45 protein-coding genes and 2 pseudogenes are annotated in these 42,416 nt (G+C 74.1%); 23 read left to right on the top strand and 24 right to left on the bottom strand.

Annotation, left to right across the window (positions count from 1 at the left end; translation table 11 throughout):
• The 5 genes from KBX37_RS19550 to KBX37_RS19530 all read right to left on the bottom strand — a co-directional run.
• A partial coding sequence (locus KBX37_RS19550; protein WP_307849130.1) for a PfkB family carbohydrate kinase occupies positions 1–534 on the bottom strand: 534 nt, incomplete at its 3' end.
• An 11-nt stretch (positions 535–545) separates the two neighbouring features.
• On the bottom strand, positions 546–1,238 hold the full coding sequence (locus KBX37_RS19545; RefSeq protein WP_210777378.1) for an SIS domain-containing protein: 693 nt from the start codon (positions 1,236–1,238) through the stop codon (positions 546–548).
• The gene (locus KBX37_RS19540) at positions 1,238–2,455 is read right to left on the bottom strand and encodes a glycosyltransferase (RefSeq protein WP_154938280.1); all 1,218 of its coding nucleotides are present in this window, start codon (positions 2,453–2,455) and stop codon (positions 1,238–1,240) included. Before KBX37_RS19540 ends, KBX37_RS19545 begins: the two co-directional genes overlap by 1 nt.
• A complete protein-coding gene (locus KBX37_RS19535; RefSeq protein WP_210777377.1) occupies positions 2,440–3,414 on the bottom strand; it encodes a glycosyltransferase in 975 nt (324 codons plus the stop codon). The genes KBX37_RS19540 and KBX37_RS19535 overlap by 16 nt, the downstream gene beginning before the upstream one ends.
• On the bottom strand, positions 3,411–5,111 hold the full coding sequence (locus KBX37_RS19530; RefSeq protein WP_247658472.1) for an HAD-IIIA family hydrolase: 1,701 nt from the start codon (positions 5,109–5,111) through the stop codon (positions 3,411–3,413). The genes KBX37_RS19535 and KBX37_RS19530 overlap by 4 nt, the downstream gene beginning before the upstream one ends.
• A gap of 208 nt (positions 5,112–5,319) precedes the next feature.
• On the opposite strand from KBX37_RS19530, the gene KBX37_RS19525 reads away from it, so the two are divergent.
• Both KBX37_RS19525 and KBX37_RS19520 read left to right on the top strand, forming a co-directional pair.
• Complete coding sequence (locus tag KBX37_RS19525; RefSeq protein WP_307849129.1) at positions 5,320–5,760, top strand: SRPBCC family protein; 441 nt, start codon at positions 5,320–5,322, stop codon at positions 5,758–5,760.
• An 82-nt stretch (positions 5,761–5,842) separates the two neighbouring features.
• Positions 5,843–6,610, top strand: coding sequence for a polyprenol monophosphomannose synthase (locus KBX37_RS19520; protein WP_210777375.1), 768 nt, complete (start codon positions 5,843–5,845; stop codon positions 6,608–6,610).
• A 400-nt stretch (positions 6,611–7,010) separates the two neighbouring features.
• Here the strand turns inward: KBX37_RS19520 and KBX37_RS19515 are convergent, their stop codons facing one another.
• Positions 7,011–8,615 (bottom strand): NAD(P)/FAD-dependent oxidoreductase, encoded by a 1,605-nt coding sequence (locus KBX37_RS19515; RefSeq protein WP_210777374.1) that lies wholly within the window; start codon positions 8,613–8,615, stop codon positions 7,011–7,013.
• A gap of 72 nt (positions 8,616–8,687) precedes the next feature.
• Here KBX37_RS19515 and KBX37_RS19510 point away from each other — a divergent pair, with 72 nt between their 5' ends.
• Positions 8,688–10,121, top strand: coding sequence for an aldehyde dehydrogenase (locus KBX37_RS19510; RefSeq protein ID WP_210777373.1), 1,434 nt, complete (start codon positions 8,688–8,690; stop codon positions 10,119–10,121).
• A 60-nt stretch (positions 10,122–10,181) separates the two neighbouring features.
• Here the strand turns inward: KBX37_RS19510 and KBX37_RS19505 are convergent, their stop codons facing one another.
• The gene (locus tag KBX37_RS19505) at positions 10,182–10,604 is read right to left on the bottom strand and encodes a ChaB family protein (RefSeq protein WP_210777372.1); all 423 of its coding nucleotides are present in this window, start codon (positions 10,602–10,604) and stop codon (positions 10,182–10,184) included.
• A 147-nt stretch (positions 10,605–10,751) separates the two neighbouring features.
• Between KBX37_RS19505 and KBX37_RS19500 the strand changes: the two genes are divergently transcribed.
• The 4 genes from KBX37_RS19500 to KBX37_RS19485 all read left to right on the top strand — a co-directional run bounded on the left by KBX37_RS19500 (position 10,752) and on the right by KBX37_RS19485 (position 13,125).
• Entirely contained in the window at positions 10,752–11,735 is a 984-nt protein-coding gene (locus tag KBX37_RS19500; RefSeq protein ID WP_210777371.1) for a YihY/virulence factor BrkB family protein, read from the top strand.
• A gap of 58 nt (positions 11,736–11,793) precedes the next feature.
• The gene (locus KBX37_RS19495; protein ID WP_210777383.1) at positions 11,794–12,210 is read left to right on the top strand and encodes a DUF2795 domain-containing protein; all 417 of its coding nucleotides are present in this window, start codon (positions 11,794–11,796) and stop codon (positions 12,208–12,210) included.
• A gap of 52 nt (positions 12,211–12,262) precedes the next feature.
• On the top strand, positions 12,263–12,724 hold the full coding sequence (locus KBX37_RS19490) for an SRPBCC family protein (protein ID WP_210777370.1): 462 nt from the start codon (positions 12,263–12,265) through the stop codon (positions 12,722–12,724).
• 140 nt (positions 12,725–12,864) lie between these two features.
• Entirely contained in the window at positions 12,865–13,125 is a 261-nt protein-coding gene (locus KBX37_RS19485; RefSeq protein ID WP_210777369.1) for a hypothetical protein, read from the top strand.
• Here the strand turns inward: KBX37_RS19485 and KBX37_RS19480 are convergent.
• Positions 13,008–14,408: a sugar MFS transporter gene (locus tag KBX37_RS19480; RefSeq protein ID WP_210777368.1), complete on the bottom strand. Its 1,401-nt coding sequence runs from the start codon at positions 14,406–14,408 to the stop codon at positions 13,008–13,010. The two genes, KBX37_RS19485 and KBX37_RS19480, sit on opposite strands and share 118 nt — an antisense overlap.
• A gap of 162 nt (positions 14,409–14,570) precedes the next feature.
• On the opposite strand from KBX37_RS19480, the gene KBX37_RS19475 reads away from it, so the two are divergent.
• Entirely contained in the window at positions 14,571–14,780 is a 210-nt protein-coding gene (locus tag KBX37_RS19475) for a hypothetical protein (RefSeq protein WP_210777367.1), read from the top strand.
• Positions 14,781–14,845: 65 nt separating this feature from the next.
• Here the strand turns inward: KBX37_RS19475 and KBX37_RS19470 are convergent, their stop codons facing one another.
• The 3 genes and pseudogenes from KBX37_RS19470 to KBX37_RS34615 all read right to left on the bottom strand — a co-directional run.
• Complete coding sequence (locus tag KBX37_RS19470) at positions 14,846–15,310, bottom strand: hypothetical protein (protein WP_210777366.1); 465 nt, start codon at positions 15,308–15,310, stop codon at positions 14,846–14,848.
• A gap of 8 nt (positions 15,311–15,318) precedes the next feature.
• Positions 15,319–16,173, bottom strand: coding sequence for a transposase (locus KBX37_RS19465; RefSeq protein WP_247658486.1), 855 nt, complete (start codon positions 16,171–16,173; stop codon positions 15,319–15,321).
• Between the two features lie 75 nt (positions 16,174–16,248).
• Positions 16,249–16,569, bottom strand: a pseudogene (locus KBX37_RS34615) (IS607 family transposase); the annotation flags it as partial.
• 222 nt (positions 16,570–16,791) lie between these two features.
• On the opposite strand from KBX37_RS34615, the gene KBX37_RS19460 reads away from it, so the two are divergent.
• Positions 16,792–17,160 (top strand): DUF6401 family natural product biosynthesis protein, encoded by a 369-nt coding sequence (locus KBX37_RS19460; protein ID WP_210777364.1) that lies wholly within the window; start codon positions 16,792–16,794, stop codon positions 17,158–17,160.
• Between the two features lie 68 nt (positions 17,161–17,228).
• On the opposite strand, the gene KBX37_RS19455 is transcribed toward KBX37_RS19460, so the two are convergent.
• Positions 17,229–18,104, bottom strand: coding sequence for a hypothetical protein (locus tag KBX37_RS19455; RefSeq protein WP_210777363.1), 876 nt, complete (start codon positions 18,102–18,104; stop codon positions 17,229–17,231).
• A gap of 201 nt (positions 18,105–18,305) precedes the next feature.
• On the opposite strand from KBX37_RS19455, the gene KBX37_RS19450 reads away from it, so the two are divergent.
• The 5 genes and pseudogenes from KBX37_RS19450 (at position 18,306) to KBX37_RS19430 (ending at position 24,211) form a co-directional block, all read left to right on the top strand.
• Positions 18,306–20,432 (top strand): SpoIIE family protein phosphatase, encoded by a 2,127-nt coding sequence (locus KBX37_RS19450; protein ID WP_210777362.1) that lies wholly within the window; start codon positions 18,306–18,308, stop codon positions 20,430–20,432.
• A 93-nt stretch (positions 20,433–20,525) separates the two neighbouring features.
• Positions 20,526–20,678, top strand: a pseudogene (locus KBX37_RS19445) (IS607 family transposase); the annotation flags it as partial.
• A 61-nt stretch (positions 20,679–20,739) separates the two neighbouring features.
• Positions 20,740–22,146 carry an IS607 family element RNA-guided endonuclease TnpB gene (tnpB, locus tag KBX37_RS19440; protein WP_247658485.1) on the top strand — a complete coding sequence of 469 codons (1,407 nt, stop codon included), beginning with the start codon at positions 20,740–20,742 and terminating at the stop codon, positions 22,144–22,146.
• Entirely contained in the window at positions 22,143–22,856 is a 714-nt protein-coding gene (locus tag KBX37_RS19435) for an HAD family hydrolase (protein WP_210777361.1), read from the top strand. Before tnpB ends, KBX37_RS19435 begins: the two co-directional genes overlap by 4 nt.
• Before the next feature lie 68 nt (positions 22,857–22,924).
• Positions 22,925–24,211: a sodium:proton antiporter gene (locus KBX37_RS19430; RefSeq protein ID WP_210777360.1), complete on the top strand. Its 1,287-nt coding sequence runs from the start codon at positions 22,925–22,927 to the stop codon at positions 24,209–24,211.
• Here the strand turns inward: KBX37_RS19430 and KBX37_RS19425 are convergent.
• Together KBX37_RS19425 and KBX37_RS19420 are read right to left on the bottom strand one after the other, a co-directional pair.
• On the bottom strand, positions 24,170–25,174 hold the full coding sequence (locus KBX37_RS19425; RefSeq protein ID WP_210777359.1) for an anti-sigma factor RsbA family regulatory protein: 1,005 nt from the start codon (positions 25,172–25,174) through the stop codon (positions 24,170–24,172). The genes KBX37_RS19430 and KBX37_RS19425 overlap by 42 nt on opposite strands.
• An 88-nt stretch (positions 25,175–25,262) precedes the next feature.
• Complete coding sequence (locus KBX37_RS19420; RefSeq protein WP_210777382.1) at positions 25,263–26,210, bottom strand: NAD(P)/FAD-dependent oxidoreductase; 948 nt, start codon at positions 26,208–26,210, stop codon at positions 25,263–25,265.
• Positions 26,211–26,310: 100 nt separating this feature from the next.
• On the opposite strand from KBX37_RS19420, the gene KBX37_RS19415 reads away from it, so the two are divergent.
• Positions 26,311–26,526 (top strand): DUF3072 domain-containing protein, encoded by a 216-nt coding sequence (locus tag KBX37_RS19415; RefSeq protein ID WP_210777358.1) that lies wholly within the window; start codon positions 26,311–26,313, stop codon positions 26,524–26,526.
• A 3-nt stretch (positions 26,527–26,529) separates the two neighbouring features.
• On the opposite strand, the gene KBX37_RS19410 is transcribed toward KBX37_RS19415, so the two are convergent.
• The 3 genes from KBX37_RS19410 to KBX37_RS19400 are packed head-to-tail and all read right to left on the bottom strand — an operon-like array spanning position 26,530 to position 29,701.
• Entirely contained in the window at positions 26,530–27,030 is a 501-nt protein-coding gene (locus KBX37_RS19410) for a metallophosphoesterase (protein WP_210777357.1), read from the bottom strand.
• A 44-nt stretch (positions 27,031–27,074) separates the two neighbouring features.
• Complete coding sequence (locus tag KBX37_RS19405; RefSeq protein WP_210777356.1) at positions 27,075–27,854, bottom strand: glucose 1-dehydrogenase; 780 nt, start codon at positions 27,852–27,854, stop codon at positions 27,075–27,077.
• Complete coding sequence (locus KBX37_RS19400; RefSeq protein WP_210777355.1) at positions 27,854–29,701, bottom strand: glycoside hydrolase family 15 protein; 1,848 nt, start codon at positions 29,699–29,701, stop codon at positions 27,854–27,856. Before KBX37_RS19400 ends, KBX37_RS19405 begins: the two co-directional genes overlap by 1 nt.
• A gap of 108 nt (positions 29,702–29,809) precedes the next feature.
• Here KBX37_RS19400 and KBX37_RS19395 point away from each other — a divergent pair, with 108 nt between their 5' ends.
• Positions 29,810–30,397 carry a general stress protein gene (locus KBX37_RS19395; protein WP_210777354.1) on the top strand — a complete coding sequence of 196 codons (588 nt, stop codon included), beginning with the start codon at positions 29,810–29,812 and terminating at the stop codon, positions 30,395–30,397.
• 52 nt (positions 30,398–30,449) lie between these two features.
• On the opposite strand, the gene KBX37_RS19390 is transcribed toward KBX37_RS19395, so the two are convergent.
• Together KBX37_RS19390 and KBX37_RS19385 are read right to left on the bottom strand one after the other, a co-directional pair.
• Positions 30,450–31,040, bottom strand: a complete 591-nt coding sequence (locus KBX37_RS19390) for a DUF1684 domain-containing protein (protein ID WP_210777353.1) — start codon at positions 31,038–31,040, stop codon at positions 30,450–30,452.
• Between the two features lie 26 nt (positions 31,041–31,066).
• Complete coding sequence (locus KBX37_RS19385; protein ID WP_210777352.1) at positions 31,067–31,594, bottom strand: GNAT family N-acetyltransferase; 528 nt, start codon at positions 31,592–31,594, stop codon at positions 31,067–31,069.
• A 187-nt stretch (positions 31,595–31,781) separates the two neighbouring features.
• Here KBX37_RS19385 and KBX37_RS19380 point away from each other — a divergent pair, with 187 nt between their 5' ends.
• Positions 31,782–32,234 carry a MarR family winged helix-turn-helix transcriptional regulator gene (locus KBX37_RS19380; RefSeq protein ID WP_247658476.1) on the top strand — a complete coding sequence of 151 codons (453 nt, stop codon included), beginning with the start codon at positions 31,782–31,784 and terminating at the stop codon, positions 32,232–32,234.
• Positions 32,235–32,244: 10 nt separating this feature from the next.
• Positions 32,245–33,231, top strand: a complete 987-nt coding sequence (locus tag KBX37_RS19375) for a pirin family protein (protein ID WP_210777350.1) — start codon at positions 32,245–32,247, stop codon at positions 33,229–33,231.
• A gap of 47 nt (positions 33,232–33,278) precedes the next feature.
• On the opposite strand, the gene KBX37_RS35250 is transcribed toward KBX37_RS19375, so the two are convergent.
• A complete protein-coding gene (locus tag KBX37_RS35250; RefSeq protein ID WP_256440313.1) occupies positions 33,279–33,407 on the bottom strand; it encodes a hypothetical protein in 129 nt (42 codons plus the stop codon).
• 136 nt (positions 33,408–33,543) lie between these two features.
• On the opposite strand from KBX37_RS35250, the gene KBX37_RS19370 reads away from it, so the two are divergent.
• A complete protein-coding gene (locus tag KBX37_RS19370) occupies positions 33,544–35,133 on the top strand; it encodes a phospholipase D-like domain-containing protein (protein WP_210777381.1) in 1,590 nt (529 codons plus the stop codon).
• Here KBX37_RS19370 and KBX37_RS19365 read toward each other — a convergent pair.
• Positions 35,062–35,838, bottom strand: coding sequence for a hypothetical protein (locus tag KBX37_RS19365; RefSeq protein WP_307849128.1), 777 nt, complete (start codon positions 35,836–35,838; stop codon positions 35,062–35,064). The two genes, KBX37_RS19370 and KBX37_RS19365, sit on opposite strands and share 72 nt — an antisense overlap.
• A 378-nt stretch (positions 35,839–36,216) precedes the next feature.
• Between KBX37_RS19365 and KBX37_RS19360 the strand changes: the two genes are divergently transcribed.
• Complete coding sequence (locus KBX37_RS19360; protein ID WP_210777349.1) at positions 36,217–37,041, top strand: SigB/SigF/SigG family RNA polymerase sigma factor; 825 nt, start codon at positions 36,217–36,219, stop codon at positions 37,039–37,041.
• A gap of 164 nt (positions 37,042–37,205) precedes the next feature.
• Here KBX37_RS19360 and KBX37_RS19355 read toward each other — a convergent pair whose 3' ends face one another.
• From KBX37_RS19355 to KBX37_RS19345, 3 genes are read right to left on the bottom strand one after another with little or no spacing between them, the layout of a single operon-like run.
• A complete protein-coding gene (locus KBX37_RS19355; protein WP_210777348.1) occupies positions 37,206–37,799 on the bottom strand; it encodes a GNAT family N-acetyltransferase in 594 nt (197 codons plus the stop codon).
• Positions 37,796–39,319 (bottom strand): APC family permease, encoded by a 1,524-nt coding sequence (locus KBX37_RS19350; RefSeq protein ID WP_210777347.1) that lies wholly within the window; start codon positions 39,317–39,319, stop codon positions 37,796–37,798. Before KBX37_RS19350 ends, KBX37_RS19355 begins: the two co-directional genes overlap by 4 nt.
• 51 nt (positions 39,320–39,370) lie before the next feature.
• Positions 39,371–39,997 (bottom strand): GPP34 family phosphoprotein, encoded by a 627-nt coding sequence (locus KBX37_RS19345; RefSeq protein ID WP_210777380.1) that lies wholly within the window; start codon positions 39,995–39,997, stop codon positions 39,371–39,373.
• A gap of 144 nt (positions 39,998–40,141) precedes the next feature.
• On the opposite strand from KBX37_RS19345, the gene KBX37_RS19340 reads away from it, so the two are divergent.
• The 3 genes from KBX37_RS19340 to KBX37_RS19330 form a co-directional block, all read left to right on the top strand.
• On the top strand, positions 40,142–40,984 hold the full coding sequence (locus tag KBX37_RS19340; RefSeq protein WP_210777346.1) for a helix-turn-helix transcriptional regulator: 843 nt from the start codon (positions 40,142–40,144) through the stop codon (positions 40,982–40,984).
• Positions 40,985–41,024: 40 nt separating this feature from the next.
• Positions 41,025–41,225: a DUF397 domain-containing protein gene (locus KBX37_RS19335; protein ID WP_210777345.1), complete on the top strand. Its 201-nt coding sequence runs from the start codon at positions 41,025–41,027 to the stop codon at positions 41,223–41,225.
• Positions 41,226–41,249: 24 nt separating this feature from the next.
• Positions 41,250–42,416 (top strand): helicase-related protein (locus KBX37_RS19330; RefSeq protein WP_210777379.1); only part of this gene is annotated, 1,167 nt, incomplete at its 3' end.

The following is a 42,416-nucleotide window of genomic DNA, read 5'->3' as shown; positions in this document are numbered from 1 at the left end:
GACCCCGGGCACCGCCGCCGGTCCGCGCGGGTGCGGGTCCCAGCCCACCGGCGCGCGGGTCGCGGCGAGCGCCGCGCGCAGCGCGTGCTGCCGGGCGACGCCCCGGCCGTAGTCGCTGACCAGCACGGCGGACGCCTCGGCGATCAGCTGGAGCACCGCCTCGCTGGGCGCCCCGGGGTCGGCGGCCGACCCACCCCGGTCGTGGCGCAGCAGCACCCGGCCGCGGGCCCGCAGCCGGATCTTCTCGGCGGTGGCGCCGGGCAGCGGCAGCGCGTACACCTGCACGCCGGCGGCGCTGAGCAGGCAGCTGAGCCGGGCGCCGCCGGCGTCGTCGGCGAGCGCCGTCACCAACGCCACCTCGCCGGCGCCCTGGGTGGCGGCGAAGACCGCGGCCAGGCCGGCGCCGCCGGGGCGGTCGGCGTACGTCGTCTCGTCGAGCACGGGTACCGGTGAGTCCGGGCAGAGCCGGTTCACCACGCCCTCGACGTCGCGGTCCAGCAGGGTGTCGCCGATGACCACCAGAGGTCCCCGCACAGCCGGCCTCCTCATCCCGCCTCGACCCGCCGGTCGCCGCCGTCGAGCACCACCTCGACGCCGGTGCGCACCGGCGCGGTGGGCGGTTCGACGGGGGCCGGGCCGGCCGTCCCGGCCACCGCCAGCGCGGCCGGCAGGGCCCGGTCGACGTACTCGCAGAGCACGTGGGTGGAGACCAGGTGCAGCTCCTGCACCACCTGGCTCTCGGGCGAGGCGATGGCGAGCGTCTCGTGGCAGGCGTCGGCGAGCGGGTTGGGCGCCGGGCCGGTGAACGCCCAGCAGCGCAGCCCGACCTCCCGGCCGGCGCGGGCGGCGGCCAGCAGGTTGGCGCTGGCGCCGCTGGTGGACATCAGCAGCAGGATGTCGTTCTCCCGGCCGTGCGCGCGGACCTGGCGGGCGAAGACCTCGTCGTAGCCGTAGTCGTTGCCGATCGCGGTCATCGCGGAGGTCTCCGCGTGCAGCGCGATGGCCGACAGCGGCTGCCGGTCGTCGCGGAGCTTGCCGACCAGCTCGGCGGTGAGATGCTGGGCCTCGGCCGCGCTGCCGCCGTTGCCGGCGACCAGCAGCCGGCCCCCGCCGGCCAGCGTGGCGGCCAGCTCGGTGCCCCAGCGGGCGAGCTGCTGCTCCGAGGACCGGAACGGCAGCAGCGCCTCGGCCAGCAGGGTGAGGTGCGCGTCCAGCAGCCCTTCGGTGGCCGTGGTCATCAGGCGACCACCCGGGTCGGCCGGCGCACGGCGGCCACCTCGCCGTACAGCTCAGCCAACCGCTCGGCGGTGGTCGACCAGGAGTAGCTGCGCCGGGCCCGTTGCAGCGCCGCGGTGGCGTACCCGAAGCGGCGGATCCGGTCGTCGAGCAGGCGCTGGATCGCCGTGCCCAGGGCCTGTGGGTCCCGGGCCGGGACCAGGTCCCCGGTCACCCCGTCGACCACGGTGTCCTTGATCCCGCCCACGGCGGTGCCGACCACGGGAACGCCGCAGGCCATCGCCTCCAGCGGGGTGAGCCCGAACGGCTCGTACCAGGGGGCGGCGACCAGCACGTCGGCGGAACGGTACCAGCGCCCCATCTCCTCCCGGGGCACCGCGCCGACCAGCCTGACCCGGTCGGCCACCCCACAGGTGGTGGCGAGGGCGCGCAGCCGGCGGGCGTACGGGTCGGTCTCCAGCAGGCCGGCCGGCGGGCCGCCCACCACCACGCACTCGGCGTCGGGCACCAGGGCCATCGCCCGGATCACGGTCTGGAAGCCCTTGCGTTCCACCAGCCGCCCGACGGTGAGGATCCGGGGCCGGTCGGGCTCCCGCTCGGCGGCCGGGCCGAGCGGGGCGAAGCTGGCGAGGTTGACCCCGGAGGGCACGACGGTCATCCGCGAGCGCGGGACGCCGAGGCGGACCAGCTCGCCCACCTCGTCCTGGCACTGCGCGACCACCCGGTCGACCGCGCGACCCAGCTCCCGCTCGTACGCGATCCGCCGCGCCGGGCTGGTGTCCTGCACGCCCTGGTAGCGCCGCTTGACGGTGCCGAGCGCGTGGTACGTCTGCACGACCGGCACCCCGGTCTGCCGGCTGGCGGCCAGCGCGGCGAGGCCGCTCATCCAGAAGTGCGCGTGGATCACCTCGGGCACCCAGTCGCCGCCGCGCCACCGTTCCACCAGCCAGCCGCTGAACTCCTTCATGTGCGGCAGCAGCGCGTCCTTGGCCAACGGCTCGGCCGGGCCGGCCGGCACGTGCACCACGTCGTACCCGTCCGGGGCGCGGACGGTGACCGGCAGGTCGACCGCGTCGCGGCGGGTGTAGACCCGGACGTCGTGCCCGGCGGCCGCCAGCGCGGCGGAGAGCTCCGCGACGTGGGTGTTCTGCCCACCGGCATCCTCACCGCCCAGGATGGCGAGCGGGCTGGCGTGCTCGGAGATCATCGCGATGCGCATACTTCCTCCTCCAGCAGGCGGTCCCAGTCGGCGAGGAAACGGTCCAGGCCGTAGCGGGCCCGGGCGGCGGTGCGCGCCTCGGCGCCGGCGCGGCGCGCCTCGGCGGGTTGCGTGACGAACCGCCCCGCGGCCTCCAGCAGCGCGTCCACCCGGGTGGAGAGGGCGCCGGCCCCGGACGGCACGGCCTCGACGGCCTCGGTGGTGGCCAGCGCGACGACCGGCATGCCCATCGTCATGGCCTCGATCAGGCTCAGCCCCAGCGACGTCCACCGGCACAGGTGCAGGTACGCCCGCCGCCGCGCCAGCTCGGCGTGCATCCGGTGCTGCGGCACGTCGTCGTGGCTGGCCAGCCGGTCGGCGGGGAGGCCGAGGTGTTCCGCGAGCCCGGCGACCTTCATGCCGAACACGTCCAGCGGGGCGATCTCGGCGAAGCGGGACAGCAGGTCGGTGCCGGTGACCCGCCAGCGGCGTACCGGCTCGTTGATGACGACGGCGAGCCGGTCCAGCTCGCCGGTCCACTGCACCGCCGGCGGGACCACCCCGTGCTCGACCACGGCGGTGCGGGTGCCGCCGTTGTCCCAGAACAGCTCGTTGAAGTGGGTGACGTGGGTGAGCAGCAGGTCGGCCCGGTCGGCCATCGGGTGGCGGGTGGTGGGCACGTCGCCCTTGGGGGTGTTGTGCTCGACGTAGATCGCCGGCAGATCCCGGCCGGCCCGCCGGCCCAGCCAGTCGCAGGCCAGGTCCATCTCCTCGGGCCGCTGCAGCAGCACCACGTCGACCTCCTCCCGGCGCAGCTGCTGCGGCGTGACCTCCACCGCGCTGTCCGGCCAGGGATAGGTGCGGGCCCGCCCCAGCCCGTACGGGCCGCGGTCGGGGGTGACCGGCACCAGGTAGCGGTGCTTGCCGTGCACGAACGAGGTGGTCCAGGAGCCGTGCACGTGCCACACCAGGATGTTCATCGGGCGCTCCCGCCGCCGGCGATCACCGGATCGATGCCGACGGTGGCCGGGGCCGCGCCCGGCGCGGGCGCGTCGGCGGGTACCCCGAGCAGGCGTACCGCCGCCAGGACGTGGTCCGGCTCGACGTTGGACAGGCAGGGGTGGCCGGGCACCGGGCAGCGGGTGGCCCGGGTGTCCCGGCAGGGCGCGGCGGCGTCGCCGAGGCGTACCGCCGGCACCCGGTACGGCCCCCACTGTCCGAACGGGACGGTGGGGGCGAAGAGGCTCACCACCGGCACGCCCAGCGCGGCGGCCAGGTGCGCCGGGCCGGTGTTGCCGACCACCAGCGCGCCGGCGTCGGCCAGCACGGCGGCGAGATCCGCCAGACCGGTCCGCCCGCCCAGGTCGACGCCGGTGTCGCCGGCCACCCGGGCGGTCAGCTCCGTCTCGTCCGGGCCGCCGGTGACCGCCACCCGGTGGCCGGCCGCGGTGAGCACCCGGACGATCCGGGCGGCCAGCTCGGGCGGGCAGGCCCGGGTCTGCGCCGCCGAGCCGGGGTGCAGCACCACGTAGCCGGGCCGGCCGAGCCGGGCCGGCGCGGGCGGCAGGCCGTCGGTGCGGATGCGCAGCGCCGGGTCGTCGGCGGCCGGGAGCGGGAATCCGGCGGCCGCGGCCAGCGACAGCGCCCGCTCGGGCTCGGGCAACCCGTCGGGCACCCGGTGCCGGACGTCGAGCAGCGCGCCCGGGTAGTCGTCGCTGATCGCGCTGACCCGGGGCACACCGGCCATCCGCAGCAGCAGCGCGAGTGGGAGCGGTGACTGGTGGAAGGAGGTGAAGACCACCGCCTCGTCGGCGCGCACCCCGGCGAGGCGGTCGGTGAGCCGGCGGATGTCGTCCGGGTCGACCGGGGCGGGGTCGCCGTCGATCCAGGGCAGCGGCCATTCGACGAGTTCGTCGACGTCGGGCAGCAGGGCGGCGGCGTGCCGACCGCGTGGCCCGTGCAGCAGGACGACCCGGTCGGCGCCGGCGGCGACGGCGCGGACGGCCGGGCCGGTGACCAGCACGTCGCCGGCGGAGTCGCTGCGGACGACGAGCACGGTGCCGGCCCGGCGGGGCGCGCTCGGGCGCAGCGCGGCCTGCCGCCGCAGGATCTCCTCGATGGCCGCCGGCAGGTCGCGGGCGACGTGCGGGGCGGCGGCCACCTCCTCGGGCCGGGTGACCGGGGTGGGGACCAGCACGCCGGTGGCGCCGGCGGCGAGCGCGGCGGTCATGTCCCGGCCGATGTCGCCGACCAGCACGCACCGGGCGGGCGTGGTGCCCAGCGCGGCGGCGGCCCGGTGGACCAGGCCGGGGGCGGGTTTGCGGCAGGCGCAGCCGTCGCCGTCGTCGTGCGGGCAGACCTGCCAGGTGTCGAACGGGCCGAGCAGTGCCTCGATCCGGGCGTGCACCGCCCGCATCTGCGCGGCGGTGAACAACCCCTTGGCCAGCCCGGACTGGTTGGTCACCACGCCGAGGCGCAGGCCGGCCGCGCGCAGCCGGTCCAGCGCCGCCCGCGCGCCCGGCATCGGCCGCACCTTCTCCGGGTCACCGTTGTACGGCACGTCCTCGACCAGGGTGCCGTCCCGGTCCAGCAGCACCGCGTCGAACAGGACCGGCCGGATCACGGCCCGGTCGACGGCCGGGTCGACCCGGCCTGACCTGCGCTGATCCGGCTCCATCTGGTCCCGTCGCACGGGCGGCGGGTTCCCGGAGCCCCGGGGAGTAAACATCATCTACCCGGCGGTACGGCTCGTCGCCGTCCCGGCCGCGCAGGGCTCGCCGACCCGGCCTTACCCGTCGCCCCGGAGAAGCTAACTCCCGGTCCGCCCCGCCGGTTAGCCCCGGTCGCCGTCGGGGTACTGGACGCCAGTGGCGATTGTGGAGAAAGTGATCGACGCTCCCCCGCAGCAGGTGTTCGACGTGCTGGCGGACGGGTGGACGTACAGCGACTGGGTGGTCGGGACCGTGCACGTGCGGGACGTCGACGACAGCTGGCCGCGGGTGGGCAGCCAACTGCACCACAAGGCCGGGCCGTGGCCGCTCTCGTTGCATGACTCCTCGACCGTGCTGGCCTGCGAGCCGCCGCACAAGATGGTCATCAGGGCCGGGCTCTGGCCGGCCGGTGAGGCGATTGTGGTGTTCACCCTGGAACCGGTCGGCGCCGACGCCACCCGGGTGCGGATCGGCGAGGACTTCGCCGCCGGGCCGCTGCGCTGGATCCGCAACAAGCTCAACGACCTGGTCCTGCACCGGCGCAACATGGAGACCCTGCGGCGGCTCTCCGACATCGCCACCCGTCAGAAGGCGGACGAGGCCGCGGAGAGGTGAGGGGCGGGGAGCCTCGACGGAGCCCGACGGAGCACTGGCTACCCTTTGGGGGAAAACCGTCGGCAACCAGAGGATGTCCGTCATGATCGAACCCGTGGAGCTGCCCTCGCCGTGGCGGGAAGCACGCCTGACCGTCGTGGTCCCCACCTACAACGAGGCGGGCAACCTCCCGGTGCTGGTCGAGCGGCTCCTCGCGCTGCCGCTGCCCGGCCTCAAGGTGCTGGTGGCGGACGACAACTCCCCGGACGGCACCGGCGAGGTGGCCGACAAGCTGGCCATCGAGCACCCCGACCGGATCCAGGTCGTGCACCGGGCCGGCAAGGAGGGCCTGGGCCGGGCGTACGTCGACGGGATCGGCCGGGCGCTCGACGGCGGCGCCGACTACGTGGCGCAGATGGACGCCGACCTGTCCCACCCGCCGGAGGCGCTGCCCGGCATGCTCGGCGCGCTGCTCTCCACCCAGGCCGGCGTGGTGATCGGCTCCCGGTACGTGCCCGGTGGCGAGCTGGACGAGAACTGGCCGCTGTACCGCCGTGCACTCAGCGGCTGGGCGAACCTCTACGTGCACACCCTGCTGCGGGTGCGGATCCGTGACCTCACCGCCGGCTTCAAGATCTGGCGGGCGGACGCGCTGCGCGACATCGGCCTGGAGCGGGTGCAGTCCAACGGGTACAGCTTCCAGGTCGAGATGCACTACCTCGCCACCAAGCTGGGGCACACCATCCTGGAGGTGCCGATCCGCTTCGAGGAGCGCCGCGACGGCGACTCGAAGATGACCACCGCCACCAAGGTGGAGAGCGCGCTGATGCCGTTCAAGCTGCGTACCCGGCACCGCAACCTGGAGCGCTGACCCGGTCTCTCTCGCGCCCGGCCCGTCACACGCGGTGACGTCCGTGGCAGCGGACACCCTCGTGAGCGATATGCCTGAGGGGCATATTTATGCCCCTCAGGCATATCGCTCTCCCAGACGTGGACCACCGGGGGGGCGACGCGCGCCCCCGGGTCGCCCGGGCGGGGACGGGAGGGCCATCCCGCCGGCCGGGTCGGTCCGCCTGCGGCCGACGGCGAGGCGGTTGCACCGGCCCCAGGGTCTCGGGCCGGAGACGAGCGGTTGCACCGGCCCCCGGGGTCTCGGGCCGGAGATGAGCGGTTGCACCGGCCCCCCGGGTCGGCCGCGGGCCGGAGACGGCGAACGCCCGGTCCGGAAGACCCGTGCCCGACCGCAGCCGATGCGGCCAGGGAGGGCGAGGTCAGCGGTAGACCGCGCGGTGGGCGGCGCCGATCGCCCGGGCGTACAGGCCGCCGGTGAGGGCACGGCTGCGGCTCAGCGCCGCCTGCGCCGCGTTCGCGCCCGGGGCGCCGTGCACCCCGCCGCCCGGGTTCGCCGAGGCGCTGGCCAGGTAGAGCCGGTCGACCGGGGTGTCCGGCCGGCCCAGGCCGGGCACCGGGCGCAGGAAGAGCTGCTGGTACGCGGCGGCCGTGCCGCCACCCACCGCGCCGCCGACCAGGCTCGGGTTGCGCTCCTCCAGGTCGGCGGGGCCGGCCACGAAGCGGCCCCGGACGAGCCCCTTGAAGCCGGGGGCGTAGCGCTCCAGCACCGCCTCCATCCGGTCCACGTGCGCGGCCACGTCCTCGGCCCGCCAGTCCCGCCGGAACGGCAGGTGGGTGTACGACCAGAGCGACTCCGTGCCGGCCGGTGACCGGCTCGCGTCGGCGGTGGTCATCTGGCCGACCAGCAGGAACGGGTCCTCCGGCAGCTGCCCGCAGGCCAAGTCCGCCGCGTAGCGGGTGAGCCCGTCGACGTCCGTGGCCACGTGCACGGTGCCCGCCCCGGCGACCTGCGGGTTGACCCACGGCATCGGCCCGTCCAGCGCCCAGTCGACCTTGACCGTCGACCCGTCCCAGCGGAAGTGGTCCAGGTCCTCGACCAGCCGGGGCGGCAGCCAGGCCGCGCCGACCAGGTCCAGGTAGAGCGCCGGCGCCGGCACGTCGGCCAGCACCGCCCGACGGGCCCGCCAGGTGGCGCCGCCCTCGGTCCGTACGCCCATCGCCCGGCCCCGGGCGATGAGCACCCGGTCCACCCGGGCGGAGTAGGTGATCCGGCCGCCCTTGGCGATCAGCCGCGCCACCAGCGCATCGGTGATCCGCTGCGCGCCGCCCACCGGCACCGGCCAGCCGACCTCCTGGCCGAGCATGGCGAGCAGCCAGCCGTAGATGCCCGAGCCGGCGTCGTCGGGCGACAGGTCGGTGTGCAGGGCGCAGCTGGCCATCAGCGCGGCCGCGCCCTCGCCCCGGAACACCTCGTGGCCGAACTGCCGGCTCGGCAGCACCAGCCGGCGGGCCAGCCGCAGCGCCCCGGCGGTGCGCAGCCGGCCCAGCAGCTCCAACCCGTCGCGGACCGGCGGGAAGGGGGTGAACAGGGCGTTCACCAGGGGACGGGAGATCGCCCGCCAGTCGTCGTACGTGTCGAGCCAGCGCTGCCCGTCGCCGGGCGCGAACGCCTCCATCGACGCGGCGCTGCGGTCGGGATCGCGGTTGAGCACCGCCGCCCGGCCGTCCGGCAGCACGTGCGCCAGCACGTCGGGCGCGTGCGTCCAGGCCAGCCCGTACGCGTCGAGGCCGAGCCGGCGCAGCACCGGCGAGGCGTACCCGAGGGGGTAGAAGGAGCTGTAGAGGTCGCTCAGGTAGCCGGGGGCGGTCACCTCGGCGGACCGGACCGCCCCGCCGGGGGCGCCGGTGGCCTCCAGGACCAGCACGTCCCAACCGGCGTCGGCGAGCAGGTTGGCGGCCACCAGTCCGTTGTGCCCGGCGCCGATGACGACGGCGTCCGCGGTCTCGATGCCGGTCCCGGTCATCCGATCCGCCTACCCGGCCAGCAACCGGGCGAAACGCGTTTGCCTTGCCGGGACCGGGGCATCCACTGCCGCATGTACAGGGTTGAACAGCTCATCGGTGGAGTGTGGGGCGCGGGCGGCGCGGGCGGTGAACTGGTCGTGCACGATCCCGCCGACGGCACGCCGGTCAGCACCGTACCGGTGGCGACGGCGGACGAGGTGGCCAAGTCGGTCGAGGCGGCCCGGGGCGCGGCGGCGGAGTGGGCGGCGACGGCCCCGGCGGAGCGGGCGGCGGCGCTGCACCGGGCCGCGGCCGCGCTGGCCGCGGCCGCGGACGAACTGGCCGAGGCGACGACGGCGGAGATGGGCAAGCCACTCGCCGACGCCCGGGGCGGCGTGGAGGCGGGCATCGGCACGCTGCGACAGTACGCCGAGTTGGGTCCGGTGCGGGGCGGGCGGACGCTGCACGGCGGCACGCACGCCATCGACTTCATGGCGCCGGAGCCGCGCGGGGTGGTCGCCGCGATCACCCCGTGGAACGACCCGGTGGCGGTCTCCTGCGGGCTGCTCGGCGCGGCCCTGGTGACCGGCAACGTGGTGCTGTACAAGCCGAGCGAGCGGACCCCGGCCACCGGGTGGCTGCTGGCCCGGATCCTCGACGGCGCGCTGCCGGCCGGGGTGCTGTCCCTGCTGACCGGCGGTGGCGAGGTGGGCGCGGCGCTGGCCGCGCAGCAGGTCGACGTGGTGGCCCACGTGGGCTCGACCGCCACCGGCCGGGCCATCGCGGCGGCCTGCGCCCGGACGGGCGCGAAGGCGCTGCTGGAGAACGGCGGCAGCGACCCGCTGATCGTCGACGCCGGACTGGACCCGGTCTGGGCGGCCGGGCAGGCGGCGATCGGCTCGTTCGCCAACGCCGGCCAGATCTGCGTCGCCGTCGAGCGGATCTACGTGCATCGGGACGTGGCGGAGGACTTCGTCGACGCGCTGGTCGACCGGGCGGAGGCACTGCGGGTCGGCCCGGGCCGGGACCCGGGGACCGAGCTGGGCCCGCTGGTGGACCGGCGGCACCGCGACCACGTGCACGGCCAGGTGACCGCGGCGGTGGCCGAGGGGGCGACGTTGCGCACCGGGGGTGTGCTGCCGGAGGGGCCGGGGGCGTTCTACCCGGCGACGGTGGTCACCGGGTGCCGGCACGAGATGACGCTGGTCCGGGAGGAGACGTTCGGGCCGGTGGCTCCCGTGGTGGTGGTGGACTCGTTCAGCGAGGCGTTGCGCTGCGCCGCCGACTCCCCGTACGGGCTGGCCGGCACGGTGCTCACCGCCTCGATGAGCCACGCGCAGCGGGCCTGGCGGGAGCTGCCGGTGGGCACCGTCAAGGTGAACGCGGTGTTCGGCGGGGCGCCGGGCGGCGCCGCGCAGCCGCGTCGCGGCAGCGGCCAGGGCTTCGGGTACGGCCCGGAGCTGCTCGACGAGTTCAGCACGGTGAAGACGGTGCACCTGGAGGCCCCGGGCGGCGGCCACTGGTGAGCGGAAACGCGGGAGCCCGGGACCGTGCGGTCCCGGGCTCCCGTGCGTCGTACCCCCGGCTCAGCGACCGCTGCGCGCCTTGGACTTCTCGCGGGCCTCCGTGGTCTGCCGAAGGTTCGCCTTCTGGATCGCCTTGACCAGTTCCGGCTTGGTCATCCGGGACCGGCCGGGTACGTCCAGCTTCCTGGCCACCTCCATCAGGTGCTCCTTCTTGGCGTTGGCGTCCACGCCGCCCGCCGTGGGAGCCCGTCGGGCCGGTCCGCCACCCTGCGCCTGGCGGTCGCTGGGTCCCTTGCGTCCCTTCGGCTCCCAGTGGTCGCCGACCTTCTCGAACTCGTGCTTGACGGCGGCGAACGCGGTGCGGTGCGCCCGCTCGCCCTCGCCGTACGTCTCCACCGCCGAGTCGTGCGTCTTCTCCCAGGTGCGCTGCGCCTTGTTCGGGGAGCGCCGCAGCGTGCTGGGCAGTACCTCGCGCCCGGGCATCTCGTCCTCCTCCGCGTCGATGTCTGCGTATGGACGGTTCCCCGGGCCCTCATCGGCAAACTCGTCCGCCGGGTTTGTCGATTTCCGGCACCGGGTACCGGCGGGGCCAGCGGGTGCCGGGTGCGCCGGCGGGGACGGGAGCGGGAGATGGCAGCGACGACGGAGCCGACCGCGGTCGCCGGGGGCCGGGACGGCCTGCGGGTCCCCCGCCGGGTACGCCAGCTGAGCTGGTTCACCTGGCGCGGAGCGCTGGTGCGCAGCGGGCGCAACTTCGTCAGGGACAACTGCGCGGACTGGGCGGCGGCGCTGACCTACTACGGCGTGCTCGCGCTCTTCCCCTCCACCGTGGTGGTGGTCGCCCTGGTCGGCCTGGTCTCCGAGGGCGAGCGCACCGTCGACACGGTGCTGGGGCTGGCCCGCGACATCGGCGCCGGCTCGGTGGTCGCCAACGACGGTTTCGTGTCGGTGGTGCGCACCGTGGTCGACCAGCAGAGCGGGGCGAGGGTGCTGCTCAGCTTCGGTCTGCTCGGCGCGCTCTGGTCGGCGTCCGGGTTCATCGGCGCGTTCACCCGGGCCTCCAACGCGATCTACGGGGTCGAGGAGGGGCGGCCGTTCTACCGGTTGCGCCCGATGCAGATCGGCCTGGCAGCCGTGTCGCTGGTCCTGCTCGCCGTGGTGGCCCTCGGCCTGATCGTCAGCGGCCCGGTGACCGACGCGGTGGGCGACCTGCTGGGCGCCGGCGGGTTGGCCCGGACGGTGTGGAGCGTGGCTAAGTGGCCGGTGCTGGCGCTGGTGATGATGACGCTGCTGTCCCTGCTGTTCTGGATCGCCCCGAACGTCCGGCAGCCGAGGTTCCGCTGGTTGACCCCGGGCGGGGCGGTGGCCCTGCTGTCCTGGATCGTCGCCTCCGCCGGTTTCGGCCTGTACGTCGCGAACTTCGGCTCCTACGACGTGACGTACGGCAGCCTGGGCGCGGTCATCGCCTTCCTGGTCTGGCTCTACCTGTCCAACTGCGCGCTGATGTTCGGCGTGCAGATCAACGCCGAGCTGCAACGGGGCCGGGTGCTCCAGGCGGGGGCGGAGGATCCGGGCGAGCCGGTCCTGCCCCCGAAGGCCCCCGCCGATTCGTGACCGCGTGCCGGGTTCGGCGTTTCCCGGGGGCCGCCAGGGGTAGCACCAAGGCATGGAACTGGAACGTGGCAGCAGCAAGCACGGACCGAGGCTCGACGAGCAGATGAGCCAGGAGGTCGCCGGCCTGGTCCAGGGCCCGGGCACCGGGGGCTCGCGCGCCGAGGAGTTCCGCGAGGCCGAGCCGGCCGGCGAGGACCAGCCGGGTACCACCACGGCGCCGGCGGGTGAACTGCGCAGCGGCGCCCCGAAGGGCATGAGCTCTCGGGACGTCGAGGACCGCAGCCGGCTCGGGCGGTTCATCACGATGAGTGCCCTGCCGGGCGACCGCGAGACGCTGATCGCCAACGCCCGCGAGAACCAGGCGCCCGCCGACCTCATCGAGGATCTGGAGCGGCTGCCCGACGGTACGCGGTACCGCACCGTTTCCGAGGTGTGGGCCGCACTCGGTCACAAGAACGAGACGACCCGCTGGTGACCGGATCGGCCCACGATCCGGACGAACACCGGCGGCCAGAGGAGGAATCTTCATGAGCGGCGTTACCGAGCACGTGGACGTCTCCGTCCCGATCCGCACCGCGTACGACCAGTGGACCCAGTTCGAGGAGTTCCCCCACTTCATGGAGGGGGTGCAGGAGGTCCGGCAGCTGACGGACACGATGACCCACTGGACCATCGAGATTGCCGGGGTCAAGCGTGAGTTCGACGCCGAGATCACCGAGCAGCTCCCCGACGAGCGGGTGGCCTGGAAGTCGACCGGCGGCACCCAGCAGGCCGGCGTGGTCACCTTCCACCGGCTCGACGAGGGCAGGACGCGGGTCACCCTCCAGATGGACTTCGAGCCGCACGGCGTGGTGGAGAAGGCCGGCGACAAGCTGGGTGTGGTGGACCGGCGCGCCAAGGGCGACCTGGAGCGGTTCAAGCAGTTCATCGAGCGCCGCGGTCAGGAGACCGGCGCCTGGCGGGGCAAGGTGGACCGTCCGCAGCCGTGATCCTCTCCCCCGCACCTCACCCGTCCGATGGCCGCCGGGGAATCCGGCGGCCATCGCCGTGTCCGGTTCCGGGTGCCGTCGCCGGGCCCGACGAGTGGGCGCGGCCGTTTGCGATCATCAGCCCCGGGTACCGCCAAGGAATGACGGAGAACGACGACAGCGTGTGGCGGGACGAGCAGAAGATCCCGCTCAGGGAGCTGGACCGGGCGATCGCCCGCTCCACGCTCGACGGGCAGACCGACGACGTCACCGGCAACGACGCCGGCGAGGAGGCCGCCTTCGGTCACGGGCCGGAAGCGGCGGACCGGGGTGCCGGGGAAGCCGAGCGGCGCGAGATGACCGACTCCGAGCGGGCGTACCGCCCCTCCACCACCGGCCGGACCGGCCCCGACACGATGTGACCGGCGGGGTCCCGGGCGGGACGACGTCCGGTGCCCCGGGGTGTCGAAGGCGCTGCCGGGCCGCCCGAGCCTGTCCCGGTGCTGCGGCTGGTCGGCTCACCCCGTGGCGGCCCCGGTCTGCGCCCGGCGAGGGCGTGCAGGAGCAGCAGCAGCACCGCCAGCACGGTCAGCGCCGGCCCCAGCAACGCCACCGAGGTGTGCCCGAACAGCACCCCGAGCCCGCCGGGGATCAGCGCCGCGCCGAGCCCGGCGGTCCCGATCTGGACGCCGATGGCGCGGTCCGCGTGCGCCGCGCCGACCCGCTCCGGGGTGGCGAGGGTGAGCAGCGGGTAGACCGGCGCGGCGGCGAAGCCCACCAGGGCCAGGCCGGCCACCGCCACCCAGGCCGGAGCGGGCAGCGCGATCAGCAGGGCGCCGGCCGTCATGCCGAGCAGGCTGCCCCGCAGCACCCGACCGACGCCCAGGCCCTCGGCGACCACGCCCTGCACGACCCGCCCGACGAAGAGGCTCCCCCAGTAGCCGGAGACGCACAGGCCGGCGGTGGTCGCCGACAGGCCGCGCCCCTCGGTGAGCAGCAGGAACGCCCAGAGCCCGGCGCTGATCTCGATCGCCACGTAGACCATGAAGGCGAGCGCGCCCAGCCAGACCGCCGGCAGCCGCAGCGTCTCGCGTACCGGCACCGGCCCGGTGCCGGTCACGACGGGTACGGCCGGGTCCGCCGGCCGGCCCCGCCAGGCCCGTACGGTCAGCGCGAAGGCGGTGGCCAGGGCGAGCTGCGCCGCGGCGACGAGCCCGTAGCCCCAGCGCCAGCTCAGCCCGGCGCCGAGCGCGCCGGTCATGATCAGCGGGCCGAGCGCCACCCCGAGGCCGAAGCAGGCGTGCATCCAGGTCATGTGCCGGGGCCCGAACGCCCCGGCCGCGTACGCGTTGAGCCCGGAGTCCACGGCGCCCGAGCCGAGCCCGAGGACCAGCGCGCAGCCGATCATCAGGGCCAGCTCCGGCGTCGAGGCGTACCCGGTGAGCGCCAGGCTGGCCAGTACCGTGCTGCCGGCCAGCAGCCGACCGACGCCGAGTCGGGCCAGGGTGAAGCCGGCGAGCACGCTGGAGGTCAGATAGCCGACGGTGCCCGCGGTGAGCACCAGCCCGACCGCCTCCGTCGGTACCCCGAGGTCCGCGCGGATCGACGGCCAGCCGACCCCGATCAGCCCGTCGGGCAGGCCGAGGCTGACGAAGGCGAGGTAGGCCAGGAGGAGCAGGGAGGCGCGGGGCGGGGTGACGGACACGGGGGGCCATCCTGCCGTACCCGCCGAGAACGCTTCCAGCCGGCGACGACTTCATCCGAACCGGCAAAAAGCAACGCCCGGACGGGCAGGAATGCGGACAGCCCATCCAGAATCGGCCGATCGGGTGACGGCAACCGGGGGGTGCCGCGTCAGACTTTCGGGATGCAACAGGGCTCCGGCATCCTCACCCCACGTCAGCGGCGTCTCGCCTGGCTCGGCTTCCTGCTCGCCGCGCTCCAGGCCCCGGTCTCGGCCAAGCTGGTCGCCGACGACTCCTGGCTGTTCAGCCTCTGCGTCGCGCTCATGGTGGCGACCGTCATCATCGCCGACGACACCAGCCGTCGCCGGCCGGCCGACGCGCCGTCCGACTGACACCCGGCTCACTCCCCGCGATGGGGGCAGGTGGGAAAGTCCGGAGCCGTGACCTCCGGGCGCCCTCAGTTCCGGGATGAGCCGGGCTCGGCGGGGCGGGCCTCGTGCCCGGGTCGGCCCCGGGTCCGCCGCCGCTCCTTCATCTCCGCCTCGTAGAGGTGGCGGCGGCCGTCCACCAGTTGGTCCCGGGCGGCGCGGTCCAGCTCGCGGAAGACCGCGTAGTAGTTGTCGTCGAAGTCCTCGACGATCTGGAACGTCCACCGACCGGCGATCACGTTGCGGCCGAGCAGCTCGGTGTGGACCCGCTCCGCGAGGTCCTCGTGGCCGGCGGCCCGCAACTGCGCGACCGCGTCGTCGAGCATCAGGTCGGCGTGCCCGATCAACTGGTGCAGCGAGTAGAGGTTCCCGCGCGCCCGCTCCACCGTCTCCAGCGCCTCGCTGAGCTTGCCCAGCGCGGCCACCGTCTCGTCGGTCACCCCGTCCGGCCGGCGGTGCTGCCGATCCGGGCCGTCCTCCTCGTGCTGTCCCATCCGTCCCGTTACCTTTCAGTGAGTAGACGTGACTCACGATTGGCAGCCGTCCGTTGCCGGGCGGCGTTGACCGGGTGAACCGGTCTTGACGCTTCACGGCCCGCAGCCCTGCCTGCGGGTGCAGGTCTTACGGGTCTTACGTAGGCTCCACGTCCTGTTTTTGCGTCGCCCGGCAACTCCAGGTCGACGTGCCGAACTAGGCCGGCAAGATTACGTGCGGCGTTGATGTCCCGGTCCAGGGACAGTCCGCAGGTGGCGCAGTTGAAGGTGCGTTCGGCCAGCGACAGCTTGGGTTTCACTGTCTGGCAGCCGGAACAGGTTTTGGAGCTGGGGTACCACCGGTCGGCGACGTACAACACGCTGCCGTACCAACCGGTCTTGTAGCCAAGGTGCCGGCGCAGGGTCGCCGGGGCGGCGTCGATCAGAGCCCTAGCCAACCTAGGGTTGCGGACCATTCCCGCCACGTGCAGGTCCTCGACCACGACCGTGGTGAACTGTTGCGCCAGCCGGGTGCGGGGCCAGCCCATCCGGCGGCCCTTGCGGGCACCGGTACGTGAGGCGTGCCAGTTGCCCAGCGCCGCCGACAGGTTGGCCAGGCCGGTGTTGAACGCCTCTTTGGAGCAGTGCGCCCACCACGGCGCCACCCACGTCTTGATTTCGTTCCACGTGCGGCGCAGGTCCGGTAGCGACCAGCCCTGCCACGGGGTCAGGTCCGCCTCGGCCACCCCGTAGCTGGCCTCGGCGGCGCGTTGCGCCTTAACCGCGCTGACCCGCCGCAGCATGTGGTTGTAGACGAACCGTGCCGCGCCGGTATTGCGGCGCAGACCGGCCACCTGCACGTCGCTAGGGCCGAGGGCGAACATGTACGCCTGAACGGTCCAGCCGGCGGGCGGCGCGTACCGTTTCACGGGAGGTCCCCGGCGGTGGCGGCGGCCACGGGCGCGGCTGGCCCGGTTCGCTGCGGCGCGGCGGCCGTACAGCCGGGAACACAAGCTGGTCAGGATCTCCGTCACGTCCCGCACCCCGGTCGCCCATGCGGTCACACGGGCTACCTGGCGATCCAGGTCGGCTCGCTGATCGACCGACGACACCCGGGCGTAGACGACCACCTGGCCCTGGGTGTCACCGCCGGCTACATCCACCATGATCGTGCCAGGCGGAAGAGGCCGAGCGGGCACCGGCATGGTCCCCTCGCGGAACCATCGATACGCGGCCTGCGGGTGCACCCCGTTGCGACACGCCCACTCGGCAAGCTTCATGAGACCGACACTAAGACTCACAGACTCGTACGTCTGCCCACAAACGGGTGAACTGCTGACTACCCCCAGGGTGCCGGCTGCGCCCGTTCGCGCGCAGTTCTCCTTGTGCCCACCCTTGGCCGGATCAATCCGGGCGGAGGAGGGCGGCCGACCGGAAGAGGACCCGGGACCGCCCGAGCGGCCGAGGCCGCCCGGGCCGCCGGGTGACTAACCTCGGTCCCCATGCGTCTGCCGTATTCCCAGGTCGCGACCCGGACCGCCGCGAGCGCGGCGCGGTCCGCCCTCGCCCTGCTCTGCGCCTCGGTCGGCGTCCCCGGCCTCGCCGCGGCGGCCGCCAACCCCGGCCTGCTCGCGATGGTCGACCAGCACGCGGCCGCGGTACGCGACAGCCTCGACGGCGACCGGCGACCGCTGACCCCGGCGGCGCTGGTCGGGTACGCCGACGGGCTGCGGGCGGCCGCGCTGGAGCACGGCCTGACCCTGCCCACCGGCACGGTCGACTGGACCGAGCCGGACTGGCTGCGCATCCGCCTGCTGGCGGTCTGCGCGCTGGCCCGCACGCTCGACCCGCGCCACCTCGAAGCGGCCTGACCCGCTCCGGACACGACGGAGGGGCGTCCGCGCCACGCACGGACCCCCTCCACCGGTACGCCTCCGACTCAGGTCCCCGGACGGCGGAACTGCTGGGTCTCCTCGCCCACGTTGCCGGACTGGTACGTCCCCCGGCCCCCGGCCGCCGCCCTGGCCTCCTCGGCGCTCGCCATGGGCTGAACGCGCTCGGCGCCCCGATCGGCCATCTGCCGGCTCATGTCGCCCCGCCCGGCCGCCTGGGCCTGGCGGTGCACCTGGATCGCCCGCGACTCCTCGGCCGCCCGGTCCAGCCAGCGGTCCCAGCGGCTCTGCATCGGCTTCACCAGACCACCGCCGACGCCGACGATCAGGATGCCGGCCACCGTGGCGAGCACCGCGATCAGCACCGGCGTGGTCACCGTGGTGGCGACGCCCACCTGGTTCAGCGCGGCGATGATGCCGAGCGCCAGGATGAAGACCGCCGTCAGGTCGCCGAGGATCCGGCCGTACGAGAGGCCGCCCAGCGCGCCGGTGACCAGGTCCCGGACGGCGTTGGCGATCGCGGCCGCCACGACCACGATGACGATCGCCACGAACGCGCGCGGCAGCCAGGCCACGACGCCCCGGATCAGGTCACTGATCGCGTTGGGTCCCCACACCCCGAAGGCGAACTGCAGGGTGAACAGCAGGACCGCGTAGTACGCGAGCTTCGCCAGGATGTCACTCGCGTCGTACTTCGTGCGTTCCAGTGCCCGTTTGATGCCACCCCGTTCGACCGCCCGGTCGAACCCCACCCGTTCCAGTACCTTGTCCACGATTTTGAGTACCGCTCGGGCGATGATCCAGCCCACCACGAGGATCGCGATGAACGCGATCGCCCTCGGGATGAAGAGCAGCACCGACCTCCACATGTCGGCCACGGCGTCGCCGATGTCGGCCTGCCTGACCGCAAGGGTTTCCGGCATGATGTCCCTCCTGTCGCATGGACTGCGCCGGCCGGATACCCGGTCGCTCAGGGTGCACGCCGCGACACCCGGGATCAATTTCCCGACATATCCCCCGAAAGACCTCCTGACCTGCCCTAACATCACCGCGCCCGGACCGTCCGGCACGGTCGGAAGGCATGATCCAAACCTCTGAGCGACGCTCCGGCTAGGCTGCGTGACATGCCAGGCACGGTCGGGCGAGTCCCCACGCCACCACCCGCCGCCCCCGGACCGGCCCCGGTCTCGCAGGTGGCGGCGACCGTGCTCGCCCACCCCTGGGCGGGCACCCCGCTCGGGCCGCCGCAGCGGTGGGACCCGGCGGTACGCGCCCTGGTCGACGTGATCCTCTCCTCGCCGGTGCCGATGGCGCTCTACTACGGCGACGAGTTCGTGCTGCTCTACAACGAGGGCTACTCCGAGCTGATCGGCGACCGGCACCCGGACGCCCTCGGCCGGCCCGCCGGCGAGGTCTTCGCGGACCTCTGGCACACCCCCGGGGTGGGCGACGTGATCGAACGGGCCTACCGGCGGGGCGAGTCCTTCCTCCAGCGGGAGTCGATGCTGCCGGTCGACCGGCACCTGGCCGCCACCGGCGACCACGCCGTCTTCACCCGCGGCCACTCGCCGGTGCGCGACAGCACCGGCCGGATCGTCGGCGTGCTCACCGTGGCCGCGCAGACCACCCAGCTCACCCAGCAGTTGCAGAGCCTCAGCGACTTCGCCGCCGCGCTCTCCGGCACGCTCACCCTCGACGACGTGGCCCGGGTGACCCTGCGCTACGCGCTGCACTCCTTCGACGCCGACCGGGTGACTTTCGCCGTCGACGACGGCCCCGGCTGGCGGATGGTCCGGCGCATCCGGGGCGAACTGCTCGACGAGGCCGACGAGCGGCTGCCTCCGCTGTGGCGGCCCACGGCCGCGGACTCGCCCGCCCCGGTGGTGGTGACCGCGCGCAGCGGCGTGCCGTACTTCGTCGGCGACGGCGAACCGCTGCGGGCGAGCGCGATCGACCGGCACGACCAGAAGATCCGCTCGCTGGCCGCGCTGCCGCTGCGCTCCTCGGTGATCCGCGGCGGCCTCGCCGTCGGCTACCGGACGCCGCACGGCTGGTCGGCGGCGCAGCGGGCGCTGCTGGCCGCCTCGGCGGAGCTGGTCGGCCAGGCGGCCGAGCGGGCCCGCCGGTTCGAGACCCAGCACGGCACCGCCCAGCTGCTGCAACGCAGCATGCTGCCGGAACGCCTACCGGCGCTGCCCCGGCTGCGCATCGCCGCCCGGTACGACCCCGGCGTGGACGGCAACGCCGCCGGCGGCGACTTCTACGACGCCTTCCTGCTGCCCACCGGCGACCTGGGCGTGGTCCTCGGCGACGTCGCCGGCCACGACGTGCAGGCGGCGGCCCGGATGGGCCAGGTACGGGCGGCGCTGCGCGCCCTGGCGCTGGCCGACCCGCGCCCGGACGCCGTGCTCACCGGACTGGACCGGCTGGTGGCCAGCCTCGGCACCGAGACCGGCACCCAGGAGCTCTTCGTCACCGTGGTCTTCGGCGTGGTGGACGCCGACCGCCGCGTGACCACCCTGGCCAGCGCCGGGCATCCGCCGCCGCTGATCCGGCGCTGCCACCCCGACGGCTCGGCGACGGCCACCTTCGTCGAGCTGCCGGCAGGCGCCCCGCTGGGGCTGGGCTGCCGGCCGCGTACCGCGACCGTGCCGTTCCAGCCCGGGGACACCCTGCTGCTGTACAGCGACGGGGTGGTCGAGCGGCGGCGGCAGAGCCTCACCGCGGGGCTGGACGTGCTGGTCACGGCGGTGGCCGATGCGGCCAGCGGCGACCCGCGCGCGCTCTGCGCGGTGGCCACCGGAGCGGTGGAGGGTGCGACCGAGGACGACGTCGCGGTGCTGGCGGTGGAGCACGCGCGGAAGCCGAGCCGCTCGGCGAGCATGGAGATGCCGGCCGAGCCGACCGCGCCGAGCCGGGTGCGGCACTGGCTGACCGCGCAGCTCACCGACTGGCGGGTGCCGGAGGCGGTGATCGGCGCGGCGGTGCTGTGCACCAGCGAGCTGACCACCAACGCGCTGCTGCACGCCGGCACGGCCGCCCGGGTGGAGATCGACCTGAGCCCGGAGCGGCTGCTGGTGTCGGTCGCCGACTCGGGCACCCGGGGCACCGTGACCCGGGCGCAGACCGACACGTTGAGCAGCCGGGGCCGGGGCCTCGGCCTGATCGAGCAGCTCTCCGACGCCTGGGGCACCGACCCGACGGTCCGTGGTTCGACGGTCTGGTTCGAGATCCTCATCCCGGCGGGATGAGCACGGGCGTCAGCGCCGCCCGAACGGGGTGCCAGGAGCGAGCTTGTCGAGCCCTTTGGTGTCACCTGGAGCGCTATGGTGTCTTGCGTGAATCTGGCGCAGGGTCGACGGCTGCTGGTCGTGGATCCGTCCGGGGTCGACGACGACCTGGTGCGCGACGTGACGGAGATCCTCACCTCGCTGTGCGCTCGCCTGCACGGCGACAGTGCACCGACCAGCCGCGCGTGGCGGGCGATCAACGCCGCCGCCGAGTCGGGCCCGGGCGACGACCTTGACCGCCTCGGCTGCGGCGCGAGCCGACGTGAAAATGATGCAGGCGTACCGCTACGCGCTCGACCTGACTCCACGGCAGGAACGCGCGGTGCTGGCGCACGCCGGGGCGGCCCGGGTGGCGCACAATTGGGCCCTCGCCCGGGTGAAAGCGGTGATGGACCAGCGCGCCGCCGAACGCTCCTACGGCGTGCCCGATGAACTGCTCACCCCGGCGATCGGGTGGACGCTGCCAGCCCTGCGCAAGGCGTGGAACGCCAGCAAGGATGAGGTTGCGCCGTGGTGGCGGGAATGCTCCAAGGAGGCGTTCAACACCGGACTCGACGCCCTGGCTCGAGCGTTGAAGAACTGGGGCGACTCACGTAAGGGCGCGCGCAAGGGGCGCCTCGTTGGCTTTCCCCGGTTCAAGTCCCGCCGCCGCAGTGCGCCGACTGTTCGGTTTACCACCGGCGTAATCCGCGTCGAGGCTGACCGGCGGCATATCACCCTTCCCCGGCTGGGTGCGCTGCGCTTGCACGAGTCGGCTCGTAAGCTGGCTCGGCGGGTGGAGGCAGGCAGCGCGCGGATCCTGTCCGCGACGCTGCGACGCGAGGGCAGGCGCTGGTTCGTGTCGTTGACCTGCGACATGCAGCGTGCCACCTGCATCCCCGCCCGGGCTGGCTCGGTAGTCGGCGTAGACCTCGGCGTGAAGCACCTCGCGGTGCTGTCCACCGGCGAGCAGATCCCCAACCCGCACCACCTCGTGGCCGCGTCGCGGCGGATGCGGCGCCTCGCCCGCGCGGTGACCCGCTGCGTAACCCCCGACCGACGGGTGCACCGAGCAGGATCAAAGCGGTGGGTACGTGCCCAGGATGCGCTCGCCCGTACTAACGCCCGCGTGGCAAACCTGCGGCGTAACGGCCTGCACCAGCTCACCACCCGACTGACACGGGAGCACGGCACCGTCGTTGTCGAAGACCTCAACGTCGCCGGGATGCTGCGCAACCGCCTTCTGGCCCGGCACATCGCCGATGCCGGCTTCGGCGAACTGCGACGGCAGCTCGCCTACAAGACCGAATGGAATGGAGGTCGGCTGGTTACTGCCGACCGCTGGTATCCATCCTCCAAGACGTGTTCGGGCTGCGGCGCGGTGAAAACCAAGCTGGCCCTGTCCGAGCGAACCTACGCCTGCACCGCCTGCGGCCTCATCCTCGACCGAGACTTGAACGCCGCGCTCAACCTCACCGCCCTGGCGCGCGAGGTTGCCGACGCCCGGAGTGGCCGGGAGTCGTCAAACGGACGTGGAGCCGACCGTAAGACCCTGCTTGCGGGGCTGGTGGCTGCGAAGCGTCTACCCGGCACCGCGAAAGCGGGTCAGACCGGGACCGTCCCACCGCAAGGCGGGACTACCAACCGTGTACTCAGCAAAGCCCACGGAACGGTAACGGTAGGAGGACGCCCATGAGCGCAGAGAGTCCCTCCGGCGTCCTCTTCGACGTCGACGGCACGCTGGTCGACACCACCTACCTGCACACCGTGAGCTGGTGGGAGGCGCTGCGACAGGCCGAGCACCGGGTGCCGATGTCGCTGATCCACCGGTCCATCGGGATGGGCTCGGACAAGCTCCTGGACCACCTGCTCGGCCCGGAACGGGACCGGGCGGCCGACGGCAAGCTGCGCGACGCGCACGACAGCCTCTTCGCCGAGTACTGGGAGCGCCTCGCCCCGCTGCCCGGCGCGGCGGAGCTGGTGCGCGCCTGCGCCGCCCGGGGGCTGCGGGTGGTGCTCGCGACCTCCGCCGCCGAGCACGAGGTCGGGGCGTTGCGCGCCGCGCTGGACGCCGACGACGCCGTCGACACCGTCACCTCGTCGGCCGACGCCCAGCAGAGCAAGCCGGCGCCGGACATCCTGGTGGCCGCCCTGGAGCAGGCCGGTCTGGACGCCCGGCGGGTGGTCTTCGTCGGCGACTCGGTCTGGGACGTCGCCGCCGCCGCCAGGCTCGACATCCCCTGCGTCGGGTTGACCTGCGGCGGCACCAGCCGGGGTGAGCTGGCCGGGGCCGGCGCGGTCGCCGTCTACGACGACCCGGCGGCGCTGCTGGCCGCGTTGGCCGACTCCCCCCTCGTCACAGCGAGGCGGACGTCACCGCGGGACAAGCCGGACACCGAGGCTTAGCCCCCCGGAGCACGGGGCACAGTCCCCACCTCGCGCGCGGGCGCGGGCGAGGTGCGAGAGGTGGTGCCGTGGAACCGGTCGATGTCGCGTTCGCGCTGGTGGGCGTGGGCGCCCTGCTGGCCGGGATCCTGCCCCGGGTGCTGGAGCGCCGCCCGCTGTCCATGCCGATCGCGTTCCTCGGGCTGGGCATGCTGGTCTTCCTGCTGCCCACCGGGCTGCCCTCGCCGGACCCGCTGGCCCATCCGGAGCTGACCACCCACCTGACCGAGATCGGGGTGATCGTCGCCCTGATGGGCGCCGGCCTCAAGATCGACCGGCCGTTGAGCTGGCGGCGGTGGTCGTCCACCTGGCGGCTGCTGGCGATCGCGATGCCGGTGTGCATCGCGGCGGTGACGCTGCTCGGCTGGTGGTGGGCCGGCCTGGTGCCGGCCGCCGCGCTGCTGCTGGGGGCGGCGCTGGCCCCGACCGACCCGGTGCTCGCCGCCGACGTGCAGGTGGGCGAGCCCACCGACGTGGAGGACTCCGAGGACGAGGTCCGCTTCGCCCTCACCTCGGAGGCCGGCCTGAACGACGGGCTGGCCTTCCCGTTCGTGTACGCCGCCATCGCCATCGCCACCACCAGCCTCGCGCCGGCGGACTGGCTCGCCGACTGGTTCACCGTCGACGTGCTCTACAAGCTCGTCGTCGGCGTCGGCGGCGGGCTGCTCGTCGGCTGGCTGCTCGGCAAGCTGTTCTTCCGCGCCCCCAGCGAGCTGCGGCTGGCCCGGCACGCCGAGGGCTTCCTCGCCCTGGCCGCCACCTTCCTGGCGTACGGGCTGGTGGAGGTGATCGGCGGGTACGGCTTCCTGGCCGTCTTCGTGGCCGCGCGGGCGATCCGGGCGGCCGAGCGTACCCACGAGTTCCACTCGGTGCTGCACGACTTCGCCGAGCAGGTCGAGCGGCTGCTGACGGTGCTGTTGCTGCTGCTCTTCGGCGGCGCGGTGATCGACGGCCTGCTGGCCCCGCTGACCTGGCCGGCGGCGGCGGTCGGACTGGCCCTGCTCTTCGTGGTCCGGCCGCTGGTGGCCTGGCTGTCGCTGCGCGGCGCCCCCGGCCGACCGGCCGAGCACTGGGTGATCTCGCTGTTCGGCATCCGTGGCGTCGGGTCGTTCTACTACCTGGCGTACGCCACCAGCAAGACCGACTTCCCCCAGGCCGACCTGATCTGGGCGACCGTCGGGCTGGTGGTGGTGGTGTCCGTGGTGGTGCACGGGATCGCCGCGACCCCGGTCATGCAGCTGCTCGACCGGGCGGGCGAGCGCACGAAGGAGCCGTCAGAGCGGGGCGAGCCCGCACTCGGCGGCGTCCGGGGCTGACCGCGGGGCGGGCACCGTGGCCGGCGCCGGCAGCTCCAGGTGCACCCGGACGAGGGTGCCACCGCCCACCGTGCGGATGTCGACCAGGTCGCAGAGCTGCTGCACGAGCAGCAGCCCGCGTCCCCGCTCGGCCGACGCCGGGGCCGGGATCCGGCCGGCGAGCGGGTCGGTCAGCGTGCCGTGGCTGCTGATCTCGCAGACCAGCTCGTCCGGCGCCGCCACCCACCAGCGGGCCGTGCCGGGCCCGCCGGCATGGGTGATCGCGTTGGCGGCCAGTTCGGTGACGGCGATCCGCAGGTCGTCGACGCGGTCGGCGGGCAGTCCGGCGGCGACGGCGGTGGCGGCGACGGCGGCCCGCAGCGCGGCCAGGCCGGCCGCCTCGACCCGCAGCGTCGCCGCGTCGGCCGGGGCCGGGGGCAGCGCCTCGGCGCAGCCGGCCAGCACCCTCTCGGGCTGCTGGTAGCCGGCGCTGGGCCGGGCCACCGCCCCGCTGCGCACGACGGGGTGGGTCCGCCCCACGTCGGCGAGGGCGTCGGCGGGCAGCCGGGAGCGGTCGAAGAGGCAGAGCACGCTCACCGGGTACGCCGGGAGCGCCAGATTGATCATGGCTTCGTGCTCGACGCAGTGCCGGTACGCCGCCGGCCGCCGGCCCGGCCAGAGCGACTCCCCCACGATCCGCAGCCGGCGGCCGGGGAACCGGTGCACGAAGTCGCGCAGGGCGGTGGGGATGATCGCCGCCGGGTTGCGCCCCATGGCGCTCATGTCGGCGAGGGTCACCCCGGCGAACGCGCCGAGAGCGGTCCCGACCTGGCCGAGCCGGTACGCGGGGACGGCGACCAGGACCGGCTCGTCGGCGGCCCGGCCGGCCGCCACGAAGGCGGTGATAGCGTCGAGGTAGTCGTGGTCGTCGGCGTAGAGCAGCGCGTCGTGCCGCAGGCCCCGGCCGGTCACGCCGTCCCCCACCGTCCGGAATCCCCGTCCACGTCGCGCACACCTCCCCCGAGGCGACGATACGCCCCCCGCCGGCGGCCGGTGCGCGCACCGGTACCGGTCAGCGACGCACGGCGAGCACCCGCTCGGCCAGGGCGCGCCCCAGGTCCCGCCCGGAGCGCCAGGCGCTCTGCACCCGGGGCCGGCCGAACGCGTCGCCGGCCAGCCCGACCCCGTCGTTGTCGAGGTGGTACGTCCCGTCCCCGGCGGCGGTCGGGCGGGCGTACGTCCAGCGGTGCACGTGCACCAGCTCGGCCGGCTCGGGCAGCCCGAGCAGGTCGCGGACCGCCTCCTCGACGGCCGGCCCGGCGGCGCTGGGCTGGGCCAGGTGGCCGGCGGCGAACTCCGGCGTGGTGTGCGCGACGAGCACCGGGGCGCCGTCGCCGCGCCGGTCGCCGTCGTCGCAGACCAGCGCGAGCAGCGGGTGGTCGTTGACGAAGGCGCCCCGGAAGTCGGGCCAGCGGCGGCTCGGGAAGCGCAGCACCGCGCTGAGCGTCGGCGACCAGCGCTGCTGAAGAGCGGCACGCGTCGCGTCGGCCAGCTCCGGGTCGAGCAGCAGCGCCGCCTGCGGGCCAGGCATGCACAGCGCCACCGCGGCGCACCCGGCTCCGTCCACCGTCGGGCCCGGCCGCACCGTCATGACCAGCCGGTCCACGCTCACCGGCAGGTCCCGGGCCAGCTCCTCGACCAGCGAGCGCAGGCCGCGCGGGGCGGCCCAGCGGGTCGGACCGGCCACCTCGCGCCGGCCGTCCGGGCCGTACGCGACGAAGGTGTCGGTCCACTCCCGGACCAGCCCGGCGGCCCGCCAGCCCCGCACGACCTCAGCGAAGTCGGGGTCGTCGACGGTGAGGTACGCGGCGCCGGTGTCGGCGGGGCGGCCGTCGAAGCGGCGGCTGGCCAGCCGCCCGCCCGCCACCCGGCCCCGTTCCCGGACCTGCACGTCAACGCCCGCCCGGACCAGCTCCGTCGCGCACGCCACGCCGGCGATGCCGGCTCCCACCACGATCACGCCCGAGTCCACCGGGTGATCGTATGTGCGTCGGCGGCGGGCGGCATGAAGGACCGACACCGTGGGTAGGGGTACACCTGTTCGAAGAGAGGTGGACATCATGGCCGACCGCAACAGGCAGCAGCCCGATCCGCGGGGCGCGATCAAGGACCCGGACGAGTGGGTGACCGGCGAGGAGCCGCCGACCGCCGCCCAGGAGTCGTACCTGCACACGCTGGCCCGGGAGGCCGGCGAGGAGGTGCCGGACGACCTGACCAAGGCCGAGGCGTCCCGGCGGATCGACGAGTTGCAGGAGGAGACCGGCCGGGGCCGGTGACCCTCAGCGCGGGGGCAGGCGGTGCAGCTCGACCTCGTCGAGCCGCCCCGCCGCCACCCGCGCCGTCAGGTAGGTGGCGTACGGCTGGGACCGCCGGTCGGTGGGCGAGCCGGGGTTGAGCAGCCGCAGCCCGCCCGGGGCGACGCTGTCCCACGGGATGTGCGAGTGGCCGAAGATCAGCAGGTCACGGTCGGGGAAGCGGGCCGCGCAGCGCTCCTCCCGCCGGGTCTTCGGCCCGGTCTCGTGCACCACCGCCACCCGCAGGCCGTCCAGCTCGACCCGGGCCACCTCGGGCAGGCGGGCCCGCAGCTCCGGGCCGTCGTTGTTGCCGTACACGCCGACGAGCCGGCGGGCCCGGGCGCTCATCGCGTCGAGCAGCGCTACGTCGACCCAGTCACCGGCGTGCACCACCACGTCGGCGGCCTCCACCGCCGACCACACGGGCGCGGGCAGGTCACGCGCCCGCTTCGGTACGTGGGTGTCGGCGATAATGACCAGGCGCATCCCGCCATTCTCCGCCAGCCGGCGGGGGTGGGCGCCCGGCGCGCTCAGGCGCCCTGGCCCTGGTTCTGCATCAGGCCGCCGTCCATGAAGTACGTCGACCCGGTGACGTAGTCGGCGTCGGCGCTGGCGAGGAAGACGGCCAGCTTGGCGATCTCGCCGGGCTGGGCGGCCCGCTTCCACGGGATGGACTGCACCTGTTCCTCCAGGTACTGCGGATCGTCGATGGCCCGCTGGTTGAACGGGGTGAGCACCATCCCAGGTCCGATGTTGTTGACGTTCATCCGCATCGGCGCCACCTCCAGGGCGAGGCTCTTGGCGAACTCCAACATCGCGCCCTTGCTGGTGTCGTAGTCCGCGCCGCCGGCCCGGGCGACCTCCTGGTGGATCGAGGTGATGTTGATGATCTTCCCGTGTCCGCCCTGGTCGCGGCGGTGCCGCACAAACCGGCGGGAGCAGAAGAACGTCCCGTAGACGTTGATCCGGATGGCCCGGTCCCAGGTCTCGGTGTCCAGGTCGGCGACGGGGATGCCGGAGGCGTCCACGCCGGCGTTGTTCATCAGGACGTCCAGGGTGCCGAACTCGGCGAGGGCCTCGTCGAACATCGCCTCGACCTGGTGCTCGACGCTGATGTCGCCCTGCACCACCACGGCCCGCTGGCCGGCCTTCTCCACCTCGGCCCTGGTGTGGTTGGCCCCGGCGTGGTCGTGCAGGTAGTGCACCACCACGTCGGCGCCCTCCCGGCCGAACTCGATCGCCGTGGCCTGCCCGATCCCCGAGTCCGAGCCGGTGATCAGCGCGGTCCTGCCCGCCAGTCGTCCGGTCATCAGCGTGTTCCCTCCCTGGGTCCCGTACCGGCCGGCACGGGCTGTCGGTCGCCTTCGGTGGCGCTGCGGGCCCGCTCGTCGGCGGCGGTGAGATGACCCGCCGCGTTGATCAGGCCGATGTGCGAGAACGCCTGCGGGAAGTTGCCGAGGTGTTCCCCGGTCGCCTGGTCGATCTGCTCGGCGTACAGCCCGAGGTCGTTCACCCGGGCGGCGAGCTGTTCGAACACCCGGCCCGCCCGGTCCCGCTCCCCCGCCTTGGCCAGGCAGCCGACCAGCCAGAACGAGCAGATGACGAAGCCCGCGGGGTCGTCGTCCCAGCGGCGCAGCAGGCCGTCGCGGGACAGCCGCCGCTCCACCACGTCCACCGTGGAGCGCATTCGCGGATCGTCCGCCGGCAGGAAGTCCACCAGCGGCATGAGCAGCACCGAGGCATCCAGCTGGTCGGAGTCGAAAGCCCCGGTGAAGGCGCCGAGCCGCTCGTTCCAGCCGCGCGTCAGCACCGCCGCCCGCACCTCGTCGCGGGCCGCCGCCCAGCGGGCCACGTCCGCCGGGCCGCCCAGCCGGGAGCCGAAACGGACCGCCCGGTCCAGCGCCGTCCAGCACTGCACCTTGGACGAGACGTAGTGCCGCTCCGCGTCGCGCGCCTCCCACATCCCGGCGTCCGGCCGCCGCCAGTCCGACACCGCCCGGTCGGCCAGCGCGCGCAGCAGGTGGCGGACGTCCGGCGACATCGGGTCCAGGTAGTACCGCATCAGCCAGGCCGCGTCGAGGACCTCGCCCAGCACGTCGTTCTGCCGCTGCCGCCAGGCGTCGTTGCCGACCAGGACCGGTCGGCTGCCGTCGTAGCCGGAGAGGTTGCCGAGGGCGTGCTCGGTGAGGTCCCGTCCGCCGTCGACGCCGTACATGATCGGCACCGGCTCGTCGCCGATCCGGCCCATCGCCTGGCCCACCCAGGAGAACTGCCGGTTCGCCTCGTCCGGGCAGGCCGCCAGCCAGAGCGCCTGGAGGGTGAGGCTGAAGTCGCGTACCCAGACGAAGCGGTAGTCGTAGTTGCGGTCACCGCCCAGCTGCTCGGGCAGCGACGTGGTCGCCGCAGCCACCACCGCTCCGCTGGGCCCGTAGGTCATGCCCTGCACCACCATCGCGCTGCGCCGCACCGCGTCGCGGTAGCGGCCCTGGTAGTCGTCGTGCAGCGCCGCCCAGGACCGCCAGCCGGCGACGGCGTCGGCCACCACCTGGTCGGCGTCGGGCGTGGCCGGCTGCGCGCCGCCGTAGGCCGGGGCGTGCCCGAGGGTGAAGCGGTAGGTCTCCCCGGCGCGGACGGTGATCCGGCCGGTGGCCCCGTCCTCCCCGCAGTCCAGCGCGACGTCGGCGCGCAGTCGCAGTCGGCAGCCGCCGCCGGCCGCGTCGATCATTCCATCGGAGTTCGTCAGGTAGGCACTGACCATCCCGTACTCGAACCGGGGCTGGTAGTCCACCAGCATTGGCACCTCGCCGACGAGTCCCTCGACCACCCGGGCGAGCACCCGCGGGGAGCGCCGGCCGATGTCGTGCCCACGCGCCCCCGGCTCCAGCGCCAGGGCGTCGGTGACGGCCACCGCGCCGGTCGCGGTGGTGAAGACGGTACGCAGCACCAGCGTGTCGTCCAGGTAGGAGCGTTCGCTGGTGTACCCGCCCGCGGGCCGGATCGACCAGTGCCCCGCCCGGTCGTCGAGCAGCCGCCCGAACGCCGACGGCGCGTCGAACCGGGCGGGGCACCACCAGTTCACCGAGCCGGCACGATCCACCAGCACGGCGCTGCTGCCGTCGGCCAGGAACCCGTGCTCACTGATCCGTCCGCTCTGCACGCCGGTGCCTACCCGGGCCGGCGAAGCAGCATTCCTCGACGTCGGCGGCGGTTGGGCGTTACCGCTGGGGACCGTCGGGAAGACGGGTGGCCGACGAAGGAGGCAGCGATGACCAGACCCTCGAACCCGACCGCGGCCTGGCGTCCCGGGATGCCGGGCGGCGAGAACCTCCCGTCCGGTCCGGCCGGCCGGCCGGCCGCGCCCGGCGGTGACGGGCACGGCCCGCAGACCGGGCCGCCCACCGTGACGATCGGCTCGTACCCGGACTATCCGTCCGCACAGCGGGTGGTGGATTATCTGGCCGACAACCGGTTCCCGGTGGAACACACCGCGATCGTGGGGACGAACCTGACCCTGGTGGAGACCGTGCTCGGCCGGTTGACGACCGGGCGGGCCGCGTTGCTCGGCGCGGGCACCGGAGCCTGGTTCGGGCTCTTCATCGGCCTGCTGTTCGGCATCTTCACGGTCGGCAACTGGCTGGCGGTGATCCTGGTCGGGCTGGTCATCGGCGCGATCTGGGGTGCCGTCTTCGGTGCGGTCGCGCACGCCATGTCCGGCGGCCAGCGCGACTTCACCTCGGCCAGTTCGCTGCGCGCCGGCCAGTACGCGGTCACCGTTGACGCGAACCTCGCCGACCAGGCACGTCAGCTGCTGGGACGGATGCACCTCACCCCGACCGGCGCGACGGCCCGCTGAGCACGTACCCCGACGCCCCGGCGCACCGCGCGCCGGGGCGTCGCGGCGTGGGTCAGGCCCGGTGGTACGCCAGCTCACCGGCCCGGATCGGTACGTCGACCCGGTTCTCCGGCGGGGCGAGCGGGCAGGCCCACCGGTCGTCGTAGGCACAGCTGGGGTTGTAGAGGTAGTTGGCGTCCAGGCGTACCCGCCCGCCGGGCAGCACGGTGAGCCCCCGGCCGTACGTGCCCTTGACGGTGTCGGTCAGGTACCGGCCGCCGCCGTAGCTCTCCCGGCCGCTGGTGCCGTCGCGCAGCGGCACGAACAGCCCGCCCCCGTACGCCTCGATCCACCACAGGGTCAGCGGGCCCCACGGGGTCTGCGCCACCGCCACCCGCCGGTAGGTCACCACGCCGTCCGGGCCGCCGGTGTCGATGCTCTCGGTGCCCGAGGCGGGGCGCAGCGGCGCCTCCACGACGGCGTCCGGGTTCGGCGGGAACCAGCCCAGCCCGGTGAAGGCCGCCCGGTCGGCGGCGGGCACCGGACTCTGCGGGTGCCCCGCGAACAGCTCGTCGCGGGCCGTCCGGAAGCCGGCCAGGTCGAGGTCGGAGAGGTAGAGCCGGGCCACCCGCTCCCGCCAGTCGAGCAGCTCGAGATCGTCCACCCGCCGAGCCTAGCCGGGCCCCGGGGTCAAGGGTCGGTGGCCAGCCGGGCGTGCAGGTGCTCGTCGTGGCGGCGGCCGTCGCCGTACCGGTGGGAGTCGCGCATGGTGCCCTCGATCGGGTACCCGGCCCGCGCGGCGACCCGGCAGGAGGCCGGGTTGGCGACCGCGTGACAGAGCTCGATGCGGTGCACCCCCAGGTGGGCGAAGGCCCACCCGCCGAGCGCGGTGACGGCCCGGGAGGCCACTCCCCGGCCCCGCGCGGCGGCGGCCGTCCAGTAGCCGATCGAGGCGTTGCCGTCGTGGATCTGGAAGAGCGAGGCCCCGCCGAGCAGGGTGCCGTCGGTCGCGTCGGTCACCGCCAGGGAGAGCCGGTCCACGGCCGTCGGGTCCGCGCGCCGACGCAGCCACTCGCGCGCCGCCGCCTCGTCCCGTACGCCCTGCGGGTTCCACCGCTCGACCTCGGGTTCCCGCAGCGCCGCGAGCACGGCGGGAGCGTCCCACGCCCGCCAGGCGCGCAGCAGCAGGCCGGGGGCGGTCAGCTCGACGGGATCCACGGGCCGGAGTGTGGCACGGTGTGCCGCCGGCCCGCCCGCGCTTTCCGCCGATCGCGTTCCTTCAAAGCAGAATTACCCAGTCGCTCGCCCTCCCCTCCACCCGCTCTCGGCAGCTCAAAGCGGGCTTGTTTAAATTTGAAGGAGTGCTACAGTCGTAGCCGTGACGGAGGGTCTGGACAGCGCGCGGATGGCCGGCTGGCGCGCGTACATCGAGGCGAGCCAGCGGCTGTTCACCCAGCTGGAGGACGACCTGCGCGCCGACCGCGGCCTGAGCTTCGCCGACTACCACGTGCTGGTCCTGCTCGCCGAGGCGCCGGGACAGCGGCTGCGGATGGGCGAGCTGGCCGACCGCCTGGTCTTCTCTCCCAGCCGGCTGACCTACCAGATCACGTCCATGCAGCGGCGCGGCCTGGTCGCCCGGGAGTCCTGCCCGCAGGACCGCCGGGGCAGCGAGGCGGTGCTGACCGCCGCCGGGCTGCTCGCCCTGCGCGAGGCCGCACCGGGGCATCTGGCCTCGGTCCGCCGGCACCTGATGGACGACCTCGACGACGCCGAGGTCGCCACCCTGACCCGGGTCTTCGAACGACTCGGCCGGCGCCTGCGCGCCGACCGCGACGCGTCGTCCACCCTGAGCGACTAAGGAGTTCGCGATGCCCGCCATCACCGTCGACGACGTCCTCGTCCTGCCCCGCCTGCCGCGGCTCGACGAGAGCACCAACTTCCGTCCGGTGCGCCGCCTGATCACCGCGCCGCGCGGCTACGAGGGCGAGGGCTTCCCGGTGCGCCGGGCCTTCGCCGGGGTGCCGATGACCGAGCTGGACCCGTTCATCCACCTGGACCAGATGGGTGAGGTGGACTACGCCCCGGGCGAGCCGAAGGGCACCTCGTGGCACCCGCACCGCGGCTTCGAGACCGTGACCTACATGATCGACGGAATCATGGACCACCAGGACTCGCAGGGTGGTGGCGGCACCATCACCAACGGCGACACCCAGTGGATGACCGCCGGCCGTGGCCTGCTGCACATCGAGGCGCCGCCGGAGCACCTGGTGATGAGCGGTGGCCTCTTCCACGGCCTCCAGCTCTGGGTCAACCTGCCCAAGGTGGCGAAGATGAAGCCGCCGCGCTACCAGGACATCCGTGGCCGGGAGGCGGCGCTGCTCACCACGCCGGACGGCGGGGCGCTGATCCGGGTGATCGCCGGCGAGGTGGCCGGGCACCGGGGCCCGGGCTCGACCCACACCCCGATCACCATCGCGCACGTGACGCTCCAGCCCGGCGCCGAGCTGAGCCTGCCCTGGCGGCCGAACTTCAACGCGCTGGTCTACGTGCTGGGCGGCCGCGGCACCGTCGGCACCGAGCGGCGGCCGGTGCGCACCGGCCAGCTGGCCGTGCACGGCCCGGGCGACGCGCTGCGGGTCACCGCCGACGCCCGGCAGGACGCCAACACCCCGGCGCTGGACCTCTTCATCATGGGTGGCCGGCCGATCCGGGAGCCGGTGGCGCACCACGGGCCGTTCGTCATGAACACCCGCGCCGAACTGGTCCGGGCCTTCGAGGACTTCCAGGCCGGCCGGCTCGGGGTCGTCCCCGCCAAGCGGCTGCCGCACACCGGCGGCCAGGGCAAGCGGCCCTGATCGCACGCCAGGGCGCCCCGGTCCACCGGGGCGCCCTGGCGTCGGTCTCAGGAGACGGCGAAGATTCCGGCGACCCCGAGGATCACCATGAGCAACACCGCCAACAGCGCACCCCGTTCACTCTCCACCGCCTGAGGGCGGTACTCGGACACGGGGTTCGTCGTCTCGGCGGGCATGCTGTGGCCTCCTCGGTGTGCGCGTCTCGGGTCCGACAGGTGCCACCACCAGGGCACGCGGAGCAGGCCCGGCGTGCGTACCGGCGGCAGGACACCTACCGTGAGGACGTTGTCGACGACCTCGGGGGGCTGGAACGTGGCGACCCAGGATTGGTTCCTGACCGCTGACGAACGCGCCAACCCGGTCTCGGTGTTACCCGTCTGGACGGCGGGAAACCTCGCCGAGCCGTTGATTCACGGTGTGGCGTACTTCGACCGGCTGGTCGACGAGGTGGCGGCGCTGCGCGCCGGTGACCACCTGTTCTTCACCGACTGGCGCGGCGACCCGGACCAGCGGATGCGCCCGGACGGCCCGACCGTGGCCCAGCTCTTCGCCCAGGCCGCCCAGCGGGGTGTCGTGGTCAAGGGGCTGATCTGGCGCTCCCACCTCGACGCCCTCTCCTACAGCGAGACGGAGAACCGGACCCTCAGCGAGGCGATCTGCGCGGCCGGCGGCGAGGTGCTGCTCGACCAGCGGGTCCGGCGGGGCGGCTCGCACCACCAGAAGCTGGTGGTACTGCGACACCCCGGCGCCCCGGAGCGCGACATCGCCTTCGCCGGCGGCATCGACCTGTGCCACAGCCGGCGCGACGACGCGGCGCACCGGGGCGACCCGCAGGCCGTGCGGATGTCCCCCCGGTACGGTCCGCACCCGCCCTGGCACGACGTGCAGCTCGCCGTCCGCGGCCCGGTGGTCGGCGCGCTGGACACCACGTTCCGGGAGCGCTGGACGGACCCGATGCCGCTGGACTCGGAGAACCCGCTGGCCTACCTGCGCGACCGGCTGCGCGGCGCCGACCTCAGCCCCGATCCGCTGCCCGAGCAACCGGCCGACCCGCCGCCCTGCGGCCCGCACCGGATCCAGGTGCTGCGCACCTACCCGGCGGTCCGCCCCCGCTACTCCTTCGCGCCGGACGGCGAGCGCACCGTGGCCCGCGGCTACACCAAGGCGGTACGCCGGGCCCGCCGGCTGATCTACCTGGAGGACCAGTACCTGTGGTCCACCGAGGTGGCCGAGCTGTTCGCCGACGCGCTGCGGGACAATCCCGACCTGCACCTGGTGGCGGTGGTGCCCCGCTACCCGGACGTGGACGGCCGGCTGGCCCTGCCACCGAACATGGTGGGCCGCGAGCAGGCGCTCTCGCTCTGCGACAAGGCCGCCCCGGACCGGGTGCACGTGTTCGACCTGGAGAACCGCGAGGGCGAGCCGGTCTACGTGCACGCGAAGGTCTGCGTGGTCGACGACGTCTGGGCGAGCGTGGGCAGCGACAACTTCAACCGCCGGTCCTGGACGCACGACAGCGAGCTGTCCTGCGCGGTGCTCGACGACACCCGCGACGAGCGGGCGCCCACCGATCCGACCGGCGAGGGCGACGGCGCCCGGGTCTTCGCCCGGGAGCTGCGGCTGCGGCTGTGGCGCGAGCACCTCGACCGCGACCCGGACGGCGGCGAGGACGCCGACCTGCTGGACCCGGAAGCGGCGGTGAAGGCGATCACCTCGGCGGCCGACGCCCTCCAGCGGTGGTACGACGGCGGCCGGCAGGGCCCTCGGCCACCGGGCCGGCTGCGCCCGCACCGGCCGGAACGGCTGCCGTGGCTGACCCGGCTCTGGGCGCTACCGGCGTACCGGCTGGTCTACGACCCGGACGGCAGACCGCTGCGGGCCCGGCGCGCCGGCACCTGGTGAGGCGTCGCCACGCGCCTCCGCCCGCGCCTGCTGCCCGGGGTACGGGGTCAGCCCACCCGGGTACGCGAACGCGGTGCGCGGGGCGTAGAAGCCCCAGGTGATCAGCAGCGGGTTCTCCGGGCGCAGCGCGTAGACCGGGTGCCCGGGCTCCAGGAACTCCACCGACTCGATCTCGAACGGGTCGACCGTCTCGGAGATGAACGGGTAGACGGAGCTGACCAGCTGCCCGGCGCAGCGGGTGAAGTAGCGGTGGTGCCCGGAGTGGATCACGTGCCCGGTCTCACCTACCCGCGCCCGCGCCCGGATCAGCGGTGACCCGTCGGCCACGGTCTCGGCGACCAGCGCCTCGCCCCGCACGTCGATCGTGGTCCGGCCGAACACCGCGGGAGCGCCGCGGGCGGCCGCGTACTCCCGCACCAGCGGGCTGGAGGTGACGTAGTGCGTCCACCAGCCGCCCGGCGTCACCCCGCCGGGGGCGTTCACCCCGTCCAGGGCCACCCCGAGGTAGGTCAGCGAGTAGGCGCCGAAGCCGGAGGTCTGGGAGTCGTCCTCCACCACGTACTGGTTCATGAAGACCTGCCGGTCCCGGCGCGGCCGCAGGCCGGACGGCACGAGCGCGGCGACGGCGTCCGGATCCGCCGGCAGCCAGCTGAAGTGCAGCGTGCGACTGTCGACGACGAGTTGCGGATCCGCGGGGTCCAGCACGACGCCTCCGTACCGATGGGTGTAGGCCGACGCTACGTGCGGTCCTGTCAACGGGACAACGACGGAAAGCCGACACTCGTCCGCCATGTCGGTTTCACGATTGACCGGTCGGTCGGGCTGGGGCAGCCGACCGGACGGGACGAACGGGTGCCCGTCGGACACCGCCATCGGTCGAGCGACCCGGTAACGGTGATCACAAACTCGCGAGTTTATGCCCGTTACACCCCTTTCATGTCTCGAAATTACTTAAGTACATCGTCCTTTCGGCTAGATTTCGTCAAGCCGATCAGGCTAAGGTGAGTCCCGAACGGACCACCTGAAGCTAAACCAAAGCGTCACGTCTTTTTGTCCGCGGACGAGGTGCAGGGAGGACCACCCATGACCGCGCCAGCGACCACTGAGCAGTCGGCCACCGCCGCGCCGACCACCGAGAAGCTGGACCCGCGCGCGCTCACCGACAGCGCCGCCGACCTGCTCAACGCGATGGCCGCGCTGCCCGCCAACCATCCGTCCCGCGCCGCGATGCGGGACCGGGCGATCGAGGCCTGGCTGCCGCTCGCCAACCACCTCGCCCACCGCTACAGCGGTCGCGGCGAACCCACCGACGACCTGGCGCAGACCGCCGCCGTCGGCCTCATCAAGGCGATCGACAAGTTCGACCCCTCCCGCGGCGTCGACTTCGCCGGCTACGCCATCCCGACCATCATCGGTGAGCTCAAGCGGCACTTCCGCGACCGCACGTGGGACATCCGGGTGCCCCGCCGCCTCCAGGAACTGCGGCTGGCCATCTCCGACGCCAACAGCTCGCTGCTGCAGACCCTCGGCCGCTCGCCGACGGTCGCCGACATCGCCGCCCACCTCAAGCTCACCGAGGAAGAGGTCCTGGAAGGCCTGGAGGGCGCCCGCGCGTACAACGCGGTCTCGCTGTCCACCCCGACCGGCGACGGCGACCGGGCGACCGAGCTGGGCGACATGCTCGGCGGCGAGGACAGCGAGTTCGAGCTGGCCGAGCTGCGGGTGGCCCTCGGCCCGGCGCTCGCCACGCTCGACGAGCGCGAGCAGAAGATCCTCACCCTGCGCTTCTACGGCAACCTGACCCAGTCGCAGATCGCCGAGCAGATCGGCGTCTCGCAGATGCACGTCTCGCGGCTGCTGGCCCGGGCGCTGACCAAGCTGCGGGGTCAGCTCGACGGAACCTACTAGGGTGCGCTGACGGCGGCCGGGTCGGCGGACCCGGTCACCGTCGCGTCCTTCGGGCCCGGTCGGCGGTTCGCCGACCGGGCCTTTCCGTGCCCACACCGCGCACGCGTCGGGCACCGCGACGGCCGACGCCGCTGATCGCCGGCGCCGGCCTTCGGGTACCGCGCTCAGTGGCTGCCCGGCTCCCGCCACATCGGGTAGAACGGGGAGCCGTCGGGCAGCCGGAACGGCTCGCCAAGCCGGTAGCCGTGCCGGGCGTACAGGTCGCGGCTGCGCTCGCTGCTCGCCTCCAGGTACGCCGGCACGCCCGCCGCGTCCAGCGCCGCGTGCTGGTGCCGCAGCAGGGCGGTGCCGACGCCCCGCCCCTGCCGCTGCGGTGCCACCGCCAGGAACGCCAGGTGGTGATGGTCGTCGTGCGGGTGGTGCGCCTCGAACAGCGTGTCGAGGTGCTGGAACCGCTCGGTCCACTCGCCGCAGGCCGCGGCCAGCCGCTCGTCGTAGTCGGCCGGTGGCGGCGCCGGGTCGCCGGACTGCGGGAACCAGACCGCGACGCCGGACCGGTCGGCGGTGGCGTGGACCAGGCCGTGCCGCATCGCGTGGTCGACCAGGATCTCGAAGTTGTCCGCCAGCACGGCCTCCCGCTTCGCGGCGTCCGGCACCAGCCACCGCGTCGCCGGCAGGTCGTGGAACGCGCCGGCGATCCGCTCGGCGACCGCCCGGGTCTCCGCCGGCCCGAGCCGCTCGACGGTCAGCCCGGTCACCGCCGCACCCCCGCCCCGGCCGGCGTCGGCTGGCCCGGCTCCGGCCGCACGGCCACCGCGGCGCTCTCCGCGCCCAGACCGATCCGGGCGTACACGTCGGGGCGGCTGCGCCGCAGGAACAGGCCCCAGAGCACGCCGAGCAGCGCGGCGAGCGGGTAGACCGCCGGGACCGCCCAGCGCAGCGGGGAGTCCGGCGCGACGCCGAGCGCGTTGGCGAAGTTGTCCAGCGCCACCACGATGATCACGGCCAGCGCGACCGCCGCCAGGCCCGGGGCGATCGCCCGCCGCCAGAGGGTCTCCCGCACCCCCTGCCGGGCGAAGAACGAGATCACCGCGACCGAGGTCGCCGCGATCAGCAGCAGCACGCCGAAGCCACCGCCGGTGCCGGCCCAGTAGAACAGCTTCAGCACCGGGTCCCAGCCGTTCACCGCGTAGAGCACGATCACCACCAGCCCGAGGACGCTCTGCGCGAGCGACGCCACCCGGGGCGACCCGGTGCGCGGCGAGGTCTGCCCGAAGGCGGCGGGCAGCACCCGCTCCCGGCCGAGCGCGAAGGCGTACCGGGCGGTGGTGTTGTGGAACGAGATCATCGCGGCCAGCACCGAGGTCACGAAGAGCGCCTGGCCGATCAGCACCGCGGTGTCGCCGAGGTGCTCGCCGGCCAGGTTGAAGATGAGCAGGACGCTGTCCTCGCCGGCCCGCTCGGCGATCCGGTCCGGCCCGGTGGCGACCGTCATCGTCCAGGACGACAGGGCGTAGAGCGCCGCGATGATCGCGACCGAGAGGTAGGTGGCCATCGGCACCGTCCGGCGCGGGTCCTTGCTCTCCTCGCTGAAGACCACCGAGGACTCGAACCCGACGAAGCCGGTGATGGCGAGCACGAGCACCGCCCCGGCGCCCGGCACGAAAAGGTTCTCCGGCGACAGCGCGGCGACGCTGACCTCCCCGCCGGCCGGGTGGGTGAGCTGGGCGAGGTCGTAGCCGACGATCACCGCGATCTCGGTGACGAGCAGCACCGCCAGCACCAGCCCGTTGATGTCGACCCGCAGCAGGCCCAGCACGGCGACCAGGCCCCAGGCGACCAGGGCCACCACCCACCACTGCGGATGGCCGCCGAAGAGCCGGTCGAGCACCGGCTCGGCGGCGATGCCGATGGTGCCGTAGAGCCCGACCTGCAGGGCGTTGTACGCGATCAGCGCCACCCAGGCCGCGCCGACGCCGGCCGGCCGGCCCAGTCCGCGGGAGATGTACGCGTAGAACGCACCGGCGTTGGCGACCCGGCGGGCCATCGCCACGTAGCCGACGGAGAAGAGCACGAGCACCGCCGCGACCGCCAGGAAGGCCAGCGGGATGCCGGTCACGCCGGTGACCGCGTACCCGGTGGTGACCACCCCGGCGACCACCGTGAACGGCGCGGCGGCGGAGAGGACGAAGAAGATGACCGAGGGGACGCCCAACCGGCCACGGGCCAGGGCGTCGGAGACGTTGCTGGGGCGTTCCAGCGTCGACGTGGGAGACATGGGGGGCGGCTCCGGTTCGAGGGGGGATGAGGGGGATGGTGGTGGCGCAGCTCAGGGGACGCCGCGCAGCACGGCCGCGCCGACCGCGGCCTCGGTGTGCGCGACGAGTTCCCGCAGTGGGGCGGGCAGGGCGGGGATGAGCACGCCGAGCCGGTGGTGCGCCCGGGGTCCGGCGCTCCAGAGCACCTCCCGGCTCAGCCCGGCGGCGCAGACCAGGCCGAGCAGGACGGCGTCCGGCACTCCAGGGGGATCCGGCCGTTCCAGCAGGGCGCGCAGCCGGGTGGCCGGCCACGCCACCACGTTGAGGTCGATCGGGACGTAGCTGACGCTGGTACGCAGCAACCGCCGGCTCTCCTGCCGGCGCAGCACCCCGGCGCGGGCCAGCCGCTCCCCCACCGACGTGGTCGCCGTCTGGGCCAGGAAGCTCAGCCAGGTACGCACCGACTGGTGCTGCGACTCGCCGATCAACTGGTCCAGCACGGTGTGCGCCAGGGCGTCCGGCGGTGGGCGCCGGTCCAGCACCGTGACGAGCCCGCCCGAGACGGTGATCTGTCCGAACAGGATCAGTTCGCCGAGGAGGGCGCCGGCGAGCCCCAGCCCGGTCGCGGCCGGGTGCAGTTTCGCATTGCCCCGGCTGTCGTTGTGGGCGATGAGGAAGAACTCGTCGGCGATGAGCAAACGAGCCTCCAACGCGGGTTGTCCACAAGTGATCGACGCCGGGTGACAGGATGCCCGCACCCTGCGACCATTGCAACTCCCGGATTCGATGGTTGCACTCCGTGCTGGCGCGACCTGCGGATCTTGCCGTGCCAGACTCAGAGGGTGACCGCCAGCCCCACCGTCCGCCGCCGCCGGATCGCCCGCGAACTCCGCCAACTGCGCGAGCGCGCCGGCATGACGCTCGACGTCGCTGCCCGCCAGCTCGACATGTCCAAGAGCAACCTGTCCCGGATCGAGAACGCCCAGATCGGCATCAAGCCGCGCGACGTTCGCGCCGCCCTGGCGCTGTACGCGGTCACCGGCGCGGACGCGGAGGCGCTGATCGAGATCGCCCGCGGGGCGCAGCAGCGCGGCTGGTGGCAGAACTACAGCGACGTCCTGCCGGAATGGTTCGAGTTCTACGTCGGACTGGAGGCCGAGGCGGCGACGCTGCGCACGTACGAGGCGGAGTCGGTGCCCGGCCTGCTCCAGACCGAGGCGTACGCGCGGGAGATCTACCGGCGCACCGCGGGCGAGGAGGGGCTGGAGCGCAAGGTGGCCGCTCGACTGCGCCGGCAGGAGGTGCTGCGCCGGGAGTCCCCGGTCCAGCTCTCCGTGGTGCTCAACGAGGCGGTGCTGCTGCGCCCGGTCGGCGGGGCGGCGGTGATGGCCGAGCAGCTGACCCACATGGCCCGGATCGCACAATCACCGAACGTGACTATTTACGTACTTCCATTCCTGGCCGGGGCGCATCCGGCGATGAGCACCCCGTACGTCATCCTGCAGTTCGCCGACGCCGCCGACGCCTCCGTGGTCTACCTGGACAATCTCACGATGGGGCTGGCTCTGGAGGATGCCGGTCACGTGCGCGGGTATAGCCTTGTGCACGAGGAGCTGTGCCGCATGGCACTGGATCCGGCGGACTCCGTAGCCCGCCTGGAGGCCGCTTCTCGTAACTTTGCGTGACCGCATCGCGGCACGCCCGCAGAAGACGAGAGGTACGGGGATGACCGCGCTCGACCTGACCCGGGCGGACTGGCGCACCAGCACGCGCAGCAGTGGCAACGGAAACTGCGTGGAGGTCGCCACCGTCGACGGTCGGGTCGCCGTCCGCGACAGCAAGGACCGGGGCGGGCCGGCGCTGGTCTTCTCGTCCGCGACCTGGGCCGCCTTCGTCACCGGCGTCGACGCGGTGCGCCCCGGCTGACCGCCGGGTGCCACAGTGGGCACCGTGCTCTCCGACGTACCCCTGAGACTGCCGGTCAGTCCGGTCCTGCCGGCGCTGGTCGAGGCGCTGGCCGAGGCCGGCGGCGCGGTGCTGGTGGCGCCGCCCGGCACCGGCAAGACCACGCTCGCGCCCCTCGCGGTGGCCGACCGGGTCGAGGGCCGGGTGGTGGTGGCCCAGCCGCGTCGGGTGGCCGCCCGCGCGGCGGCCCGCCGGATGGCCGACCTGCTCGGCGAACGGGTCGGCGGACGGGTGGGGTACGCGGTGCGCGGGGAGCGCCGGGTCGGCCCCGGCACCCGGATCGAGGTGGTCACCACCGGCCTGCTGGTCCGCCGGCTGCACCACGACCCGGAGCTGCCCGGGGTCGGCGCGGTGCTGCTCGACGAGGTCCACGAGCGGCAGCTCGACGCGGACCTGGCGCTGGCCTTCGCGGTGGACTCCCGGGCCGCCCTGCGCCCGGACCTGTGGCTGCTGGCGATGTCGGCGACGCCGGAGGCGGACCGGTTCGCCGCGCTGCTCGGCACGGACCGGCCGGTCCCGGTGGTCCGGGCCGAGGCGGCGCTGCACCCGGTCACCCGGATCTGGGCGCCCCCACCCCGGCCGGTGACCCCACCCGGCGCCGGTCGGGTAGACCCGGCCCTGCTCGACCACGTGGCGGCCACCGTCCGGCGGGCGCTGCACGAGCGCGAGGGGGACCTGCTGGTCTTCCTGCCGGGGGCCGGCGAGATCGCCGGCGTCGCCCGGCGGCTGGCGGACCTGGCCGACCGGGTGGCCGTCCTGCCGCTGCACGGGCGGCTGCCCGGCGCCGCGCAGGACGCGGCGCTGCGGCCGGCCGACCGCCGCCGGGTGGTGCTGGCCACCTCGGTGGCCGAGAGCAGCCTCACCGTGCCCGGCGTCCGGGTGGTGGTGGACGCGGGGCTGAGCCGGGTGGCCCGCACCGACCTGTCCCGCGGCCTGGGCGCCCTGGTCACCGTCCCGGTCTCCCGGGCCGCCGCCACGCAACGCGCCGGCCGGGCCGGGCGGGAGGCACCCGGCCACGTCTACCGATGCTGGTCGGCGGCCACCCACGAGCGGCTGGCGGCGCAGCCGGAGCCGGAGATCGCCACCGCCGACCTGACCGGCTTCGCCCTGGAACTGGCGGCCTGGGGAAGCCCGGACGGCACGGGGCTGGCC

This window comes from Micromonospora sp. U56 (assembly GCF_018070095.1).
GTDB classification, from domain to species: domain Bacteria; phylum Actinomycetota; class Actinomycetes; order Mycobacteriales; family Micromonosporaceae; genus Micromonospora; species Micromonospora purpureochromogenes.
Note: the sequence above shows the minus strand (reverse complement) of the source record. Positions and strands in the feature narration are given on the sequence as shown.

Excerpts from the sequence above, each read along its gene's own strand:
- KBX37_RS19350 (WP_210777347.1), bottom strand. The coding sequence starts at position 39,319 with ATGTCTCCCACGTCGACGCTGGAACGCCCCAGCAACGTCTCCGACGCC.
- KBX37_RS19455 (WP_210777363.1), bottom strand. The coding sequence starts at position 18,104 with ATGCCGGAAACCCTTGCGGTCAGGCAGGCCGACATCGGCGACGCCGTG.
- KBX37_RS19435 (WP_210777361.1), top strand. The coding sequence starts at position 22,143 with ATGAGCGCAGAGAGTCCCTCCGGCGTCCTCTTCGACGTCGACGGCACG.
- KBX37_RS19450 (WP_210777362.1), top strand. The coding sequence starts at position 18,306 with ATGCCAGGCACGGTCGGGCGAGTCCCCACGCCACCACCCGCCGCCCCC.
- KBX37_RS19545 (WP_210777378.1), bottom strand. The coding sequence starts at position 1,238 with ATGACCACGGCCACCGAAGGGCTGCTGGACGCGCACCTCACCCTGCTG.
- KBX37_RS19410 (WP_210777357.1), bottom strand. The coding sequence starts at position 27,030 with ATGCGCCTGGTCATTATCGCCGACACCCACGTACCGAAGCGGGCGCGT.
- KBX37_RS19360 (WP_210777349.1), top strand. The coding sequence starts at position 36,217 with ATGACCGCGCCAGCGACCACTGAGCAGTCGGCCACCGCCGCGCCGACC.
- tnpB (WP_247658485.1), top strand. The coding sequence starts at position 20,740 with ATGATGCAGGCGTACCGCTACGCGCTCGACCTGACTCCACGGCAGGAA.
- KBX37_RS19490 (WP_210777370.1), top strand. The coding sequence starts at position 12,263 with ATGAGCGGCGTTACCGAGCACGTGGACGTCTCCGTCCCGATCCGCACC.
- KBX37_RS19335 (WP_210777345.1), top strand. The coding sequence starts at position 41,025 with ATGACCGCGCTCGACCTGACCCGGGCGGACTGGCGCACCAGCACGCGC.
- KBX37_RS19535 (WP_210777377.1), bottom strand. The coding sequence starts at position 3,414 with ATGAACATCCTGGTGTGGCACGTGCACGGCTCCTGGACCACCTCGTTC.
- KBX37_RS19540 (WP_154938280.1), bottom strand. The coding sequence starts at position 2,455 with ATGCGCATCGCGATGATCTCCGAGCACGCCAGCCCGCTCGCCATCCTG.
- KBX37_RS19520 (WP_210777375.1), top strand. The coding sequence starts at position 5,843 with ATGATCGAACCCGTGGAGCTGCCCTCGCCGTGGCGGGAAGCACGCCTG.
- KBX37_RS19510 (WP_210777373.1), top strand. The coding sequence starts at position 8,688 with ATGTACAGGGTTGAACAGCTCATCGGTGGAGTGTGGGGCGCGGGCGGC.
- KBX37_RS19375 (WP_210777350.1), top strand. The coding sequence starts at position 32,245 with ATGCCCGCCATCACCGTCGACGACGTCCTCGTCCTGCCCCGCCTGCCG.
- KBX37_RS19485 (WP_210777369.1), top strand. The coding sequence starts at position 12,865 with ATGACGGAGAACGACGACAGCGTGTGGCGGGACGAGCAGAAGATCCCG.
- KBX37_RS19505 (WP_210777372.1), bottom strand. The coding sequence starts at position 10,604 with ATGCCCGGGCGCGAGGTACTGCCCAGCACGCTGCGGCGCTCCCCGAAC.
- KBX37_RS19515 (WP_210777374.1), bottom strand. The coding sequence starts at position 8,615 with ATGACCGGGACCGGCATCGAGACCGCGGACGCCGTCGTCATCGGCGCC.
- KBX37_RS19500 (WP_210777371.1), top strand. The coding sequence starts at position 10,752 with ATGGCAGCGACGACGGAGCCGACCGCGGTCGCCGGGGGCCGGGACGGC.
- KBX37_RS19530 (WP_247658472.1), bottom strand. The coding sequence starts at position 5,111 with ATGGAGCCGGATCAGCGCAGGTCAGGCCGGGTCGACCCGGCCGTCGAC.
- KBX37_RS19405 (WP_210777356.1), bottom strand. The coding sequence starts at position 27,854 with ATGACCGGACGACTGGCGGGCAGGACCGCGCTGATCACCGGCTCGGAC.
- KBX37_RS19460 (WP_210777364.1), top strand. The coding sequence starts at position 16,792 with ATGCGTCTGCCGTATTCCCAGGTCGCGACCCGGACCGCCGCGAGCGCG.
- KBX37_RS35250 (WP_256440313.1), bottom strand. The coding sequence starts at position 33,407 with ATGCCCGCCGAGACGACGAACCCCGTGTCCGAGTACCGCCCTCAGGCG.
- KBX37_RS19415 (WP_210777358.1), top strand. The coding sequence starts at position 26,311 with ATGGCCGACCGCAACAGGCAGCAGCCCGATCCGCGGGGCGCGATCAAG.
- KBX37_RS19380 (WP_247658476.1), top strand. The coding sequence starts at position 31,782 with ATGGCCGGCTGGCGCGCGTACATCGAGGCGAGCCAGCGGCTGTTCACC.
- KBX37_RS19470 (WP_210777366.1), bottom strand. The coding sequence starts at position 15,310 with ATGGGACAGCACGAGGAGGACGGCCCGGATCGGCAGCACCGCCGGCCG.
- KBX37_RS19395 (WP_210777354.1), top strand. The coding sequence starts at position 29,810 with ATGACCAGACCCTCGAACCCGACCGCGGCCTGGCGTCCCGGGATGCCG.
- KBX37_RS19465 (WP_247658486.1), bottom strand. The coding sequence starts at position 16,173 with ATGTTCGCCCTCGGCCCTAGCGACGTGCAGGTGGCCGGTCTGCGCCGC.
- KBX37_RS19475 (WP_210777367.1), top strand. The coding sequence starts at position 14,571 with ATGCAACAGGGCTCCGGCATCCTCACCCCACGTCAGCGGCGTCTCGCC.